We start from the raw sequence: 47,534 nt of genomic DNA, 5'->3' as shown, positions 1-47,534 counted from the left end.
CCGGCCCAGTTCGAAGTCAACCTGCACCACGTGGCCGATCCGCTCAAGGCGTGTGACTACGCGATCCTGCTCAAGCGCCTGATCAAGAACATCGCCTACGACCATGAGATGGATACCACCTTCATGGCCAAGCCCTACCCGGGCCAGGCAGGCAACGGCTTGCACGTGCACATCTCGCTGCTGGACAAGAAGACCGGCAAGAACATCTTCGCCAACGAAGACCCGCTCAAGAGCGATGCGCTGCGCCACGCGATTGGTGGTGTGCTGGAAACCATGCCGGCATCGATGGCGTTTCTGTGCCCGAACATCAACTCCTACCGTCGCTTCGGTGCGCAGTTCTATGTGCCCAACGCACCGAGCTGGGGCCTGGACAACCGCACCGTCGCCCTGCGCGTGCCCACCGACAGCAGCGAAAACGTGCGCATCGAGCACCGCGTGGCCGGCGCCGATGCCAACCCTTACCTGATGCTCGCCGCCATTCTGGCCGGCATCCATCACGGCCTGACTAACCAGGTCGAGCCGGGTGAGCCGATCGAAGGCAACTCGTACGAGCAGCTGGAGCAGAGCCTGCCGAACAACCTGCGCGACGCCCTGCGCGCGCTGGATGACAGCGAAGTGCTCAACCAATACATCAGCCCGGACTACATCGATATCTTCGTGGCCTGCAAGGAAAGCGAGCTGGCCGAGTTCGAAGTGTCGATCTCCGACCTCGAGTACAACTGGTACCTGCACACGGTATAAGCCCATGAGCGCAAATGCGGTCCCTCTGATCGGTGTCAGCGCCTGCCGCCAGCAGGTGGGGAAAAACTCGTCGCACACTGTGGGCGACAAGTACGTGGAGGCGGCCGGCTTTGCGGGGCTTCCGTTGATATTGCCGGCCCGTGACGGTGGCAGCGACACACAGGCGCTGCTCGCTCGGCTCGATGGCATTCTTTTTACCGGCTCGCCTTCTAATGTCGAGCCGCATCATTACAATGGCGCCCCCAGCGCGGAAGGGACCCGGCACGACACCGCGCGTGACCGTCTGACCTTGCCGTTGCTGCAGGCAGCCATTGCCGCCGGTATACCGGTGTTCTGTATCTGCCGTGGTTTCCAGGAGTTGAACGTCGCCCTCGGCGGCACCCTGCACCAGCGCGTGCAGGAACTGCCCGGCTACCTGGATCACCGAGAACCTGAGGATGCACCGCTTGAGGTGCAATACAGCCCTCGACACCCCGTCGGCGTTGCGCCGGGAGGGCTGTTCGAGCGCTTGGGCCTGGCTGCGCAGTTCGAGGTCAACTCGCTGCACAGCCAGGGCATCGACCGTTTGGCCCCTGGCCTGCGCGTCGAGGCACGGGCCCCGGATGGCCTGATCGAAGCGGTGTCCATGCCTGATGCGCCGGGCTTCGTTCTCGGCGTGCAGTGGCACCCGGAATGGCGTTTCGCCGAAAACCCGGTCTCCCGGCGCCTGTTCCAGGCATTCCGCGAGGCCTGCATTGCCCATGCTGCACGGGAGGGTTCGCGCCAGAAAACACTCTGACGTTACCCGAAGGTCTTGGATGACCCGCTCCCTGCAACAGCTTTCAATGAGTGAAAGCGGGCCTTGTTCGCAAGGTCCGTGAAAACAATACCAATAGTTACGGCAAAGACTCATGAGCGAATACACCGAAGCCGGCCGCCCACCCGATGTGGCGACCGATGCAGGCAACACCCAGCGCGCCAGCAAAGGCCTGGCAAAAGGCCGTTTGGGCCTGCTGGCCAGCGTGGTGCTGGGCATCTCCACGATTGCACCTGTCTATACCCTGACCGGCGCCCTTGGCCCCACCGTGCGTGAGGTGGGCGCCCACCTTCCCGCTGTTTTCATCGTCGGCTTCCTGCCCATGCTGCTGGTCGCGCTGGGTTATCGCGAGCTCAATGCCGCGGAGCCGGACAGCGGCACTTCCTTTACGTGGTCGGCGCGTGCTTTCGGGCCAATGATCGGCTGGATCGGTGGCTGGGGGCTGGTCGTGGCCACAACCATCGTGTTGTCCAACCTGGCGGGTGTGGCCGTCGATTTCTTCTATCTGTTCATTGCACAGATCACCGGTCAGCAGGAGCTGGCGGCATTGGCGGACAACTTGTTGGTGAACATCACCACCTGTTGTGTGTTCATCGCCCTTGCGGTGTGGATCTGCTGCCGTGGCATGGGCACCACGATGACCGTGCAATACGGCCTGGTGGCCTTGCAGTTGCTGGTGTTGATCGGCTTTGCGTTCGCCGCCTTCAGCGAGACCACCGCACCGCCACCGTTGGCATTCGATCTGGCCTGGTTCAACCCGTTTGGCGTGGAGTCTTTCTCGGCATTCGCCGCAGGTCTGTCGTTGTCGATCTTCATCTTCTGGGGCTGGGACGTTTGCCTGACCGTGAGCGAAGAGTCGATAGGCAGTGACGAAGTCCCGGGCAAGGCTGCCACCTGGACGGTATTGCTGATCCTTGGTCTCTACCTGGTCACCGCCATCGCCACCCTGCAGTTCGCCGGGATCAGTGATGTCGGCCTGGGTCTGGGTAACCCGCGTATCCAGGAGAACGTCTTTGCGCACCTGGCCGGTCCGGTCATGGGGCCGCTGGCGATCCTGATGTCCATTGCCGTATTGGCGAGCACTGCTGCGTCCTTGCAGTCGACCTTCGTGTCGCCGGCGCGGACCCTGCTCGCGATGGGCTACTACGGCGCCGTGCCACAACGTTTTGCCAGCGTCTGCCCGCGTTCGCAGACGCCGCGCTACGCGACCATCTGCGCCGGCGTTGCTGCTGGTCTGTTCTACGTGACCATGCGCACCCTGAGCGAGAACGTGCTGGCCGATACCATCACTGCCCTGGGCATGATGATCTGCTTCTACTACTCGCTGACGGCCTATGCCTGTGTCTGGTACTTCCGCCACAGTCTGTTCGGCAGCCTGCGCCACTTCTTCATGCGCGGCCTGTGCCCGCTGGTGGGTGGTGTGATCCTGTCGATCATCTTCGTGCGCACGGCGATCGACAGCGCCTCGCCGGATTTCGGCAGCGGTTCTCACGTTGCCGGTCTTGGCTTGGTGTTCGTGATCGCGGCAATCATCTCGGCACTGGGGATCGTGTTGATGGTGCTGTCGCGCTGGCGCGCACCGGCCTACTTCCTGGGCGCAACGTTGCGCCAGCAGGCCAACCTGCAACTGCAGGAGTAACGAAAGAAAAGGGGCTGCGAACGCAGCCCCTTTTTGATTTCAGCCGATCAATTGCTTGAGCAGCGCTCCATGGCGTTGCTGTTGCTTGTGCAGCTTGAGCGCCTCGGCGCGTTCTGTGGCCAGCGAGTCACCATCGCGGTTCGCACGGAACACGGCCTTGAGGTCTTCCAATGCAACGGCGAAGTCATCGTTGATGATGACGTAGTCGTACTCGTCGTAGTGCACCATTTCGCTGACCGCTTCCTTCATGCGGCCTTCGATAATTTCTTCGCTGTCCTGGCCGCGGTTGTCCAGGCGCTGGCGCAGTGCCTGCTGGCTCGGCGGAAGGATGAACACCGAAAGCGCCTGTGGCATCAGCTTGCGTACCTGCTGGGCGCCTTGCCAGTCGATTTCCAGGATCAGGTCCTGGCCCTGGTCCAGGGCCTCTTGCAGCGCACTGCGCGATGTGCCGTAGAAGTTGCCGAACACTTCGGCATGCTCGAGGAAGTCGTTACGCTCGATCAGGGCCTTGAACTCGTCATGGCTGACGAAGTGGTAATTCACGCCGTGTTCTTCACCCGGGCGCTTGTTGCGCGTGGTGTGCGAAACCGAGACGCTGATGCGTGGGTCGTCCTTGATCAGTGCCGTGACCAGGCTGGTCTTGCCGGCGCCGGACGGGGCCGAGACGATGTAGAGGGTGCCGCTGCTGTGGTTCATGGTGGGGGTGGCCTTACTCGATGTTCTGTACTTGTTCACGCATCTGTTCGATCAACACCTTGAGGTTGACCGCCGCCTGGGTGCTGCGCGGGTCGAATGCCTTGGAGCCCAGGGTGTTGGCCTCGCGGTTGAGCTCCTGCATCAGGAAGTCCAGGCGCCGGCCGGCCGCGCCGCCGGACTTGAGTACGCGCCGGACTTCAGTGATGTGCGTGCTGAGGCGGTCCAGCTCTTCGGCCACGTCGCTTTTCTGGGCCAGCAACACCATCTCCTGTTCCAGGCGCTGCGGGTCGAGTTCGGCCTGCAGGTCATTGAAGCGGTCGAGGATGCGCTGGCGTTGGGCCGCCAGCATTTGAGGCACCAGAGCGCGCAAGGTGGTGACCTCTGCGGTCATGCCGTCCAGACGCTCGTTGATCAGGCGGGCCAGCTCCAGGCCTTCACGCTGGCGGCCGGCCTTGAGCTCGGCGAGCGCCTCGTTGAACAGCGCCATGGCCTCGGCATTGAGCGCCTGAGGGTCGCTGGCGTCGGCCACCAGCACGCCGGGCCAGGCCAGGACTTCGAGCGGGTTCAGCGGTGCGGGCTGCTTGATCAGACCGGCGACGGTCTCGGCGGCGGCGACCAGTTGCGCCGCGCGCTCACGGTCGACTTGAAGGGGCTTGCCGGCGTTGTCTTCGCTCAGGCGCAGGGTGCATTCGACCTTGCCGCGCGACAGGCCTTGGCGCAGGCCTTCGCGCACCGCGCCTTCCAGATCGCGCAGGGCCTCGGGCAAGCGCAGGTGAGGCTCCAGGTAGCGGTGGTTGACCGAGCGCAGTTCCCAGGCCAGGGTGCCTTGGCTGCCAGCGCGCTCGACGCGAGCAAAAGCGGTCATGCTGTGCACCATGGTGAGTACCTCGCTAAGTCTGAATGAACGGGAAAGCCTTTCGGCCAAGGCGTGGGATTGTAACGCAGTGCGGTGCGGGCGCCCAATCCACCCATGCTACAGAGCGCCTGCAAGGCCGGTGGGAAAAGACGACAGGCTGCCCCGGCGCGCGACAATAGGCATGTCCTCACAGGGCGACGGGCCTTATAATGCTCGCCAGATTCAAGTCCCGGTACAGGTATCCCAGATGAAACGTCCAAGTGGTCGCGCCGCCGATCAGCTCCGCTCGATCCGCATCACCCGCAACTACACCAAGCACGCCGAGGGGTCGGTACTGGTCGAGTTCGGCGACACCAAGGTCGTCTGCACGGTCAGCGTCGAAAATGGTGTTCCCCGCTTCCTCAAGGGCCAGGGCCAGGGTTGGCTGACCGCCGAGTACGGCATGCTGCCGCGTTCCACCGGCGAGCGTAATCAGCGCGAGGCGAGCCGTGGCAAGCAGGGTGGTCGTACCCTGGAGATCCAGCGTCTGATCGGTCGCTCCCTGCGCGCCGCGCTGGACATGAGCAAGCTGGGCGACGTCACCCTGTACGTCGACTGCGACGTGATCCAGGCCGATGGCGGCACCCGCACCGCGTCGATCACCGGTGCCATGGTCGCCCTGTGCGACGCCCTGGCCGTGATCAAGAAGCGTGGTGGTCTCAAGGGTGGCAACCCGCTCAAGCACATGATCGCCGCTGTGTCGGTGGGCATGTATCAGGGCGAGGCCGTGCTCGACCTGGACTATTTGGAAGACTCCGCCGCCGAGACCGACCTGAACGTGGTCATGACCAGCGCCGGTGGCTTCATCGAGGTCCAGGGCACCGCCGAAGGCGCTCCGTTCCAGCCTGAAGACTTCAACGCCATGCTGGCCCTCGCCCAAAAGGGCATGACCGAGATCTTCGAACTGCAGAACGCGTCGCTGGCCGACTGACCTGGCTGCCAAGGAGGTGTGGAACATGAACGAGCCTGACGACCTGCCGGTCGCCCCACCCAACGCCGAGATCCGGCAATGGGCGATGTTCTGTCATCTCTCGGCGCTGCTGGGCCTGGTGGTGCCCCTTGGGCACCTGCTGGGCCCGCTGGTGATGTGGATCTGGAAGCGTGAGCTGGATCCGTTCATCGACGCGCAGGGCAAGGAGGCACTGAACTTCCAGATCAGCGTGACCATCGCAGGGTTCATCTGCTTCCTGCTGATGTTCGTTTTGGTGGGGATCGTGCTCTTCGCCATCCTGACGGTAGCGGTGCTGGTCCTGGCTATCCTTGCGGGGGTCAGGGCCAACGAGGGCAAGCCTTATCGCTATCCGCTGATCTGGCGGCCGATCAAGTAGGTTTTTTGAGGCCCATTCGCGGGTAAACCCGCGAATGGGCGGCAGACTGACTTAGATCGTCAGTGTCCAGTCGTAGTCCACGATCAGTGGCGCATGCTGGGAGAAGCGCGGTTGGCGTGGCAGGCGTGCGTTGCGCACGAAACGGCGCAGGCCTGGGGTAAGGATCTGGTAATCAAACCGATAACCCAGGTTAAGCATTTCGGCCTGCTCGTTGTCCGGCCACCAGCTGTACTGGTCACCTTCGCGACTGACTTCGCGCAGGGCGTCGACGTAACCCATGTCGCCAACGATTGCGTCCATCCACGCACGCTCCGGTGGCAGGAAGCCTGGCGACTGCTGGCTGTCGCGCCAGTTCTTGATGTCCAGCTTCTGTTGCGCCACGTACAGCGAGCCGCAGTAGATGTACTCGCGACGCTTGCGACGCTGCTTGTCCAGGTAGCGGGCGAAGTCGTCCATCAACTTGAACTTCTGGTTCAAGTCCTCGTCGCCGTTCATGCCCGAAGGCAGCAGCAGGGTGGCAATACTTACCTTGTCGAAATCCGCTTGCAGGTAACGCCCGTAACGGTCGGCTGTCTCGAAGCCCAGGCCGGTGATGACTGCCTTGGGCTGCATCCGCGAGTACAGTGCCACGCCACCTTGGGCTGGCACCTCCGCGTCGCAGGCGTAAAGGAAATAGCCATCGAGCTGGAAAGCTGGGTCGTCGAGTTCAAAGGCCGAGGCGCGGGTATCCTGAAGGCAGATGACGTCGGCATTCTGGGCTTGCAGCCAGCTGAGCAATCCACGCTCGGCTGCAGCCTGAATGCCATTCACGTTCACACTGATGATCCGCATAAATGGCCCCAAAAATCTCGTGCGTGTATGATACCCGAGCTCAACTCATTTAGCTAAATCCGTGGTGTCCGGGACTCTTCATGCAGCCGTATCAGCGCGACTTCATTCGTTTTGCCATCGATCGCGGGGTTCTGCGCTTCGGTGAGTTCACCCTGAAATCGGGGCGTACCAGCCCGTACTTCTTCAATGCCGGCCTGTTCAATACCGGTTCTGCACTGGCGCAACTGGGGCGTTGCTACGCGGCGGCCATCGTCGACAGCAAGATCCCGTTCGATGTGCTGTTCGGCCCCGCCTACAAGGGTATTCCCCTGGCGGCAGCCACTGCGGTGGCGCTGGCCGAGCAACACCAGCTCGATGTGCCATGGTGCTTCAACCGCAAGGAAGCCAAGGATCACGGCGAAGGCGGCAGCCTGGTCGGCGCCCCGCTGGCCGGTGACGTGCTGATCATCGACGACGTGATCACCGCTGGCACCGCTATCCGCGAAGTGATGCAGATCATCAACGCGCAGAAGGCCAAGGCCGCTGGCGTTCTGATCGCGCTGAACCGCGAAGAGCGTGGCAATGGCGAGCTGTCGGCGATCCAGGAAGTCGAGCGCGACTTCGGCATCCCGGTGGTCAGCATCGTTTCGCTGACCCAGGTGCTGGAGTTCCTGGCCGATGACCCACAGCTCAAGCAGCACCTGCCTGCTGTCGAAGCCTATCGGGCGCAATACGGGATCTGACGCCCCGCGTTGCAATGAAAAAGGCGACCTTCGTGAGAGGGTCGCCTTTTTTTGTGCAGGCTATTCAGGCCTCGTTCGCGGCGAACCGCCGCAATAGCGGCTGCGCTCAGTCCGTGCCGTACTTCGGCGAGCGGGGGCCATAGAGGATTCCGCCGTTGGGCTGGGGCGTGAGCAAACGACTGCTGGTGATGCCAGCGATCGGGTAGCCCGCATCATCTTGTACGTTGCTGATGATCTGGTTGATCGCTGCAGTGACCAGCATGCCAATCAGGCCACCTTGATTCTGCCGACCTTCTTCGCTCGAGGCGCTGGCGCTACCCGTCCACAAGGTGGTTCCGCTCTTGAGGTCCACCAGTTTGGCGCTGGCGGTGACGACAGTTGCGCTGCTGAGCACCATATAGCGCGTACCGTAATCGCTGACGGTGACATACAGGCCTGCATCCGCACCAAAAATCTCATGCAGCTTGTTGGGCGGCAGCTGATGGATATCGGCGGGTGTGCTCAGGCCGTTCTGGCGGAAGGTTTCGTCAACCAGTGCCACGGGCATTACGTAGTAGCCTGCCTCAGCCAGCGGATAGGTCACCTGGGACAGCATGCTGTAGGTGGCTTTGACATCCGGGGACTCGTTCAGCGGCGGCAGGATCAGGATCGATTTGGGGCGACTTTGTTTATAGGCAGTGTAATCGATGGTCTTGCGCTCGGCGCAGCCGGTGAGCAGCGCCAGCACGCAGACGCTCACGAGCAGTTGGGTGAGGCGACTGATCATTGCTTGGTTCCCTTGCTGGCATTGTTCATCAGAAAGTCCATGTACGGCGCCGATTCAGGGAACAGTGCCTTTTCGGTGCGCAACTGCTGGATCATCTGATCGTCCTTGCCCAGGCTGGAATAGAGCAGCCCAAGTTGGGCGTGATAGCCGGGCGGGACCGCGCCGTTCTTGGCTTTGATCTTTTCGAGGTCACGCTCAAGGGCGATGGCCTGTTCCTCTTTCGAGGACTCACCTTTGAAGTACTCATATACCTGGGGTTGGTAGCTCTCCCATTGGTACAAGGACTTTTGGCCGCTGCAACCTGCCAGCAGGGTGCAGCCAAGCAAGAGCGCGGCGACTGCGCGCCAGGCCGAGAGTGAGGTCGTCATGTAACTTCTTCCTTGTTCTATCCACTTACTGCGCTTGTGGCTTCCATTGGCCGCTTTCCACGGCATTGACCAGTTTGTTCACGGCTTCGCGCATGGCCAGGTCGAGGACTTTGCCGTTGAGGGTGGAGTCATAGCTGGCGGTGCCGCCGAAGCCGATGATCTCGCGGTTGGAGAGTGCATATTCGCCTGCACCCTGACTTGAATAGACCACCTCGGAGGTACTGATGTTGACGATGTTCAGTGCAACCTTGGCATAGGCAATCTGGGTCTTGCCGCGGCCCAGGATGCCGAACAGCTGGTGATCGCCGACCTCTTTGCGGCCGAACTCGGTTACATCGCCTGTCACCACGTAGTCGGCGCCCTTGAGACGCTGGGCTTGGCCCTTGATCGCCGCTTCTTGCTGGATCTCGCCCATATTGTCGCGGTCGAGCACATTGAAGCGATTGGTCTGCTGCAAATGGGTGATCAAAATGGTTTTGGCTTGGCCGCCCAAGCGGTCAACGCCGTCGGAGAAGATGCCGCGCATGTAGCTGGAGCGATTGTCGAATTTACCCACGGCGATCGGCGCCCGAAGGCCGCTGTAAGGACGATTGACGCTTTCTACCTGCTGCACGGCAACTGCCGTGGAGGTTTCGGTTGCGCAGCCGGAAAGGGACCCGATAGCCAGAGCGGCTACCAGCACGAGTCCTTGTGATGCGTATCTCACGCGATATCTCCATTAGAAAGTAAAACGATGGCGCTATGCTATTACCTTTTCGGCGCCAAGCAGAAAAACTTTATGTGCGGCGGGAGCTTAAAGCGCGGGTGCGGTGAGGATGAATAAAAAAAGGCGACCCTAGAGGTCGCCTTTTTCCGTGAATCGACGCCAGATGGTAAGAGCCATCTGACAGACCAAGTGGTCAGTGACGCTTGGTGTTGGTGATCAATGTGCCCACGCCGCTGTCGGTGAAGATCTCCAGCAGCACGGCATTCGGTACGCGACCATCGATGATGTGCGAGCTGTTCACCCCACCTTGCACTGCCTCCAAAGCACATTTGATCTTCGGCAGCATGCCGCCGTAGATGGTGCCATCGGCGATCAGCTCGTTGACCTGCTCGGTGGTCAGTCCCGTCAGGACGGTGCCCTGCTTGTCCATCAGGCCTGCGATATTGGTCAGCAGCATCAGCTTCTCGGCCTTGAGCGCCTCGGCTACCTTGCCGGCCACCAAGTCGGCGTTGATGTTGTACGATTCGCCGTTCTCACCCACGCCGATCGGTGCGATCACTGGAATGAAGTCGCCTTTGACCAGCATGTTCAGCAGGTCGGTATTGACGCTCACCACTTCACCCACATGGCCGATGTCGATGATTTCCGGTTGGGTCATCTCCGGTGTCTGGCGGGTGACGGTGAGCTTCTTGGCGCGGATCAATTCAGCATCTTTGCCGGTCAGGCCGATGGCGCTGCCGCCGTGTCGGTTGATCAGGTTGACGATGTCTTTGTTTACCTGACCGCCCAGAACCATCTCCACCACATCCATGGTGGCCGAATCGGTGACTCGCATGCCGTCGATGAAGTGGCTCTCGATCGAGAGACGCTTGAGCAAATCACCGATCTGCGGGCCGCCGCCATGCACGACCACCGGGTTGATGCCCACGGCCTTCATCAACACGATGTCCCGGGCAAAGCCGGTCTTGAGCTCTTCGCTCTCCATCGCGTTGCCGCCGTACTTGATCACCAGGGTCTTGCCGACAAAGCGGCGAATGTAAGGCAGTGCTTCGGACAAAACCTCGGCTACATGGGAAGCGGCATCGCGATCGAGGGTCATGCAGGGCTCCAGGTAAGGAACGGATAGTCGGTCAGAACGGCAGTTGCAGGGCTGGATCGACACGCAGCAACTGCGTGCGCAAGACAGCCTGGATACGTTTGAGCTCGGCATCGCTTTCGGCCTCGAAGCGCAGCACCAGCACCGGGGTGGTGTTGGAAGCGCGAACCAGGCCCCAGCCTTGGGCGTAGTCGACCCGCACACCGTCGATGGTGGTGAGGTTGGCATCGCCCCAGTCGGCGTCGCGTTGCAGTGCATCAATGATGCTGAATTTACTCTCGTCGGTCACATCAATGTTGATTTCCGGCGTCGAAATATCGTTCGGGAACGCCGCGAACAGGCTTTCGGCGTCCTGGTCGGCCTTGCTGAGGATTTCCAGCAGGCGTGCGGCGCTGTAGATGCCGTCGTCGAAACCGTACCAGCGTTCCTTGATGAAGATGTGTCCGCTCATCTCGCCGGCCAGCAGAGAACCGGTCTGTTTCATCTTCTTCTTGATCAGCGAGTGCCCGGTCTTCCACATCAGGGCGCGACCGCCGTGCTGTTCGATCAGCGGTGTCAGGCGACGGGTGCATTTGACGTCGAAGATGATTTCGGCACCGGGGTTGCGCGACAGCACGTCCTGGGCGAAGAGCATCAGCAGGCGGTCTGGATAGACGATGGTGCCGGTATTGGTCACTACGCCCACGCGGTCGCCGTCACCGTCGAAGGCCAGGCCGATGTCGGCGCCGGTTTCCTTGACCTTGGCGATCAGATCCTCGAGGTTTTCTGGCTTGCCCGGGTCCGGGTGATGGTTGGGGAAGTTACCGTCGACGTCGCAGAACAGCGGGATGACGTCGCAGCCCAAGGCCTCGATCAGTTGTGGCGCGATGACGCCAGCGGCGCCATTGCCGCAGTCCACCACCACCTTGAGTTTCTTGGCCAGCTTCACGTCGCCGACGATCTGCTGGAAGTAACGCTCCAGGATCTCGACACGTTCGACGCGGCCCTCGCCACGGCTCAGGTCGTTGGTTTTCAGGCGGGTCAGCAGGGCTTGGATCTGTTCGTTGGCCAAGGTGTCGCCAGCGATGACGATCTTGAAGCCGTTGTAGTCAGGCGGATTGTGGCTGCCGGTAAGCATCACACCGGACTTGCCGGCCAGCACATTGGCGGCGTAGTACAGCGCTGGAGTTGGGACCAGGCCGACGTCGCTGACCTGGCAACCGGCGTCGACCAGGCCCTTGATCAGCTGCTCGACCAGCATCGGTCCGGACAGGCGGCCATCGCGACCAACCGAGATCTGCGGCTCGCCCTGGGCGAGGGTTTGGGCGCCGATGGCACGGCCGATCCAATAGGCAGTCTCGCCGGTCAGTGTTTTGCCGACAACGCCACGGATGTCGTAGGCACGGAAGATGCTCTCGGGCAGTGCGGGTACCAGGTGGGCCATGTCGTTCATCTCTGGGTGCTCCAATAATCAAAGGCTTCTGGGCAGGCGCAAACTGAACGCTTGGACGATGCTTTGGCCAGAGAGTTCGCCATCCATGGCCCAACGGTCGTCAAGCGGTCTCAGTGGCTGCCGGAGTGACCGAAGCCGCCAGCCCCGCGCTGGCTCTCGTCGAAGGACTCGACGATCTCGAAATGCGCCTGCACCACAGGCACCAGCACCAGCTGCGCGATACGCTCGCCGATGGCGATGGTGAAGGGCGTCTGGCCGCGGTTCCAGCAGGAGACCATCAGCTCGCCCTGGTAGTCCGAGTCGATCAGGCCGACCAGGTTGCCCAGCACGATGCCGTGCTTGTGGCCCAGGCCCGAGCGCGGAAGGATCATTGCGGCCAGGCCCGGGTCGCCGATATATACCGACAGGCCAGTGGGAATCAGCAGGGTCTGGCCCGGCTCCAGGACAGTGTCTTCCTTGAGCATGGCGCGCAGGTCCAGGCCGGCGGAGCCGGGGGTGGCATATTGCGGCAGAGGGAAATCATTGCCCAGGCGAGGGTCGAGGATCTTGGCTTGAAGAGCGTGCATGTAACTTATTGAACCTGGTTGAGCCGTTCGGCGATGAAGGCGACCAGTTGTCGGGCGATCTTGCCCTTGCTGGTCTGCGCGAAGAGGGTCTGGTGCTGCTGGCGGTCGATGACGGTCAGGGCGTTTTCCTCGCTGTTGAAGCCGATGCTGGGGTTGGCCACATCATTGGCGACGATCAGGTCGAGGTTCTTGTCCTTGAGCTTGCGCGTGGCGTAATCGAGCAGGTGTTCGGTCTCGGCGGCGAAGCCGACGCTGAACGGACGATCGGTGCGGCCAGCGATGGTCGCAAGGATATCTGGATTGCGCACCATCTGCAGCAGCATGCCGTCGCCGGTCGTAGGGTCTTTCTTGAGCTTTTGCGGGGCAACGACTTCCGGGCGGTAGTCCGCGACCGCTGCCGAGGCGATGAACAAGTCGCAGGGCATGGCGGCCTCGCAGGCCGCGAGCATGTCCCGCGCGCTCACCACGTCGATCCGGTTGACGCGATCGGGCGTCGCTAGGTGCACGGGGCCTGTGACGAGGGTCACCCGAGCCCCGGCTTCGGCAGCCGCCTCGGCCAGGGCGAAGCCCATCTTCCCGGAGCTATGATTGGTGATGTAGCGCACCGGGTCGATGTTTTCCTGGGTGGGGCCGGCGGTGATCAGCACATGCTTGCCGGTCAGCGACTGGCGCTTGAAGCTTTCGGCTGCGCACCAGGCCAGATCCGTGGCTTCGAGCATGCGACCAAGGCCAACGTCGCCACAGGCCTGGCTGCCGGAGGCCGGGCCGAATACCTGGATGCCGCGGCTCTTGAGCAGTTCGAGGTTGGCCTGGGTGGCCGGGTCGCGCCACATGGCCTGGTTCATGGCTGGCGCCACGGCAACAGTGGCATCGGTAGCCAGTACCAGGGTGGTCAGCAGGTCATCGGCCATGCCTTGTGCCAGGCGTGCCATGAGATCGGCGGTGGCTGGGGCGATCAGCACCAGGTCGGCCCACTTGGCCAGTTCGATGTGCCCCATCGCAGCTTCCGCGGCGGGGTCGAGCAGGTCCATGTGCACCGGGTGGCCTGACAGTGCCTGCAGGGTCAGTGGCGTGATGAACTCGGCACCACCGCGGGTCATGACAACGCGCACCTGCGCGCCGTGTTCCAGGAGTCGGCGAATCAGCTCGGCGCTCTTGTAGGCGGCGATGCCGCCACCCACGCCGAGAACGATGCGCTTGCGATACAGCCGCTGCATAGGCTTGCCTTTTTCCAGTGAAAGCGGGCGACGACGACTGCTGCCTGCGGCAGATCGTCGCATCTACGGAGCGGGATAGATTAACACAGGGCCTAAACGCACCGCAGTAACACGCAAGGAGGGGTATGAACATCAGGGAATGGCCAGCGGACGAGCGGCCACGGGAGAAGCTGTTGCAGCGCGGTGCGGCCGTGCTGTCGGACGCTGAATTGCTCGCTGTGCTGCTGGGCTCGGGAGTTGCCGGGCGAAATGTGCTGGACCTGTCGCGAGGGCTTTTGATGCGCTTCGGCGGACTCAGGCAGTTTCTCGAGGCAGACCGCGATGCTGTGCTGCGCGAACCGGGCCTGGGGTTGGTGAAATATGCGCAGCTGCAAGCGTTGTTGGAGATCGGCAGACGTTATCTGGATGAATCCATCTCCCGTGAAGCCGTTCTGGAGAACCCGGCGTCTGTGCGGCGTTATCTGAAGTCCAGGCTGCGTCACGAAGCTAGCGAAGTGTTCGGCTGTCTGTTTCTGGACACCAAGCACAGGCCGCTGGCGTTCGAGGTCCTGTTCAGGGGGACGATCAACCGGGCGAGCGTCTACCCGCGTGAGGTGGTGCGGCGCTCGCTGTTGCACAACGCCGCCGCCCTGATCCTGTGCCACAACCATCCCTCAGGCCATAGCGAGCCCAGCGAGGATGACGTGCACATGACGCTGGTGCTCAAACGGGCATTGGCATTGATCGATGTGCGGGTGCTCGATCATGTCATCGTCGGGGACGGTGAGCCGCTGTCGATGATCGAGCAGGGGTGGTTCGAGGCCTAAAGCTGCTTTATAGCCAGCGATGGGGCGCAAAGCGCCCCGGCCAATGACTTAGCGCGTGACGGAAACCTTGCTGAAATCCAATCGCCCGAACGGGCTCACTTGGTAACCCTCCACACCCTGGCGCAGCAGCGTGGCTGCAGTCGGGTGGGCCAGTGGCAACCACAGTGCCTGCTGCTGGATCAGCGTCTGCGCCTGTTGATACAAACGGCTGCGCACGCTCTGGTCGTTAGTGGTGCGACCGGCGCTGATCAGCTGATCCAGGCGGTTATCGCAAAAACGCGCGAAGTTGGTGCCGGACTTGACCGCCGCGCAGGAAAACTGCGGGGTGAGGAAGTTGTCCGGATCACCGTTGTCGCCGGCCCAGCCCATGAACAGCAGATCATGCTCGCCAGCCTTGGCCCGGCGGATCAGCTCGCCCCATTCGATCACGCGGATCTCGGCCTTGATGCCGATCTTCGCAAGATCCGCCTGGAGCATCTGCGCGCCCAGGCTCGGGTTGGGATTGAGCAGGCTGCCTGAGGGGCGGGTCCAGATCGTCGTGGCAAAACCGTCCGCAAGCCCTGCCTTGGCCAACAGCGCCTTGGCTTTTTTAAGGTCCATGGCATAGCCGGGCAGGTCCTTGGCGTAGCTCCAGGTATTGGGCGGGTAGGGGCCATTGGCCGCGATGGCGGTGCCTTCGAACACGGCCTTGAGATAGGCGGACTTGTCGAAGGCCAGGTTGATGGCCTGGCGCACCTCGGATTTGTCCAGCGGTGGGTGCTGGCTGTTGATGGCGACGAACGCCGTCATGAACGCCGGGACACTTGCGGTCTTGAGATTACCGTCCTTGCCAGCTTCGGTGATATCCAATGGTTTGGGCGAGAGGGCCACCTGGCATTCGCCGCGTTTGAGTTTCTGCAGGCGTACGTTGGCGTCTGGGGTGATGGCGTAGATCAGCGGGTCGACAGCGGGCTTGCCCGCGAAATAGTCGGGGTTGGCGCGATAGCGCACCACCGCGTCCTTCTGGAAACGCTGGAACACGAACGGTCCGGTGCCGACCGGCTGGCTGTTGAGCTTTTCCGGGGTGCCGGCCTTGAGCAGCTTATCGGCATACTCGGCGGAATAGATCGAGGCGAAACCCATGCTCAGGGTCGCCAGGAAGGTGGCGTCCGGGTGGGTCAGGGTGAAGCGTACCGTGTGCGGTTCCGGCGCTTCGATCAGCTTGATCAGGCTGGCCAGCTGCAGCGATTGGGCATGCGGGTACCCACCAGGCGCTGTCTTGTGCCAGGCGTGGGCGGGGTAGAGCATGCGCTGGAAGCTGAACAGCACATCGTCGGCGTCCAAGTCACGGCTGGGTTTGAACCAGGATGTGGTATGGAATTTCACGCCATTGCGCAGCTTGAAGTCATAGATCAGGCCGTCATCGGACACTGTCCAGCTTTCAGCCAGGCTGGGCACCACCTTGCCCTGGCTGGCATCAAATTCCACCAGACGATTCATCAGCACATCGGCCGAGGCGTTGGTGGTCGTCAGCGAGTTGTACTGGACGACGTCGAAGCCTTCGGGGCTGGCCTCGGTGCAAACGGAGAGGGGCGCCGCCTGGGCGAGGCCTGCGGCGAACAGGGAGGTGAACAACAACGATAGGGCGGCGACACGCATGGTGACTCCTTGACTGATCCGGGGCCCATCTGACTGTGCAGTTGAGGAAAGGTCCTACCCTAGTGTGCGCATTGATAAATGGCCACCTTCTTTTTCGCCTGCCCGGCGACGAGCGGTCGACAGCACGCCAGCCTTGTCGCTATGCTGGCCGGGCGCGCTCGGCCCTATCAGGATGCGTATCTTCTGTTGTTGTGGTCGAGTCTTTCTGGTATAAAGCAGCGCTCTTTTCTAGGGGCACGGTCTGTCGCGCAAGCCGATTCGGTCGATAGGACCCCCGGAAACACGGCGCCTGGCGCCATAGACTGAGAGATTAAGCGGCCAACCCATGCCGGGTTGGGCATGTGGTTTTAGAGGGCTGAGGCATGTCGAGAGTCTGTCAAGTTACCGGTAAGGGTCCGGTAACCGGGAACAACATTTCCCACGCAAACAACAAAACCCGTCGTCGTTTCCTGCCAAACCTGCAGCACCACCGTTTCTGGGTTGAGTCCGAGAAGCGTTTCGTGCGTCTGCGCGTTTCCGCCAAGGGCATGCGTATCATCGACAAGCGCGGTATCGATGCCGTTCTGGCCGACATCCGTCGTGCTGGCGCCAAGGTTTAAGGGAGAACATCATGCGTGAATTGATCCGTCTGGTTTCGAGTGCCGGTACCGGCCACTTCTACACCACCGACAAGAACAAGCGCACCACGCCGGACAAGATCGAGATCAAGAAATACGATCCGGTCGTCCGCAAGCACGTGGTCTACAAGGAAGCCAAGATCAAGTAATTGATCAGGCAACCTTAAAAAAAACCCGCTTCCTCGGAAGCGGGTTTTTTTATGTCCGGCGTTCAGGTCAGAAGGCGAAACCTTCGATGATGCCCTTCACGTCCGACTCTTACTTCTGTTCGAACATGACGTAGATCTTGCGGCAGGGCTCCAGCACTTCCCAGGTGCCCTTGAAGCCGGCCGGGATCACGAATCGATCGCCGGTACGCAGGGTCTTGGCATTGCCCTGTTGGTCGCGCAGTACCGAGACACCCTGTGTGATCTCGCAGTATTCGTGCTCGGTGTAGTTCACCGTCCACTGGCCCACCTCACCTTCCCACACGCCCGCAGCGAACTGGCCGCAGGGGCTGGAATAGTGGTTGTAGACCGCTTGGTCGGGCTCGCCCTTGATGATTTTTTCCGCCGCAGGGCGGTAGCGTTCGGCCTCGGTGAGTGCCTGAGCGAAGTCGATGATGGTGCCGATGCTCATGGTGATTCCCTTTTGTTGTTTAATAAAATGCACATCAGTAGGCGTTTAGGCCTTTCGTGTCAAATATATTGATAGTTTCCACCGGCTGGTTTAGGGTGTCGGGTGCCAGTGTGCGCTTGTCACCCGGCCAGAATTATTGACACGCCGTGATGTCCTCAGTACGGCGTTGCACCTTAACAAGAGGAGGAGTTTCGTATGACCACCCTGACTCGTGCGGATTGGGAACAGCGTGCCCAGCAACTGAAGATCGAAGGTCGCGCCTTCATCAACGGCGAATACACCGATGCCGCATCCGGTGAAACCTTCGACTGCCTGAGCCCGGTGGACGGACGCTTCCTGGCCAAGGTTGCCAGCTGCGATCTGGCCGACGCCAACCGCGCCGTCGAAAATGCCCGTGCCGTGTTCGAATCCGGCGTCTGGTCGCGCCAGGCTCCGGCCAAGCGCAAGGCTACCCTGATCCGCTTCGCCGACCTGCTGCGCAAGAACGTCGAAGAACTGGCCCTGCTGGAAACCCTGGACATGGGCAAGCCGATCGGTGACTCCTCCACCATCGACGTCCCAGGTGCCGCCAATGCCATCCACTGGACTGCCGAAGCCATCGACAAGGTCTACGACGAAGTCGCCCCGACTCCGCACGATCAGCTGGGTCTGGTGACCCGCGAGCCTGTGGGCGTGGTCGGCGCGATCGTGCCGTGGAACTTCCCACTGCTGATGGCCTGCTGGAAACTCGGCCCGGCCCTGGCCACTGGTAACTCCATCGTCCTCAAGCCATCGGAAAAATCGCCGCTGACGGCCATTCGTATCGCCCAGCTGGCGATCGAAGCGGGCATCCCGGCAGGCGTGCTGAACGTGCTGCCAGGCTACGGCCACACCGTGGGCAAGGCCCTGGCCCTGCACATGGACGTCGACACCCTGGTGTTCACCGGCTCGACCAAGATCGCCAAGCAGCTGATGGTCTACGCGGGCGAGTCGAACATGAAGCGCGTCTGGCTGGAAGCCGGCGGCAAGAGCCCGAACATCGTCTTCGCCGACGCCCCTGACCTCAAGGCCGCCGCCGAAGCCGCTGCCAGCGCCATCGCCTTCAACCAGGGCGAAGTCTGCACCGCAGGTTCGCGCCTGCTGGTCGAGCGCTCGATCAAGGACAAGTTCTTGCCTATGGTGGTCGAGGCCCTGAAGGCCTGGAAGCCGGGCAACCCGCTGGATCCGTCGACCACCGTCGGTGCTCTGGTGGACACCCAGCAAATGAACACCGTGCTGTCGTACATCGACGCCGGTCACCAGGATGGCGCCAAGCTGCTCGCGGGCGGCAAGCGTATTCTGGAAGAAACCGGCGGTACTTACGTCGAGCCGACCATCTTCGACGGCGTGACCAACGCCATGAAGATCGCCAAGGAAGAGATCTTCGGCCCTGTGCTGTCGGTCATCACCTTCGACACCGCCGAGGAAGCCGTGGCGATTGCCAACGACACCCCGTACGGCCTGGCCGCAGGCATCTGGACCGCCGACATCTCCAAGGCCCACAACACCGCCCGTGCCGTGCGCGCCGGCAGCGTGTGGGTCAACCAGTACGACGGTGGTGACATGACCGCGCCGTTCGGTGGCTTCAAGCAGTCGGGTAACGGCCGTGACAAGTCGCTGCACGCCCTGGAGAAGTACACCGAGCTGAAAGCGACCTGGATCAAGCTGTAATCCAGCGGGCCGCTAGGCGGCTCTTTTCGCGGATGAGCCCGCTCCCACAGGATTCGTAGGAGCGGTTACCCACGATGGGCTGCGCAGCAGCCCTGCAAGCAACTAGCCGGGCCGGCCCTTGCCGTCCCGGCTTTGTCGTCTCTGCTGTTCAAGATCTGCCTGGGAGGCTGTCATGCGTTGGGGAACCTATTTTGCCGTGCTGGCGTCGGTGCTCAGTGTCGGGCTTGCGCTCGGCGTGAGCATGCCGCTGGTGTCCTTGCGCCTGGAGGGCTGGGGCTACGGTGGGTTCGCCATCGGCGTGATGGCCGCGATGCCCGCGCTCGGTGTGCTACTCGGGGCCAGCCTGGCCAGCCGCCTGGCGGGTTGGGTCGGTGTGCCAGCGGCGATGCGCCTGTGCCTGTGGGGCGGTGCGTTATCGATCGGCCTTGTAGCCGTGCTACCCAGTTATGCGCTGTGGCTGGCATTGCGCCTGGTGATCGGCATGGCCCTGACGGTGGTGTTCATCCTGGGTGAAAGCTGGATCAACCAACTGGTGGTCGAGCAGTGGCGCGGTCGGTTGGTGGCGCTGTATGGCAGCAGCTATGCCCTGAGCCAGCTTGCCGGCCCCTTGGTGCTGGGGTTCTTGGGCTCGGACGATGACTTTGGATTCTGGGCCGCCACAGCGCTGCTGCTGTTCGCACCCTTGCTGCTGCTGGGCCGCGGCGGTGCACCCAGCACCGAGGCATGCAGCGTCACCTTCGGCGACCTGTTCGGGTTTTGCCGGCGTCTGCCGGTGATCGCCTGGGCCATTGCGCTGTTTGCCGCCTTCGAGGCGATGATCCTGACCTTGCTGCCGGTGTACTGCCTGCAGCAAGGGTTCACCGCCGAGATCGCGTTGTTCATGGTCAGTACCGTGGTGGTGGGCGATGCGGTGCTGCAGCTGCCGATCGGGGCCCTGGCCGACTACATGTCGCGGCGGACGCTGTTCAGTGGTTGCGCCTTGACCCTGCTCGTTTCGAGTCTGGCCATTCCGCTGACCTTGCACACATCTGCGATCTGGCCGGTCTGGGTGTTGTTCGGGGCCAGTGCCGGTGGACTGTTCACCTTGTCGCTGGTGCTGATCGGCGAGCGTTATCGGGACGATGAGCTGGTGCGCGCCAACGCGCATGTGGCGCAGCTGTGGGGCATCGGTTGCCTGCTAGGGCCGCTGATCGCTGGCGCCGGCAGCCAATGGATCAGTGGCCATGCACTGCCGTGGCTGATGGCGGCAGGTGCGGCGGGGTTGGTCGTGTTGACCCGCCGGCGCGACGCCTTCGAGCCTGCTTCGGCCTGATAGTGAGTTTGTAGCCTATTCGCGGGCCACAGGTGCGGCGCTGTCATGGAGAGCGCTGCTTGACTTGTGGGGCAGGGTTCACCTGCGAACGGGGCGGCGGCTCACAGCATTTTTTCCAGCCCCACCGCCTTGCTGATCCAGGCATTGAACCGCCGCCACAGCCCGCCTGGCTCAGAGGTGAGCAGGCGGCGTTTGCCGTTGTCCTCGGTTACCCACACCAGTTTGTCCCCCACCAGTTTGGCCTGATAGCTCAGCGCTGGCGCCATGCCCTGCACCGCAAGATCGCGGGTGTATTCGGCCAGCTCGGGGCTGTCGACCAGCACGCCGACCTCGGTGTTCCACAGCACCGAACGTGGGTCGAAGTTGAACGAGCCGATGAAGGTCTTGCGCCGGTCGAAGACGATGGCCTTGCTGTGCAGACTGGAATCCGAGCTGCCATACAGGCGCAGGCTGCGGTAAGCGCTCGGGTCACCGGGTTGGCGGCGCAGTTCGTACAGCTGCACGCCGTGCTCGAGCAGGGCGCGGCGATAGGGGGCATAGCCGCCATGTACCGCTGGGACGTCGGTGGCTTCCAGGGAGTTGGTCAGCAGCTTGACTGACGTACCGGCATCGGCGCGGCCGGTCAGGTACAGCAAGCCCGATTCGCCCGGTACGAAGTAGGCCGATACCAGGATCAGCTCGCGGTGCACATTGGCAAGCTCCGGTGCCAACTGCTGGGTCATCAGCAGGTGTGGGTCCGGCTCGCCTTGGGCCAGTACCTTGCTAGGTGAATCCCAGAGGGCCTTGCTGTGGGCCCAGATCAGCTCGTTGCGCCACGCGTCCAGCCGTGGATTGGACTGGTAGGCCATCAAGCGGTCGTACAAGGCTTTGTGCTTGACCCGCGCTTGCGCCAGTGAAATCTCCAGGCGCTTGCGGCTGGCCCGCAGGTCGTTGGCATCCGGCTGGCGCCAGAGAAAGTCGCCGATCGGCAAGCTCAGGGCGCTGTTCCAGTACTGGTCGAAGCTGTGGCCGAGCTGGTCGGCCACCGGGCCTACGCCGAGCAGATCGATGTCGGTGAAGTTGAGGTTCGGCTCGGCGTCGAAGTATTCATCGCCCAGGTTGCGACCGCCGACGATGGCCATGCTGTTGTCCACCAAAAACAGCTTGTTGTGCATGCGCCGATGCTGGCGCGACAGGTTGAACAGCCGGCCTACAGCGCGGGTGGCGCCGGTGCTGCGCCCCAGATGCAGGGGGTTGAACACACGGATCTGGATGTTGGGATGGGCAGCGAGGGTGCCCATCATGGTGTCGAGGCCGTCGCTGGTGGTGTCGTCGAGCAGCACGCGCACGCGCACGCCACGGTCGGCGGCGCGCAGTAGCTCGTGGACCAGGGCGCGGGTGCTCAAGCCGTCGTGGACGATGTAGTACTGCAGGTCGATGCTCGCCTGGGCGTTGCGGATCAGCTCGGCGCGGGCGCGAAAGGCCTCGTTGCTGTTGGGCAGCAGGCGAAAGCCCGAGCGCCCGTCATAGGGCGCGGCCTGGCGCTGGACGGAGCGGCCGAACGCCGATTCGCTGGCCGGCAGCGTCTGGCTGACCTGGCGGGGCGTACTGACGCTGGCGCAGCCCGACAGGCCAAGCAGCAGCGCCAGCAACAGTGGCAGAGCTCGCTGGAGTCTCAAGTGAAGAACGTCCTGTACAGCAAAGGCTTTATGGTTTGGACCGTGGAGGGCGGCGCAAAGTTACGCCGGGTCTTCGTCCGCTTCCAGTAGACGAAGGGCGGTTTCACCCACTTTGCGTACCGCAGCTTCGATCTGGGGCGTGGGCCGCGCGGCGAAGTTCATGCGCAGGCAATGCCGGTACTTGCCCGACGCCGAGAAGATACTGCCGACGGCAATCTGCACCCCCTGCTCCAGTAAAGCGCGATTCAGGCGCAGCGTATCGAAACTTTCCGGCAATTCAACCCACAGCATGAACCCGCCTTGGGGCCGACTGGCGCGCGTGCCGGGCGGAAAGTACCGTGTCACCCAGTCGCTCATCTGGTCGCGGCCGCGTTGGTACTGGCTGCGCATGCGGCGCACGTGGGGCTGATAGTGGCCGGCTTCGATGAAGTCGGCGATGGCCAGTTGTGGCTGGCTGGCGGTACTGCCGGTGCTGATGTACTTCATGTGCAGCACGCGCTCCAGGTAGCGTCCGGGCGCCACCCAGCCGACCCGCAGGCCCGGAGCCAGGGTCTTGGAGAAAGAGCTGCACAGCAACACGCGGCCGTCTTCATCGAACGACTTGATGGTCCGCGGCCGCGGGTAGGTGTAGGCCAGGTCGCCGTACACATCGTCTTCGAGAATTGCCACGTCGTAGCGCTGGGCGAGGTTCAGCAGGGCCTTCTTGCGCGCCTCGGGCATGATGTAGCCCAGTGGGTTGTTACAGCTGGGGGTGAGCTGGATGAGCTTGATGGGCCACTGCTCCAGCGCCAGTTCCAAGGCCTCCAGGCTGATGCCGCTGAGTGGATCGGTGGGAATCTCCAGGGCCTTCATGCCCAGGCCTTTGAGGGTCTGCATGGCGCCGTGGAAGCTGGGCGCTTCGACGGCCACGATATCCCCTGGTTCACACACGGCGCGGATGCTGGTGGACAACGCCTCATGGCAGCCAGTGGTCACCACCAGGTCGGCCGGGCCCAGGCGGCAGCCGGAGTCGAGCATCAGCCGGGCGATCTGCTCGCGCAGGGCCAGGTTGCCATGAATGTTGTCGTAATACAGGCCTGGCATGTCCTGGCGTCGGCTGAGCTGGGCCAGGCTTCGCAGCAGGGGCTTGAGGGTCGGGCTGTCGATGTCGGGCATGCCGCGACCGAGCTGGATCACGCCTTTTTGCGGCGTGCTGCGCACCAGTTCCAGCACTTGGTCCCACTGCGAGATATCCACCGGACGTTGGGCGGTGCGGCTCATGGCGGGCAGCGCAGGAAGGCTGCGGTCCTCGGCGACGAAATAGCCAGACTTGGGCCGCGGCGAGACCAGACCGTTGTCTTCGAGCAGACGATAGGCCTGCTGCACCGTGCTCAGGCTGACCCCATGCTCAAGGCTCAGGGCACGCACCGATGGCAGGCGCTGGCCGGGGCGGTACAGGCCTTGTTCGATGCGTGCGCCAAGCAGTTCGGCAAGGTTGAGGTAAAGGGTCACGGCATACTCCTTGGAACCGTCTGCGACTAGGACCGGTACAGATGGGTGGAAAATACGCCATTCAGTCCTGTTTCGGCCAATTCTGTATGGGAATAATAAGCCGCTATTGGATCTGTATTGTCGAGGGCGCGAAACGGCATGCTTTTTCCAGGGTTCGATCAGAGCAGGAGAGCGTGGCGATGGACGGCGTGAGCGACGTACGTTTGCAGTTATTGGCTAAAGAACTGGAAGAAGGCCTGCGGCCCAAGGTCTACAACGCCCCGGCCGGGCTGGGACGCTGGGGGTTGATGCTGCACCGCTGGCGCACTCGCCGGGTCTTGTTGCAGTTGGATGATAGCCAACTGAAGGATGTGGGACTGAGCTGGGAGCAGGCTCGCGAAGAAGGGCGTAAACCCTTCTGGAAGGACTAACCGCAATTATTGTGGGAGCGGGGGGAGTGCCTGGATTCAGACCAACTCCTTGAGTCGATGCCAGAGCATGCCCAAGGCCAGCAGCGGCGAACGCAGCAGCCTGCCGCCGGGGAAGGTGATGTGAGGGACCTGGGCGAACAGGTCGAAGCGACCGCTCTGCTGGCCGCTGATGGCCTCACCCAGCAGGCGCCCGGCCAGGTGGGTGGCGTTCACGCCGTGGCCGGAGTACGCCTGGGCGTAATAGACGTTCGGCTGGCTGGCCAGGCGCCCGATCTGCGGCAGGCGGTTGGCGCCGATGCCGATCATGCCGCCCCATTGATAGTCGATGCGCACATCGGCCAGTTGCGCAAATACCTTGAGCATCTTGGGGCGCATGTAGGCGGCGATGTCCTTCGGGTCGCGCCCGGAGTAATGACAGGCTCCGCCGAACAGCAAGCGGTGGTCGGCGGACAGGCGATAGTAGTCCAGCGCCACTCGCTGATCGCAGACCGCCATGTTCTGTGGCAACAGTTGGCGGGCACGTTCCTCGCCCAGTGGCTCGGTGGCAATGATGTAGCTACCGGCAGGCAGCACCTTGCCGCCCAGCTCGCGATTCAGGTCGTTGTGGTAGGCGTTGCAGCACAGCACCAGGGTGCTGGCGCGCACACGCCCTTTGGCGGTATGGACCTGCACCTGGGAGCCATAGTCGATGCGCGTCACCTCAGACTGTTCGTGCAGCTTCACGCCCAGGCTGGCGGCGACCCGTGCTTCGCCCAAGGCCAGGTTGAGCGGGTGCAGATGGCCTGAACCCATGTCGATCAGCCCGCCCACGTAGCGGTCCGAGCCCACTACGCTGTGCATGTCCGAGGCCGGTACCAGGCGCAGTTCGTGACGATAGCCGAGGCTGCGCAGTTCTTCGGCGTCCTCGGCGAAGCCTTCCAGTTCACCCGGTTTGTTGGCCAGGTCGCAGTAGCCCCAGGTCAGGTCGCAGGCGATGGCATGGCGCTCGACACGCTCGCGGACGATATCCACTGCTTCCAGGCCCATGAGTTTCAAGTTGCGTACGCCTTGCTCGCCGAGGATGGGCAGGAATTGCTCCAGACCATGGCCAACGCCGCGGATCAATTGCCCGCCATTGCGTCCGCTGGCACCCCAGCCAATCTTGCGCGCTTCCAGCAGGATGACGGACAAACCACGCTCGGCCAGCTCAATGGCGGTATTGAGGCCCGAATAGCCGCCGCCGACGACGCAGACGTCAGCGCTGTGCTCGCCTTCGAGCGCTGGGTAGTCGGGATGCGGCACGCTGCTGGCGGCGTAATAGGAGGCGGCGTGCTGCGCGCTGTGGATCATCTGTCGTTTCCCGGTGCTGAGGCGAAAGGGCGAGGATAAGTCGCAGGTGCAAGGTGGGCAACTGCGCGGGCTGTGCCCTCGTTCGTGGGTAAACCTGCGCTCACCGGTTGGATGCGCGGGAGCAGGTTTGCCTGCGAACAGGCCTATAATCGCGTCACGTTCTCCTGCTGCTTATCTCGCCATGTCCTGCAACAGCCACAAGATCCATTTTCTGCGCGAACTGATCCCGTCCTTCGAGTGCGAGCCGGGTTGTCACGACTGCTGCGGCCCGGTCACGACCTCCGCCGAGGAGATGGCACGCCTGCCGCGCAAGTCCCGCGCCGAGCAAGACGCCGCGCTTGAGCGCCTCGACTGTGTGCACCTGGGCCCCAATGGCTGCACGGTTTATCAAGAGCGTCCGATGATCTGCCGCCTGTTCGGCACCACGCCACGCCTGGCCTGCCCGCGAGGGCGCGGGCCTGAGCAGATGATCGAGCCGCAGGCCGAGGAACTGGTGCATCAATTCATTGCCACCACCCGCCAGGTATTGGTCTGAGCTTCACTCCGGAATCGGCAGGCAGAGGCTCTCTTTGACTTCTTCCATCACGATGTAGCTCTTGGACTCGCGCACGTGGGGCAGCTTGAGCAGGATGTCGCCGAGCAGCTTGCGGTAGGAGGCCATCTCCGAGATGCGCGCCTTCACCAAGTAGTCAAAATCGCCGGAGACCAGGTGGCACTCCAGCACGTGAGGCAGCTTGAGCACGGCGCGGCGGAACTCCTCGAAGGTGTCGCCGGACTTGTAGTCCAGGCTGATCTCCACGAACACCAGCAGGCTGCCCTTCAGGTGCTGCGGATTGAGCCGGGCGTTGTAGCCCATGATGATCCCCTCGCGCTCCAGGCGGCGAACCCGCTCGGTGCAAGGGGTAGTGGAAAGGCCGACCTTTTCGCCCAGTTCAGTGAACGAGATACGGCCGTCGTTCTGCAGGATACGCAGAATATTGCGGTCGATCTTGTCCAGTTCACGCTTGGTCTGGTGCTGGGTTCTCATAGGGGATGCCCCTCCGTGAAAGGCGATTTTGCCGAGAATTCTCGCCAAATATAGGCTTTTATATAGTGAAATGCACTGGCTATTCCTCCCTATACTGCGCCCAATCCAGCCATTTCAACAAAAGTCTGCGGTGCGCCGCGTGCGAGGGATAAACAATGCGAGTTCTGGTACTTGGTAGCGGTGTGATCGGAACCGCCAGTGCCTACTATCTGGCCCGGCAAGGTTTCGAAGTGACGGTGGTCGACCGCCAGCCAGCGGTGGCCATGGAAACCAGCTTTGCCAACGCAGGCCAGATCTCGCCCGGCTATGCCTCTCCATGGGCTGCCCCAGGTGTGCCGCTCAAGGCCATCAAGTGGCTGCTCGAGCGCCACGCCCCTTTGGCCATCAAGCTCACCGGTGATGTCGACCAGTACCTGTGGATGGCGCAGATGCTGCGCAACTGCACCGCCAACCGCTATGCGGTGAACAAGGAGCGCATGGTGCGTCTGTCCGAGTACAGCCGCGACTGCCTCGACGAACTGCGCGCCGAAACCGGCATTGCCTACGAAAACCGCTCCCTGGGCACCACCCAGCTGTTCCGCACCCAGGCTCAGGTGGACGCTGCCGCCAAGGACATCGCTGTCCTCGAACAATCCGGCGTGCCTTACGAGCTGCTCGACCGCGACGGCATCGCCCGCGTAGAACCTGCCCTGGCCGGTGTGAAGGACATCCTGGCCGGCGCCCTGCGCCTGCCGAACGACCAGACCGGCGACTGCCAGCTGTTCACTACCAAGCTCGCCGAGATGGCGGTCAAGCTGGGCGTCGAGTTCCGCTTCGACCAGAACATCCAGCGCCTGGACTTCGCGGGTGACCGCATCAATGGTGTATGGATCGACGGCAAGCTGGAAACGGCCGACCGCTATGTCCTCGCCCTGGGTAGCTATTCTCCGCAGATGCTCAAGCCGCTGGGCATCAGGGCGCCGGTCTACCCGCTCAAAGGCTACTCGCTGACCGTACCGATCACCAACGCGGACATGGCCCCGACCTCGACCATTCTCGACGAAACCTACAAGGTCGCCATCACCCGTTTCGACAACCGCATTCGTGTGGGCGGCATGGCCGAAATCGCAGGTTTCGACCTTTCGCTGAACCCGCGTCGGCGCGAAACCCTGGAGATGATCGTCAACGATCTTTATCCTCGCGGCGGCGACCTGAGCCAGGCCAGCTTCTGGACCGGCCTGCGCCCGGCCACCCCGGACGGTACCCCGATCGTGGGCGCCACCCCGTACCGCAACCTGTTCCTGAATACCGGTCACGGTACCTTGGGTTGGACCATGGCCTGTGGTTCCGGTCGCCTGCTGGCCGACCTGATCGCGCGCAAGAAGCCACAGATCAGCGCCGAAGGCCTCGATATTTCGCGTTACGGCAACAACCAGGAGATTTCCAAGCATGGCAATCCAGCGCCAGCTCACCAATGAGCGCATGAGCCAGATCGTCACCCATAACGGCACTGTCTACTTGGCGGGCCAGGTGGGGGACGATCTGGACGCCGGGATCGAACAGCAGACCCGCGAGGTGCTGGCCAACATCGAGCGCCTGCTGGAGCTGGCCGGCACCGACAAGACCCGTTTGCTCTCGGTGACCATCTACCTCAAAGACATCGACGCGCATTTCCTGGGCATGAACGCGGTGTGGGATCAGTGGCTGCCCCAAGGCGTCGCTCCGGCCCGCGCGACGGTCGAGGCCAAGCTGTGCGAGCCGGAAATCCTCGTCGAGATGTCGGTGGTCGCCGCACTGCCGTAAACCGTTCCCTCACCCTGGCTCGGCGGGCACTACCCCACGCCCGTTGTGCCAGGGGCTTAATTCATAACCAGACTGCCAGAAGGCTGCCGCCATGCGTCCCGCCCGTGCCCTGATCGACCTTCAAGCCCTTCGCCACAATTACCGCCTGGCCCGTGAGCTGTCCGGCGCCAAAGCCCTTGCCGTGATCAAGGCCGATGCCTACGGCCATGGCGCGGTGCGTTGCGCTTTGGCCCTGGAAACCGAGGCCGATGGTTTTGCCGTGGCCTGCATCGAGGAAGCGCTGGAGCTGCGCGCCGCCGGGATCAAAGCCCCGGTGCTGTTGCTCGAAGGTTTCTTCGAGGCGAGCGAGCTGGCGCTGATCGCCGAACATGATCTGTGGTGCGTGGTGCAATCGCTGTGGCAGCTCGAAGCGATCGAGAAGACGCCAGTACACAAGCCACTGACGGTCTGGTTGAAGATGGACACCGGCATGCACCGGGTCGGCCTGCACCCGAAGGATTACCAAGAAAGCTACCAGCGGCTGCTCGCCAGCGGGAAAGTGGCGCGTATCGTGCTGATGAGCCACTTCGCCCGCGCCGACGAACTGGATGTGGACGCCACAGCCCAACAGGTCGCAGTGTTCGAAGCCGCCCGCCAGGGCCTGGCTGCCGAGTGCAGCCTGCGCAATTCGCCTGCGGTGCTGGGCTGGCCCCAGGTGCCGAGCGACTGGGTGCGCCCCGGCATCATGCTGTACGGCGCCACCCCGTTCGAAGTGTCCCAGCCCCAGGCCGAGCGCCTGCAGCCGGTGATGACCTTGCAATCGCGGATCATCAGCGTGCGCGAACTGCCGGCCGGTGAGCCGGTAGGCTACGGCGCCAAGTTCATCACCCCGCGCCCGACCCGCGTCGGCGTGGTCGCCATGGGCTATGCCGACGGTTACCCCCGTCAGGCACCGACCGGCACGCCCGTGATGGTCGCCGGCAAACGCACCCAGCTGATCGGCCGGGTGTCGATGGACATGCTCTGCGTCGATCTGACCGACGTACCCGAAGCCACGATCGGCAGTCCGGTGGAGCTGTGGGGCAAGCAGGTGCTGGCCAGCGACGTGGCTGCCCAGGCCGGGATGATCCCGTACCAGATCTTCTGCAACCTTAAGCGCGTACCGCTGGACTATATCGGCGAATGAGGCGCTGAAGCGGACAGGCTGCGGGGCGAAGTGTTGTAAATACTGAACGGCGTTGCCATCATATCGTTCACACTTCGCTCCCACCTCGACCGTTTCAGGAGGCTCCAGCTTTGGACGTCGGTGAACGACTGCAAGCCATCCGCAAGCTCAAGGGCCTGTCCCAGCGTGAACTCGCCAAACGCGCGGGCGTCACCAACAGCACCATCTCGATGATCGAGAAGAACAGCGTGAGCCCTTCGATCAGCTCCCTGCGCAAGGTGCTCAGCGGCATCCCCATGTCCATGGTCGAGTTCTTCTCCGTGGAGCTGGCGCCTGAAAGCCCTACCCAGGTCGTCTACAAGGCCCACGAACTGATCGACATCTCCGACGGCGCAGTGACCATGAAGCTGGTGGGCAAGTCGCACCCCAACCGGGCGATCGCCTTCCTCAACGAGGTGTATCCGCCAGGGGCCGATACCGGCGAAGAAATGCTCACCCACGACGGCGAAGAGACCGGCATCCTGCTCGAAGGCCGGCTCGAGCTGGTGGTCGGTACCGAGACGTTCATCCTCGAGGCCGGCGACAGCTACTACTTCGAAAGCACCCGTCCACACCGTTTTCGCAACCCCTTCGAAGAGCCTGCCCGGCTGATCAGCGCGGCGACACCCTCGAACTTTTGATCCAGCGCAGTGCATTGTTTCGGCAATACCCCTTTCCCTTGTGGGGTCGTTCCACGGTTTCGGGGTTCCCGCTATACTTTCAAACGCTCGCAGATCCGTGGCCGCGGGCGTGATTAGCCACCATGAGGGTGTTCGCGTGAACCAAATCAAGAAGATGCTGGCCGTACCAGCAGCCGTATTCGCCCTTTGGGCAATGAGCGCAACCGCTGCGACCAACGACGAAATCGCCAAGCGCCTCGAGCCGGTCGGCCAGGTGTGCGTCCAGGGCCAGGAGTGCATAGGCATGGCAGTGGCTGCTACCGCAGGTGGCGGTGGTGCCAAGACCCCAGATGAAATCATCGCCAAGCATTGCAACGCTTGCCATGGCAGCGGCTTGCTCGGCGCGCCGAAGATCGGCGATACCGCCGCCTGGAAGGAGCGTGCTGACCACCAGGGTGGTCTGGACGGCATCCTGGCCAAGGCCATTACCGGTATCAACGCCATGCCGCCCAAAGGCACCTGTGCCGACTGCTCGGATGACGAGCTCAAGGGCGCCATCAAGAAGATGTCGGGGCTGTAATCCCTGCCTGATACCCCCAAGCCCGCCTCCCATGGCGGGCTTTGTATTTCTGGGCTACGAAATGGGGTGGCTTTTTCGCGTGTAATAACGGTCCAACCCCTGCGCACGGATGTTCACAGGAGGCCCCATGACCCAATGCTGTTCCCTCGACCAGGCGGTAGAACAGGTCCTGGCCCGTCTACCCGCCCACATCCACATGGGCCTGCCCTTGGGCCTGGGCAAACCTAATGCCTTCGTCAACGCGTTGTATGCCAGGGTGCGCCAGCTACCCGAGCGCCAACTGACGATCTACACCGCTTTGAGCCTCGGGCGGCCGCCGCTTGGCGATGGCTTGCAACGTCGTTTTCTGGAGCCCTTCGTCGAGCGGGTTTTTGCCGATTATGAAGAGCTCGACTATCTCGCCGACCTGCGCAACGACAGCCTGCCCGGCAACATCCGCGTCGAGCAGTTCTTCCTGCAGCCTGGCAGCCTGCTGCACAGCGAGAGCGCCCAGCAGGACTATGTCAGCAGCAACTACACCCATGCGGCGCGGGACATCAACGCCAAGGGCCTGAACCTGATCGCCCAGTTGGTAGCCGCCACGCCCGAGCGCCCCGATCACCTGAGCCTTGCCTGTAACCCGGACATCACCCTCGACCTGTTGCCGATGATCGCCCGTCGTCGCGCCGCCGGTGAGACCATCCTGCTGCTCGGCCAGGTGCACACCGAGCTGCCCTACATGCCTGCGGGGGCCGAACTTGGCCGGGAAGCCTTCGACCTGGTGATCGACGAGCCTGAGCGGCGCCGGTTGTTTTGTACCCCGAACATGCCGGTCACCACCCAGGACCACTGCATTGGGCTTCACGCCAGTGCCCTGGTGCGCGATGGCGGTACCCTGCAGATCGGCATCGGCGCCATGGGCGATGCGGTGACCGCGGCCTTGTTGGCGCGCCAGGGTGACAACGCCGGCTATCGGGCACTGCTCGATGCTCTGGACCTCACGCCCTGGCAGGGATTGATCGAGCGCGAGGGTGGGCGCGATGCCTTTGCCCAGGGGCTGTATGGCTGCAGCGAGATGTTCGTCAACGGTTTGCTGGTGCTGGCCGAGGCGGGGGTGGTACGGCGCCCGGCCGACGAGCACGGGGCTTTGGTGCACGGCGGATTCTTCCTGGGCCCCGAGGCGTTCTACCGGCGTCTGCGGGAGATGCCTCTTGAGCAACGCGACCGTTTCGTCATGACCGCGATCAGCTACATCAACGAGCTGTACGGGCAGGAGTCGCTCAAGCGTCGCCAGCGCCGCGACGCTCGTTTCATCAACACAGCATTCGGCATGACCTTGCTCGGTGCCGGCGTGGCCGACCAGCTTGAGGATGGCCGGGTGCTCAGCGGGGTAGGCGGGCAATACAACTTTGTCGCGCAAGCGCATGCCCTGGAGGGCGGGCGCTCCCTGCTGCTCCTGCGCAGCTGGCGCGAGTCCGGGGGCGAGGTGACTTCCAACCTGTTCTGGAACTACGGTCATTGCACCATTCCCCGGCATCTGCGTGACATCGTGGTGACCGAATACGGTATCGCCGATCTGCGTGGACAGACCGATAGCGAAGTCATCGCCAGGTTGCTGGCGATCAGCGATTCACGTTTCCAGCAGCCGTTGATGGAGCAGGCGAAGGCGGCGGGCAAGCTGACCAAAGGCTTCACGCTGGCCACGCGCTTTACCGACAACACGCCCGAGCGTCTGGAGGCGATACGCGAGCGGCATGCGCGGCTGTTCCCGGAGTATCCATTGGGGTGTGATTTCACGGCCGAGGAGCGGGATTTGCTTCGGGCACTCAACTGGCTCAAGAGCAAATTCAAATTGAGTGAAGTGCTGGCGTTGGGCAAGGCAGCGCTGGATGCGCCCGCGCCCGAGGCCTATCCGGCGCAGTTGGCGCGGATGGGGTTGGCGCAGCCACAGGGGCTTAAGGAAGAGCTGTACCAGCGATTGCTGCTGGCAGGGTTGGCCGCCACCCGGAGGTAGCAGGGGCCGCAAGGCGGCCCCAGGAGGCATCAGTCGATGAACGTGACCACGCCGCCTTCGAGCGACTTGACCCGAGCCAGCGACTCGACGCGGTAGCCCTGGCTGTCCAGTTCGGCGCGGCCGCCCTGGAACGATTTTTCGATCACGATGCCCAGGCCCGCAACGGTGGCACCGGCCTGCTTGATGATCGAGATCAGCGCCTGGGATGCCTTGCCGTTGGCCAGGAAGTCATCGATCACCAGCACGCGGTCGCTGCTGTTGAGGTGACGCGGCGAGATGGCCACGGTGTTCTCGGTCTGCTTGGTGAAGGAGTACACCGAGGCGGTCAGCAGGTTCTCGGTCAGGGTCAGCGACTGGTGCTTGCGGGCGAAGATCACCGGCACGCCCAGCTTCAGGCCGGTCATCACCGCCGGGGCTATCCCTGAGGCTTCGATGGTGACGATCTTGGTCACACCGGAGTCGGCGAACAAACGGGCGAACTCGTCACCGATCAGCTGCATCAGCGCCGGATCGATCTGGTGGTTGAGAAACGCGTCGACTTTGAGAACCTGATCGGAAAGCACGATGCCTTCTTCGCGAATCTTCTGCTTCAGTGCTTCCACTGTGGTATTCCTCGATGTAGCAAAGGTGGCCACGGACCAGGCCGCGGCAAAGGTTGAATAATAAGGGTTGATCAGCGTCTGAGCATGGCCCGGATGTCGGCCAGCGCATTGTTGCCGCGCGCGGCCTTCACTTCGACAGGCGCGTCGTCCAGGCCCTCCCAGGCCAGATCGTCCGGCGGCAGTTCGTCCAGGAACCGGCTGGGGGTGCAGTCGATGATTTCGCCATACTGCTTGCGCTTGGCGGCGAAGGTGAAGGCCAGGGTCTGGCGGGCGCGGGTGATGCCCACGTAGGCCAGACGCCGCTCTTCCTCGATGGTGTCGGCCTCGATGCTGGAGCGGTGCGGAAGGATTTCCTCCTCCATGCCCATGATGAACACGTAAGGGAATTCCAGGCCCTTGGAGGCGTGCAGGGTCATCATCTGCACGCCCTCGGCGTTTTCTTCCTCTTCCTGCTGACGCTCGAGCATGTCGCGTAGCACCAGCTTGCCGATGGCGTCCTCGATGGTCATGTCACCCTCTTCGTCCTTCTCGAGGGTGTTCTTCAAGGCATCGATCAGGAACCAGACGTTGCTGATACGGAACTCCGCCGCCTTGTCGCTGGCGGTGTTCTGGCGGATCCAGTTCTCGTAGTCGATGTCGCGGACCATGTCGTGCAGGGCCGCGATCGGGTCTTCCAGGGCCACGCGCTGGCGCACCCCGTCGAGCCAGTGCTTGAAGCGCTGCAGGCGCTCGGTGTAACGGGCATCCAGGTGCTCGCCCAGGCCCAGCTCCTCGCTGGCAGCGTACATCGACACGCCACGCTCGGTGGCGTAATTGCCGAGTTTTTCCAGGGTGGTGGAACCGATTTCCCGGCGCGGCACATTGATCACGCGCAGGTAGGCGTTGTCGTCGTCCGGGTTTACCAGCAGGCGCAGGTAGGCCATGAGGTCCTTGACCTCCTGGCGCCCGAAGAAGCTGTTGCCGCCGGAAAGGCGGTACGGCACCTGGTGGTGCTGGAGCTTGAGCTCGATCAGCTTGGCTTGGTAGTTGCCTCGGTAGAGGATGGCGAAGTCGCTGTAGGGCCGGTTGGTGCGCAGGTGCAGGGTGAGGATTTCCATGGCCACGCGCTCGGCCTCGGCTTCCTCGTTCTTGCAGCGGATCACACGGATCTCGTCACCCACGCCCATCTCGCTCCACAGCTGCTTCTCGAAGGCATGCGGGTTGTTGGCGATCAGCACGTTGGCGCAGCGCAGGATGCGGCTGGTGGAGCGGTAGTTCTGCTCCAGCATCACCACTTTCAGGGAGGGGTAGTCCTCCTTGAGCAGCATGAGGTTTTCAGGACGTGCACCCCGCCAGGCGTAGATCGACTGGTCGTCGTCGCCCACCACGGTGAACTGGTTGCGCATCCCGATCAGCATTTTCACCAGCAGGTACTGGCTGGCGTTGGTGTCTTGGTATTCGTCCACCAGCAGGTAGCGCACACGGTTCTGCCAGCGTTCGAGTACATCCTTGTGTTCTTCGAACAGCTTCACCGGCAGCAGGATCAGGTCGTCGAAGTCCACTGCGTTGAACGCCTTGAGCGTACGCTGGTAGTGGGTGTAGACGATGGCGGCGGTCTGCTCGCGGGGATTGCGGGCTTTTTCCAGGGCCTCGGCGGGCAGGATCAGGTCGTTCTTCCAGGCACCGATCATGTTCTTGATCTCGTCGATGCCGTCGTCGCCTGAGTATTCCTTTTGCATGATGTCCGACAGCAAGGCCTTGATGTCGGTCTCGTCGAAGATCGAGAAGCCCGGCTTGTAGCCGAGGCGCTCATGCTCCTTGCGGATGATGTTCAGCCCCAGGTTGTGGAAGGTGCACACGGTCAAGCCGCGGCCTTCACCTGGACGCAGGAGGGTGCCGACCCGCTCCTTCATCTCGCGCGCGGCCTTGTTGGTGAAGGTCATGGCCACGATGTACTGGGCACGGATGCCGCAGTTCTGGATGAGGTGGGCGATCTTGCGTGTGATCACGCTGGTCTTGCCGGAGCCTGCACCGGCGAGCACCAATAGAGGGCCGCCGACGTAGTCACAGGCTTCTTGTTGCCGGGGATTGAGTCGGGACATGCTAGAAACCGGGGGTCACCAGAAAATAGCCGCGCATTCTAGCAGGCATGGGGCGGTTGTGGCGTTACCGTCTGACAGTGTGATGCAAGGCGCGAATCGGATTTGCCGCTTTTGTTACTTTCGCGCAGGATGCACGACAAAATGCGTCGGGATACTGGCTATGGAGTGGCACTTTAAGTGAAAATTATTTTCATTCGTGAGGGCTGGATGCTCCGCGCCCGTCGTCCTTCTGTTCAAGCCTAAGGAGCTCGCTTGTCCACGCCTGTCGAACCGTTGCGTTTGCTGCTGTTGGCTGATGAGCCGGAATGGGCCACCCTGCTGCGCGAGTGCCTGCAGCCGCTGGCCGGGAGCGCGGTCTTGTTGACCGCACCGAATTGGGAATCGGTGGACAGTCTGTTCGTCAATGACCGCCAAGCTGTCGTTTTGGCGAGGCCGGCATTACAGCCGGCCCCCGGTCGTTGTGACCTGCCCACCATCCTGTTGCTCGATGAAGAGCCTGACACGCCACCCAGCGCGGTCAGCGACTGGCTGGTGCGCGAGCAGTTGAGTGGCGATGCGCTGCGTCGTTCCCTGCGCCACGTGCGCGAGCGGGGCGTGCTGGTGGCCACCTTGCAGCGCCTGGCCGAGCAGGACCCCTTGACCGGCATCGCCAATCGCCAGGGCTTCCAGGCGCTGCTGACGGCGCGTCTGGCGGAAAACGAAGGCCGTGGCGTCGCGCTGGGTCACCTGGACCTGGACAACTTCCGCCACGTCAACGATGCCTTGGGCCACCAGGGCGGCGACCGCCTCATCCTGCAAGTGGTGGCGCGGTTGAAGCAGCAACTGGAGGCCGGGGACCAGCTGGCCCGCCTGGGAAGCGACGAATTCGCCCTGCTGATCGACACTCGGCGTGATGCCAACCGCGCCGAGTGGATGGCCGAGCGCATCGTCGAGGCCCTCGCCGAACCCTATTGGGTCGATGGCGAGAGCCTGTTGCTCGGTGCCAGCCTGGGCGTGGCCCACGCCCGGGCCCAGGCCGGCGCCGATCCGCTGATGTGGCACGCCCATATCGCCATGCGCCAGGCCAAGGGCAGCCAGGGCTGCACCTTCCACGTGTTCAACGAGAGGATCAACCGCAACGCCCGCAGCCTGGCCGATCTGGAAAGCGAGCTGCGCCGGGCCCTGCGTCGCGACGAGCTGGAGCTGCACTACCAGCCCCGGCTGAGCCTGGGCGATGGACGCATCGTCGGCCTCGAGGCCCTGGTGCGGTGGCGTCATGCCGAGCGAGGCCTGCTGCCACCGAGCGAATTCGTGCCCCTGGCCGAGCAGAGCGGCTTGATCGTGCCCTTGGGCTACTGGGTGATCTCCCGGGCCCTGCGCGACATGCAGGCCTTGCGAGAGCGCGGGCTCGAACCCTTGCACATGGCGGTCAACCTGAGTTTCCGCCAGTTCCAGGACAGCCAGTTGCTGGCCACGCTCAGCCGCTTGATCATCGAGCATGGTGTCGATGCCCGCTGGCTGGAATTCGAACTCACCGAGACTGCCGTCATGCGCCGCAACGAGCTGGTCCGCCAGACGATGGACGCCTTGGGGCGCCTGGGCGTGCGTTTTTCCCTGGATGACTTCGGCACAGGTTTTTCGTCGTTCGTGCACCTGAACAGCCTGCCGATCACTCTGCTCAAGGTGGATCGCAGCTTCGTTGGCGGCATGGAGCTACGCGAGGAGAACCGCAAGCTGGTGCACGCCATGATCAACCTGGCGCACAACCTCAACCTGGAGGTGGTGGCCGAAGGGGTGGAGACCGAAGAGCAGTTGGCGCTGCTGCGTGGGTTCGGCTGCGACCAAGTGCAAGGATACCTGGTGAGCAAACCCCTGCCGGTGGAGGCGTTGATGGATTACCTGCAGCAGGCGGCGCAGGCGCGGGTAGTGAGTCTGTAGCTGCTGCGGCGGTATTTTCGCGGGGGAACCCGCTCCCACAGGGGCTTCGCCAGCCCTGTGGGATCACACCGACATCGGTGCAGTTTCAGCTTTGTGCGCCTTGCCCAGCATCCGCTTGGTCCGCCACTCGAAGCCAAGGGTCAGCGCCACCGCTGCGCAGGCCAGCCCCAAGGCCAGGCCCCACCACACACCCACCGCGCCACCGCCGAGGGTGAAGGTGAACAGCCAGGCGCTGGGGGCCCCCACCAGCCAATAGCAGCACAGGCCGATGAGGAAGGTGGTCTTGGCGTCCTTCAGCCCGCGGATAGAGCCCATGGCGATGGTCTGCATGCCATCGAACAATTCGAACCAGGCCGCGACCATCACCAGGCTCACGGCCAATTGGAAGATCGCCGCGAAAGCTGGGTCGTCACGGTCGATGAACAACCCGACCAGCGTATCGGGCAGTAACCAGAACAATGCCGCGAAGGCGAACATGATCATCGCCCCGAAACCGATCCCCACCCGCCCGGCGCTGCGTGCGGCCAGCAGATTCCCACCACCGTAGTACAACCCCACGCGCATGGTCACCGCATACGACAGGCCCGTCGGCACCATGAACGCGGTGGAGACGATCTGCAGGGCGATCTGGTGCGCCGCCAGCTCCGTGCTGCCTAGCACCCCCATGCACAGGGCGGCGAAGGCGAACAGGCCGACCTCTACCATGTAGGTGCCGCCGATCGGCAGGCCCAGGCGCCACAGCTCGCGCAAGGCGGGCAGGGATGGGCGCGACAGGCCTTTGCGCAGCGGGTAGGCGGCGTAGGCCTTGTGCCAGCGAATGTACAGGGCAAGCGCAATGGCCATGCCCATCGACACCACCGCCGTGACCAGGCCGATGCCCATCAGGCCCAGCTTGGGCAGGCCGAACATGCCTTCGATCAGCGCATGGTTGAACACATAGTTGAGCACCGTGCCCACCAGGCTGATGACCATCACCGGCGTCGAACGGCCCAGGGCGCTGGTGAAGCCACGCAGGGCCATGAAGGTCAGGTAGCCGGGCAGGGCCAGCGGCAGCAGCGTGAGGAACTCCATCGCCGAGGCGACGTTCTCCGGCTGTTGGCCAAACAGCAGCAGGGCCGGCTCCAGGTTCCACAGCACCAGCGCGGCCACCAGGGCCAGGCCCCAGGCCAGCCACAGGCCGTTCTGCGCCAGACGGGTCGCGCCAGGGACATCACCTGCGCCCTGACGGATGGCGACCAAGGTGCCGACCGCAGCAATCACGCCCAGGCAGAAGATCGACACGAACGAATAGCTGGCTGCCCCCAGTCCACCCCCGGCTAGGGCCTGTGGACTGATGCGGGCCATCATCAGGGTGTCGGTCAGTACCATCAGCATGTGCGCCAACTGCGAGGCGATCAGCGGGCCGGCCAGGCGCAGCAGAGCCTTGAGTTCGGTGGTGGGCGCGACGTGCATTGGGATGTCCTTTTTCCTGAATCTGTTGAGCGAGCCGTCGATTCTGAGGCTTCGGTCAACTTTGCACAAAAGGATAAATGCGATCGTTGGCATGAGTCGGACTCATGCATATATGATTCCACGCATTCCATTTTTGCCCCGCTGGGCAGGTGCCAGATGTCTCGTCAGCTTCCTCCACTCTATGCGCTACGCGCATTCGAGGCCGCCGCTCGGCTGAGCTCGTTCACCCGCGCCGGTGAAGAACTGTCCATCACCCAAAGCGCGGTCAGCCGGCATATCCGCACCCTGGAGGATCACTTCGCCTGCCGCTTGTTCGTGCGCAACGGTCGCAGTCTGCAACTGACCGAGGCGGCGCGCGTATTGTTGCCCGGCGTGCGTGAAGGCTTCAGTGCCCTGGAGCGGGCCTGCGACACCTTGCGTGGCGAAGACGACATCTTGCGCATGAAGGCCCCGTCGACCTTGACCATGCGTTGGCTGCTGTCGCGCCTGAGCCAGTTCCGTCACCTGCAGCCAGGCAACGAGGTGCAACTGACCAGCGCCTGGATGGACGTGGACCATGTGGACTTCAATCAGGAGCCGTTCGACTGTGCGGTATTGCTCAGCGATGGGGTATTTCCCGCGGACTGGGAGGTGCGGCGGCTGTTCGCCGAGCTGCTGATCCCGGTGGGCGCGCCGGGCCTGCTCGATGATGGCCCATGGGACGAGCGACGCCTGGCCGGCATCGAGCTGTTGCACCCGACGCCGGATAAACGCGATTGGCGCGCCTGGCTGGAGCGCATGGGGCTCACCGACAAGGTCTCGCTCAAGGGCGGGCAGGTATTCGATACCCTGGAGCTGGGCATGATCGCAGCTGCCCGTGGCTATGGCATCTCCATGGGCGATCTGCTGATGGTGGCCGAGGACGTGGCCCAGGGACGCCTGAGTCTGCCGTGGCCAACAGCAGTGCCCAGTGGCATGGATTACTACCTGGTGTGGCCACGAACGAGGCCTGGGGGAGAGCGTTTGCGCAGGTTGAGCGCCTTCTTGCAGGAAGAGGCGGCGGCGATGGACCTGCCGGATGTGAGCATCCTTGAGACCCAATCGCGGGATCGTTCGAATTCCGATTGATCTGGCTGTTCGCGGGTAGACCCGCTCCTGGAAGCGCTCTGGAGCGGGTTTACCGGCCAATGGCTTACAGCGACTTGAGGTTCAGCGCCTGGGCACAAGCCTCGAGTGAGCGCTGCTCGCTCTGGGCATACAGCGCCAGTTCATCCTGTACCTTCATCTGCAGTGCCGCTTCGAATGCCTCGCGGTTGGCGTTGCTGCCGTACTCGGCCTGGGCATCGTCGCCCAGGTTGGACTGGAAGATCCCAGCGGCGCTGACCGGCAGGAAGTCTTCGTAGACCAGCGCCTCGAAATGCACGTGGCCGGCATTGATCAGGCCTTGCAGGGTAGTCGGACGACCTTGCTGGTCGCGGGCGGCCAAGCCTTTTTCGGTGGCAAAGTAGCGGAAGTACGCCAGCCCCTGTTCGCGCATCTGCACCAGGTCGTCCGGGAATTCGGCGAACTGCGCCTTGAGCAGCGCCATGTAGCGTTCGGCGTTGGCTTCGGCCGGTGCGCCGCCCAGGGCCTCGCGGGTGGCGTCGAGCAAGCGGTCATAGAGCTGGCGACCCTTGGGGGTCAGCGCCGCACCGCGTTGTTCGATTTCGCCGAAACGCGCGGTGTGGCTGCCTTGTGCATCGCTGAACGCGACCTTTTCCTGCAGCGCCTTGAAGCTGGTCTGGCGCAGCAGGATCGGGTGGCGACGGGTAGGCGGGCCTTCGACCACTGCCTTGGGCGGAATCCCTTTGGCTGGCATGCCTACCTGAATGGCGTCGATGTCCAGGGTACGCGGGGTCAGGTGGTTGATGTGTGGGCCCTTGAAGGCCACGACGTCGGCGATCAGGCGGTGCTGGTCGTGCAGTTGCTGGTACTGCTCGGCCGTGACGGTGGCGTCCTGGTGCCAGCGGAAGGTGTGCAGCGCTTCCTGCACGAACGTATCGGCATCGCTGGCGCTCAGGCCGCCGTCGCGCTCGCACTGGGCGATCAGCTCCAGCACCCTCGGGGTGAAGATCTTGCGCTTGGCCAGGATGCCCTGGGCCAGTTCGCGCAGCTGCGGGTTGTCGATCAGTTCCAGGCGCAGCAGCGAGGTGAACACGCGGAACGGGCTGATGTGCAGGGACTGCTCGTGTACCGCGCGAAACGCAGTGGAATGCACAGGCACGCCGGCGCTGCTCAGGTCGTAGTAGCCGACCGGCTCCATGCCCATGACCGCGAACAGGCGGGCGATGGTCGCGAGCTCCTCGGCGGTACCGACGCGGATGGCGCCGTGGCGCTCTTGATCGAGGCGCTCGATTTCACCGGTCCAGCGCAGGGCTTCGGCGATCTTGGGCTGCTGGGTCATGACCTGCTGGTTGATTTCACTCACCAGCTCCAGCAGCGTGCCATACAGAGGCACTTCCTGTTTGTACATGAGGGACATGGCGGCAGAGAACTGCGCGCGAATGCTGTCGGGGCTGACGAAATCGTGGGCGGGCATCGCTAGCTTCCTGGGGGTGAGTGAGTACCCGTACATGAAAGCTGGGAATGCACTTTCCCCACAAGCGAAAAAAAGTGCAGGTGTCATTCCTTTTTGGATCGACCTTTTGCTCCCACCTATCAGCCTTGCAGCTGGTCTTTGATCCACTCCACCAACGCCCTCACCTTCGGCACCTCCGCGGCATGCTCGGCGAACGCCAGGTAATGCGCGCCGTTGCTCTTCATCGCATGGTTCCAGGCCATCACCAGGCTGCCCTCGGCCAGTTCCTTGGCCACCAGGTAGCGGGGCACCAGCGCCACACCGCAACCGGCTTGCGCCGCGCTCAGCGCCATATAGAAGGTGTCGAAGCGTGGCCCGTGGTAGCTGTTGTCGGTATGCAGCCCTTGCTCTAGGAACCACTCGTGCCAGGCCTCCGGACGCGAAGTGCTTTGCAGCAGCACCAGTTGCGCCACCGCGCTGGCATCCTTGAGCTCACGACCTTGCAACAGCTCCGGCGCGCACACCGGCACCACCTCTTCGCCGAACAGCTCCACGCAGGTGGCGCCTGGCCAGGTGCCCTGGCCATAGAAGAACACCGCATCCGCCGAGCCCTGAAGCAGGGCGAAGGGTTCCATCTCGTTGCGGATGTCCAAATGGATGTTCGGGTAGCGCTTGCCGAAGCCCTTGAGGTGCGGAATCAACCAGCGCACGCCAAAGCTCGGTTGGGTGGCTACCTTCAATACTTCGGTCTGCTCGCCGTAGGTCAGGACGTAGCGACTGGACATGTCCACTTGGGTGAGGATCTTGTTGACTTCGGCCAGGTACAGCGAGCCGGCGGGTGTGAGTTGCAAACGTCGGCGGATACGCAGGAACAGGTGATGCCGGAGCATCTCTTCGAGCTGCGCGACCTGCTTGCTGACCGCGCTCTGGGTCAGGTGCAGCTCTTCGGCCGCGCGAGTGAAGCTCAAGTGGCGAGCAGCAGCCTCGAAGCACTGCAAGGCGGTCATCGAGGGTACCAGGCGTTTGGACATAGCGGTCTCTACGGCAGGAGGATCATTACCTGAAGGAATGATATGCGGAATAAAGGTCGTTTGTTGCGCTAGTGTGATCGGATTAATACTGATCCACATCAGGTTTTCAACCCTCCACCCCCTGTAGGAGAAGCACATGGTCGCTGGATTGCTCGAGCGCCTTGGCGTTGCCGCCGAGGCTTACACCCAGGGTGACTACCCTGTTCACACCCCGATCGACGGTAGCCAGATCGCCTCGGTGAAACTGCTCGGCAAAGCCGAGACCACTGCCCGCATCGACCAGGCCCACAAAGCTTTCGAAGCCTGGCGCAGCGTGCCGGCCCCGCGCCGTGGCGAGCTGGTGCGTCTGTTCGGTGAAGTGCTGCGTGCACACAAGGCCGAGCTGGGCGAACTGGTGTCCATCGAGGCCGGCAAGATCACCCAGGAAGGCCTGGGTGAAGTGCAGGAAATGATCGATATCTGCGACTTCGCCGTTGGCCTGTCGCGTCAGCTGTACGGCCTGACCATCGCTTCCGAGCGTCCAGGCCACCACATGCGTGAGACCTGGCACCCGCTGGGCGTAGTCGGCGTCATCAGCGCCTTCAACTTCCCCGTAGCGGTCTGGGCGTGGAACACCGCGCTGGCGCTGGTCTGCGGCAACGCCGTGGTATGGAAGCCTTCCGAGAAGACCCCGCTGACCGCCCTGGCCTGCCAGGCACTGTTCGAGAAGGCCCTGAAAGCCTTTGGCGATGCACCAGAAGGCCTGAGCCAGCTGGTGATCGGTGGTCGCGAAGCCGGCGAAGCCTTGGTGGATGATCCACGCGTACCGCTGGTCAGCGCCACCGGCAGCACCCGCATGGGCCGCGAAGTGGGCCCACGTGTAGCCGCCCGATTTGGCCGCAGCATCCTCGAGCTGGGTGGCAACAACGCCATGATCCTGGCCCCGAGCGCCGATCTCGACCTGGCCGTGCGCGGCATTCTGTTCGCCGCGGTCGGTACTGCGGGCCAGCGCTGCACCACCCTGCGTCGCCTGATCGTGCACCGCTCCATCAAGGACGAAGTGGTTGCCCGCGTCAAAGCCGCCTACGGCAAGGTGCGCATCGGCGACCCACGCAAGGACAACCTGGTCGGCCCGCTGATCGACAAGCCATCTTTCGACGCCATGCAAGGCGCGCTGGCCAAGGCCCGCGACGAAGGTGGCCAGGTGTTCGGCGGCGAGCGCCAGCTGGCCAGCGAATACCCCAACGCTTACTACGTTTCGCCGGCCATCGTCGAGATGCCGGGCCAGAGCGAGGTGGTGCGCCACGAGACCTTCGCCCCGATTCTCTATGTGCTTGCCTATGACGACTTCGAAGAGGCCCTGCGCCTGAACAACGAAGTACCGCAAGGCTTGTCGTCGTGCATCTTCACCACCGACCTGCGTGAGGCCGAGCGCTTCCAGAGCGCCTCGGGCAGCGACTGCGGCATCGCCAACGTCAACATCGGCACCAGCGGCGCGGAAATCGGCGGCGCGTTCGGTGGCGAGAAGGAAACCGGCGGTGGTCGTGAGTCCGGTTCCGATGCCTGGAAAGGCTACATGCGTCGTCAGACCAACACCGTGAACTACTCGCGCGAGCTGCCGCTGGCGCAGGGGATCGTGTTCGACTGATGATCGCAGGCCGGGGGCCTTGCCCCCGGTTCGCGGGTGGACCCGCTCCCACAGGTACAACAGGGTTTTTGACCTGTGATGTAGCTGTGGGAGCGGGTCCAGCCGCGAAAGGGCCGCGCAGCGGCCCCAACAAGAACAACACTGCTGGAGCCGGGCCATGTCCGAATTGCGTCAAGAATGTCTGTGGGAGTTCGTCACCAAGCCGACCGTCGCCGCCCAGGCGTTGGCGGGTGAGCACAAGGCCGATGTCTGTGTGATCGGCGGCGGCATCACCGGGCTGTCCGCAGCGATCCACCTGCTCGAACAGGGTAAGTCGGTGATCCTGCTGGAGGCCTGGAAGATCGGCCATGGTGGCTCTGGACGCAACGTCGGTCTGGTCAATGCCGGCACCTGGATCCGCCCCGACGATGTCGAGGCGACCCTCGGCCTGGAGCAAGGCAGCCGCCTGAACAAAGTGCTAGGTGGAGCGCCTGCCGAAGTGTTCGCGATGATCGAGCGCCTCGGCATCGACTGCCAGGCCCAGCACAAAGGCACCCTGCACATGGCGCACAACGCCACCGGCATCGCCGACCTTGAGGCGCGTCACGCCCAGTGGAGCCGTCGCGGCGCGGATGTCGAGCTGCTGACCGGGGCCCGCTGCCAGGAATACTGCGGTACCGACAAGATTTCCGCCGCCTTGCTCGACCGCCGCGCCGGCACCATCAACCCGATGGCCTACACCCAGGGCTTGGCTGCCGCTGTGGCACGCCTGGGCGGACGGGTATTCCAGCAATCTTCAGTCGAGGGCCTTGAGCGCGACGGCGATGGCTGGCGAGTGAACACCGCTCGCGGCTCGGTGCGCGCCGACAAGGTGGTGATCTCCACCGGTGCCTACACCGAAGGCGAGTGGAGCAACCTGCAGAAGCACTTCTTCCGTGGCTACTACTACCAGGTGGCTTCCAAGCCGCTGCAGGGCGCCGCGGCCGACAAGGTCCTGCCTCATGGCCAGGGCTCCTGGGACACCCGCACCGTGCTCAGCAGCATTCGCCGCGACGACCAAGGCCGTCTGCTGCTCGGCAGCCTCGGCCGAGTGGACAACAAGCCGGCTTGGTTCGTGCGCAGCTGGGCAGACCGCATCCAGAGCCATTACTACCCGGAGCTGGGCAAGGTCGAGTGGGAGATGCACTGGACCGGTTGCATCGACTTCACGCCGGATCACTTGATGCGCTTGTTCGAGCCGGCCCCTGGGCTGGTGGCGGTGACCGGCTACAACGGCCGGGGCAACACGACCGGGACTGTGATTGGCCGTGCGTTCGCCGAGTTCCTGCTCAAGGATGACCCGAACAGCCTGCCGATCCCGTTCTCGCCAATGAAGCCGGTCAGCGCGCCTTCGCTGCGCACGGCCTTCTATGAGTCGGGCTTCTCGCTGTATCACGCGGGGCAATGCCTGCGGGTGGTGCTCTAACCGCGTAGGCTTGTGCGCGGGTAAACCCGCTTCCACAGGGCAGCGCTGGCCTTGTAGGAGTAGGTCTACCCGCGAAAGGCGCCTGGACGCATCACTTGTGCAGCCAGCTGAGGAAGCCGCCTTTCTTCACCACGGGCGGTTTCTGCATCAGCAGGGACTCCCGGTTCTGGCGACGGAAACGCTGCAGTTTGGTCAGAGCGGTCTGTACCTCGCCGCGTTGGGCCAGGCAACTGCGCACCTGCTCCTTGTCGATGCGATAGAGCAGGCAGCCGGTCAGGGTCCGAAATTCGGCCAACGACTCCTCTTCGTCGATCAGGCCTTCGATCCCCAGCACCTCGCCAGGCCCCATGCGCCCGGCTTCGATCAGCCGTTCGCCATCGCGAATCGACGCCGACACCACGCCGCTGCCGATCACCAGCACATAGTCGGAGTGTTCACCCACGCCCAGGATCACCTGGTCGGCCAGGTATTCCACCGCGGTCATGCGCTGGCTCAAGGCGTCGCGTTCATCGCTGGTCAAGGCGCGGAACACCCGCACGTCATCCAGCAGCTCGCGCTGGCGACTGCGTGGAGGCAGGGCGAGGTCCACGTTCCACATCACCCCGTTGGCCTCCAGATGACGATGGGCCAGGTCGAACAGTTGGTTGCGCACCTCGACCTTGCGCTCCATGGTCGCCACGAACCCGCTGGCCTCGTACTCCACCGACTCTAGCGTTGAGGCTTTCACGGTCACCTTGGGCGGCGGTGTCGTGAGTAGCGCGCTGGTGCCCTGCAGGGCTTTTTCCAGCGCATCGAATACCCGCTTGGGGCGCACCTTGGCCGGCACCACCACGCTGATCGACACCCCATGCACGTCCGCCGGACGGCTGAAATTGAGCAGCTTGGCCTTGGCCACCACCGAGTTGGGCACCACCGCCAGGCTGCCATTGCCGGTGAGCAGGCGCGTGGCCCGCCAGTCGATGTCCAGCACCTTGCCCTCGGTGCCGTCGATGGAGATCGCATCACCAATCTGATAAGGCCGCGTAGTGTTGAGCACGATGCCTGAGAACACGTCCGCCAAGGTGCTCTGCAACGCAAGGCCGATGACGATAGCCATGACGCCTGAGGTTGCCAGCAGACCCTTGACTGGCAGTTGCATCACGTAGGCCGCTGCCGCGATCACCGCTGCCACGAAGATCAGTGCCCCGAGCACGTCTTGCAATAACCGCCCGCCATGACCGCCACGGGCGATCAGCACCAGGCCGAACACCACTGTCACGGTACGGGCAAAGAACAGCCACCAGGCGATCGCCAGCGCGGTGGCCATCAGGTTGCGGGGCACGTCGTCCACCCAGGGCGCCGGTTGCAACGGGCTCATGCCCGCCGCCAACAGGACCCAGCTGAACAACAGGAAAATAACCAGCCGAGCGCCGATACGGCAGGCCCGGCGCTCGACCGGGATCAACTGCCATAACACCAGGTCGAGCAGCAGCAGGACGGCGCCGAGCAACAGCGGGGAGGACTGAATGAACGCCAGCATGGAAGTCTCGCGACAGAGAAAGGCTGTGGGTAGTAAAGAGCAGGTTGGGCGGGCAGGCAATGGAGCCGGGGCCGCACAGCGGCAAAAGGCTCGCAAAGGGTGTCGCTTCGATAGTCGTTCTGAAAATAGAACGCTAGAGCCAGTTTTCGCTATCTAGTGCTTCAAAGGTGATGTTTTTAATCTGTGCCCATGCAGTCAAGGCAACACCCCAACTCACTCACTGAAGGAACACAGACCATGAGCAAATTCACCTACAACCGCCTGGACAAGAACAACGCTGCCGTACTGCTGGTCGACCACCAGGCAGGCCTGCTCTCGCTGGTACGGGACATCGAGCCTGACCGCTTCAAGAACAACGTGCTGGCCCTGGCGGACCTGGCCAAGTACTTCAACCTGCCGACCATCCTCACCACCAGCTTCGAGCAAGGCCCCAACGGCCCGCTGGTACCGGAGCTCAAGGCGCAGTTCCCGGACGCCCCCTACATCGCTCGTCCAGGCCAGATCAACGCCTGGGACAACGAAGACTTCGTCAAGGCGGTGAAGGCCACCGGCAAGAAGCAACTGATCATCGCCGGTGTGGTGACCGAGGTGTGCGTGGCCTTCCCGGCGCTGTCGGCCCTGGAAGAAGAGTTCGAAGTGTTCGTGGTCACCGATGCCTCCGGAACCTTCAACGAGATGACCCGCGACGCCGCCTGGCGCCGCATGGAAGCGGCCGGTGCGCAGCTGATGACCTGGTTCGGCGTGGCCTGTGAGCTGCACCGCGACTGGCGCAA

At 63.1% G+C, this 47,534-nt stretch carries 44 protein-coding genes and 2 pseudogenes; 24 read left to right on the top strand and 22 right to left on the bottom strand.

Translation table 11 applies throughout. From position 1 onward, the window contains the following. The 3 genes and pseudogenes from HMPREF3173_RS24875 to HMPREF3173_RS07795 all read left to right on the top strand — a co-directional run. Positions 1-741: pseudogene (locus HMPREF3173_RS24875) on the top strand (glutamine synthetase); the annotation flags it as partial. Positions 742-745: 4 nt separating this feature from the next. Then, the gene (locus tag HMPREF3173_RS07800; RefSeq protein WP_043209888.1) at positions 746-1,519 is read left to right on the top strand and encodes a gamma-glutamyl-gamma-aminobutyrate hydrolase family protein; all 774 of its coding nucleotides are present in this window, start codon (positions 746-748) and stop codon (positions 1,517-1,519) included. Between the two features lie 112 nt (positions 1,520-1,631). After that, on the top strand, positions 1,632-3,176 hold the full coding sequence (locus HMPREF3173_RS07795; RefSeq protein ID WP_070572153.1) for an APC family permease: 1,545 nt from the start codon (positions 1,632-1,634) through the stop codon (positions 3,174-3,176). A 39-nt stretch (positions 3,177-3,215) separates the two neighbouring features. Here the strand turns inward: HMPREF3173_RS07795 and gmk are convergent, their stop codons facing one another. Together gmk and HMPREF3173_RS07785 are read right to left on the bottom strand one after the other, a co-directional pair. Then, positions 3,216-3,872, bottom strand: a complete 657-nt coding sequence (gmk, locus tag HMPREF3173_RS07790; protein WP_070572152.1) for a guanylate kinase — start codon at positions 3,870-3,872, stop codon at positions 3,216-3,218. 13 nt (positions 3,873-3,885) lie between these two features. Next, positions 3,886-4,749, bottom strand: coding sequence for a YicC/YloC family endoribonuclease (locus HMPREF3173_RS07785; RefSeq protein ID WP_043212955.1), 864 nt, complete (start codon positions 4,747-4,749; stop codon positions 3,886-3,888). A 226-nt stretch (positions 4,750-4,975) separates the two neighbouring features. On the opposite strand from HMPREF3173_RS07785, the gene rph reads away from it, so the two are divergent. Together rph and HMPREF3173_RS07775 are read left to right on the top strand one after the other, a co-directional pair. After that, complete coding sequence (gene rph, locus HMPREF3173_RS07780; RefSeq protein WP_043212958.1) at positions 4,976-5,698, top strand: ribonuclease PH; 723 nt, start codon at positions 4,976-4,978, stop codon at positions 5,696-5,698. Positions 5,699-5,723: 25 nt separating this feature from the next. Next, positions 5,724-6,095, top strand: a complete 372-nt coding sequence (locus HMPREF3173_RS07775; protein ID WP_043212961.1) for a DUF4870 domain-containing protein — start codon at positions 5,724-5,726, stop codon at positions 6,093-6,095. Between the two features lie 51 nt (positions 6,096-6,146). On the opposite strand, the gene HMPREF3173_RS07770 is transcribed toward HMPREF3173_RS07775, so the two are convergent. Next, a complete protein-coding gene (locus HMPREF3173_RS07770; protein ID WP_043212963.1) occupies positions 6,147-6,926 on the bottom strand; it encodes an exodeoxyribonuclease III in 780 nt (259 codons plus the stop codon). Between the two features lie 80 nt (positions 6,927-7,006). On the opposite strand from HMPREF3173_RS07770, the gene pyrE reads away from it, so the two are divergent. Beyond that, on the top strand, positions 7,007-7,648 hold the full coding sequence (gene pyrE / locus HMPREF3173_RS07765) for an orotate phosphoribosyltransferase (RefSeq protein ID WP_043212965.1): 642 nt from the start codon (positions 7,007-7,009) through the stop codon (positions 7,646-7,648). A 106-nt stretch (positions 7,649-7,754) separates the two neighbouring features. Here pyrE and HMPREF3173_RS07760 read toward each other — a convergent pair whose 3' ends face one another. The 7 genes and pseudogenes from HMPREF3173_RS07760 to coaBC form a co-directional block, all read right to left on the bottom strand. Next, positions 7,755-8,414, bottom strand: a complete 660-nt coding sequence (locus HMPREF3173_RS07760) for a DUF799 domain-containing protein (RefSeq protein ID WP_043212967.1) — start codon at positions 8,412-8,414, stop codon at positions 7,755-7,757. Next, on the bottom strand, positions 8,411-8,782 hold the full coding sequence (locus tag HMPREF3173_RS07755; RefSeq protein WP_070572150.1) for a DUF4810 domain-containing protein: 372 nt from the start codon (positions 8,780-8,782) through the stop codon (positions 8,411-8,413). Before HMPREF3173_RS07755 ends, HMPREF3173_RS07760 begins: the two co-directional genes overlap by 4 nt. 25 nt (positions 8,783-8,807) lie before the next feature. Continuing rightward, positions 8,808-9,488 carry a CsgG/HfaB family protein gene (locus tag HMPREF3173_RS07750; protein WP_070572148.1) on the bottom strand — a complete coding sequence of 227 codons (681 nt, stop codon included), beginning with the start codon at positions 9,486-9,488 and terminating at the stop codon, positions 8,808-8,810. A 193-nt stretch (positions 9,489-9,681) separates the two neighbouring features. Continuing rightward, positions 9,682-10,587, bottom strand: a complete 906-nt coding sequence (argB, locus tag HMPREF3173_RS07745; protein WP_043212973.1) for an acetylglutamate kinase — start codon at positions 10,585-10,587, stop codon at positions 9,682-9,684. A gap of 31 nt (positions 10,588-10,618) precedes the next feature. Then, positions 10,619-11,992, bottom strand: a pseudogene (locus HMPREF3173_RS07740) (phosphomannomutase/phosphoglucomutase); the annotation flags it as partial. 134 nt (positions 11,993-12,126) lie between these two features. Continuing rightward, entirely contained in the window at positions 12,127-12,582 is a 456-nt protein-coding gene (gene dut / locus HMPREF3173_RS07735; protein WP_043212979.1) for a dUTP diphosphatase, read from the bottom strand. A gap of 5 nt (positions 12,583-12,587) precedes the next feature. After that, positions 12,588-13,799 (bottom strand): bifunctional phosphopantothenoylcysteine decarboxylase/phosphopantothenate--cysteine ligase CoaBC, encoded by a 1,212-nt coding sequence (gene coaBC, locus HMPREF3173_RS07730; protein WP_070572146.1) that lies wholly within the window; start codon positions 13,797-13,799, stop codon positions 12,588-12,590. A 125-nt stretch (positions 13,800-13,924) separates the two neighbouring features. Here coaBC and radC point away from each other — a divergent pair, with 125 nt between their 5' ends. Next, entirely contained in the window at positions 13,925-14,605 is a 681-nt protein-coding gene (gene radC / locus HMPREF3173_RS07725) for a RadC family protein (RefSeq protein WP_043212984.1), read from the top strand. Positions 14,606-14,653: 48 nt separating this feature from the next. On the opposite strand, the gene HMPREF3173_RS07720 is transcribed toward radC, so the two are convergent. Further along, complete coding sequence (locus HMPREF3173_RS07720; RefSeq protein ID WP_070572144.1) at positions 14,654-16,243, bottom strand: ABC transporter substrate-binding protein; 1,590 nt, start codon at positions 16,241-16,243, stop codon at positions 14,654-14,656. Positions 16,244-16,605: 362 nt separating this feature from the next. Here HMPREF3173_RS07720 and rpmB point away from each other — a divergent pair, with 362 nt between their 5' ends. Both rpmB and rpmG read left to right on the top strand, forming a co-directional pair. After that, complete coding sequence (gene rpmB / locus HMPREF3173_RS07715) at positions 16,606-16,842, top strand: 50S ribosomal protein L28 (RefSeq protein ID WP_043212989.1); 237 nt, start codon at positions 16,606-16,608, stop codon at positions 16,840-16,842. Positions 16,843-16,853: 11 nt separating this feature from the next. After that, on the top strand, positions 16,854-17,009 hold the full coding sequence (rpmG, locus tag HMPREF3173_RS07710) for a 50S ribosomal protein L33 (RefSeq protein WP_003253507.1): 156 nt from the start codon (positions 16,854-16,856) through the stop codon (positions 17,007-17,009). A gap of 109 nt (positions 17,010-17,118) precedes the next feature. On the opposite strand, the gene HMPREF3173_RS07705 is transcribed toward rpmG, so the two are convergent. Then, entirely contained in the window at positions 17,119-17,478 is a 360-nt protein-coding gene (locus tag HMPREF3173_RS07705) for a cupin domain-containing protein (RefSeq protein WP_070572142.1), read from the bottom strand. Positions 17,479-17,673: 195 nt separating this feature from the next. Here HMPREF3173_RS07705 and HMPREF3173_RS07700 point away from each other — a divergent pair, with 195 nt between their 5' ends. After that, positions 17,674-19,167 (top strand): aldehyde dehydrogenase, encoded by a 1,494-nt coding sequence (locus tag HMPREF3173_RS07700; RefSeq protein WP_043212993.1) that lies wholly within the window; start codon positions 17,674-17,676, stop codon positions 19,165-19,167. A gap of 172 nt (positions 19,168-19,339) precedes the next feature. Beyond that, entirely contained in the window at positions 19,340-20,479 is a 1,140-nt protein-coding gene (locus tag HMPREF3173_RS07695) for an MFS transporter (RefSeq protein WP_070572140.1), read from the top strand. A 101-nt stretch (positions 20,480-20,580) separates the two neighbouring features. Here HMPREF3173_RS07695 and HMPREF3173_RS07690 read toward each other — a convergent pair whose 3' ends face one another. Both HMPREF3173_RS07690 and HMPREF3173_RS07685 read right to left on the bottom strand, forming a co-directional pair. After that, complete coding sequence (locus HMPREF3173_RS07690) at positions 20,581-22,137, bottom strand: phospholipase D family protein (protein ID WP_070572138.1); 1,557 nt, start codon at positions 22,135-22,137, stop codon at positions 20,581-20,583. A 60-nt stretch (positions 22,138-22,197) separates the two neighbouring features. After that, the gene (locus HMPREF3173_RS07685) at positions 22,198-23,628 is read right to left on the bottom strand and encodes an aminotransferase-like domain-containing protein (protein WP_070572136.1); all 1,431 of its coding nucleotides are present in this window, start codon (positions 23,626-23,628) and stop codon (positions 22,198-22,200) included. Between the two features lie 179 nt (positions 23,629-23,807). On the opposite strand from HMPREF3173_RS07685, the gene HMPREF3173_RS07680 reads away from it, so the two are divergent. Continuing rightward, on the top strand, positions 23,808-24,038 hold the full coding sequence (locus HMPREF3173_RS07680; protein ID WP_043213001.1) for a DUF1127 domain-containing protein: 231 nt from the start codon (positions 23,808-23,810) through the stop codon (positions 24,036-24,038). A gap of 36 nt (positions 24,039-24,074) precedes the next feature. Here HMPREF3173_RS07680 and HMPREF3173_RS07675 read toward each other — a convergent pair whose 3' ends face one another. Further along, complete coding sequence (locus HMPREF3173_RS07675) at positions 24,075-25,367, bottom strand: NAD(P)/FAD-dependent oxidoreductase (protein WP_070572134.1); 1,293 nt, start codon at positions 25,365-25,367, stop codon at positions 24,075-24,077. A gap of 181 nt (positions 25,368-25,548) precedes the next feature. On the opposite strand from HMPREF3173_RS07675, the gene HMPREF3173_RS07670 reads away from it, so the two are divergent. Continuing rightward, complete coding sequence (locus HMPREF3173_RS07670) at positions 25,549-25,902, top strand: YkgJ family cysteine cluster protein (RefSeq protein ID WP_070572132.1); 354 nt, start codon at positions 25,549-25,551, stop codon at positions 25,900-25,902. A 3-nt stretch (positions 25,903-25,905) separates the two neighbouring features. On the opposite strand, the gene HMPREF3173_RS07665 is transcribed toward HMPREF3173_RS07670, so the two are convergent. Next, the gene (locus HMPREF3173_RS07665) at positions 25,906-26,394 is read right to left on the bottom strand and encodes an Lrp/AsnC ligand binding domain-containing protein (RefSeq protein WP_043213006.1); all 489 of its coding nucleotides are present in this window, start codon (positions 26,392-26,394) and stop codon (positions 25,906-25,908) included. 155 nt (positions 26,395-26,549) lie between these two features. Between HMPREF3173_RS07665 and dadA the strand changes: the two genes are divergently transcribed. The 6 genes from dadA to HMPREF3173_RS07635 all read left to right on the top strand — a co-directional run bounded on the left by dadA (position 26,550) and on the right by HMPREF3173_RS07635 (position 32,552). Next, positions 26,550-27,851, top strand: a complete 1,302-nt coding sequence (dadA, locus tag HMPREF3173_RS07660; RefSeq protein ID WP_070572130.1) for a D-amino acid dehydrogenase — start codon at positions 26,550-26,552, stop codon at positions 27,849-27,851. Beyond that, positions 27,823-28,176, top strand: a complete 354-nt coding sequence (locus HMPREF3173_RS07655) for a RidA family protein (protein ID WP_043213010.1) — start codon at positions 27,823-27,825, stop codon at positions 28,174-28,176. Before dadA ends, HMPREF3173_RS07655 begins: the two co-directional genes overlap by 29 nt. 91 nt (positions 28,177-28,267) lie before the next feature. After that, the gene (alr, locus tag HMPREF3173_RS07650) at positions 28,268-29,341 is read left to right on the top strand and encodes an alanine racemase (RefSeq protein ID WP_070572128.1); all 1,074 of its coding nucleotides are present in this window, start codon (positions 28,268-28,270) and stop codon (positions 29,339-29,341) included. 110 nt (positions 29,342-29,451) lie between these two features. After that, the gene (locus tag HMPREF3173_RS07645) at positions 29,452-30,000 is read left to right on the top strand and encodes a cupin domain-containing protein (protein WP_043213014.1); all 549 of its coding nucleotides are present in this window, start codon (positions 29,452-29,454) and stop codon (positions 29,998-30,000) included. 154 nt (positions 30,001-30,154) lie between these two features. After that, on the top strand, positions 30,155-30,559 hold the full coding sequence (locus HMPREF3173_RS07640) for a c-type cytochrome (protein WP_070572279.1): 405 nt from the start codon (positions 30,155-30,157) through the stop codon (positions 30,557-30,559). A 127-nt stretch (positions 30,560-30,686) separates the two neighbouring features. After that, positions 30,687-32,552: an acetyl-CoA hydrolase/transferase C-terminal domain-containing protein gene (locus HMPREF3173_RS07635; RefSeq protein WP_070572126.1), complete on the top strand. Its 1,866-nt coding sequence runs from the start codon at positions 30,687-30,689 to the stop codon at positions 32,550-32,552. 29 nt (positions 32,553-32,581) lie between these two features. On the opposite strand, the gene xpt is transcribed toward HMPREF3173_RS07635, so the two are convergent. After that, positions 32,582-33,154: a xanthine phosphoribosyltransferase gene (gene xpt / locus HMPREF3173_RS07630; protein ID WP_043213018.1), complete on the bottom strand. Its 573-nt coding sequence runs from the start codon at positions 33,152-33,154 to the stop codon at positions 32,582-32,584. A gap of 71 nt (positions 33,155-33,225) precedes the next feature. After that, positions 33,226-35,235 (bottom strand): DNA helicase Rep, encoded by a 2,010-nt coding sequence (gene rep / locus HMPREF3173_RS07625; RefSeq protein ID WP_070572124.1) that lies wholly within the window; start codon positions 35,233-35,235, stop codon positions 33,226-33,228. 252 nt (positions 35,236-35,487) lie between these two features. Between rep and HMPREF3173_RS07620 the strand changes: the two genes are divergently transcribed. Continuing rightward, positions 35,488-37,152: a putative bifunctional diguanylate cyclase/phosphodiesterase gene (locus HMPREF3173_RS07620; protein ID WP_070572122.1), complete on the top strand. Its 1,665-nt coding sequence runs from the start codon at positions 35,488-35,490 to the stop codon at positions 37,150-37,152. A 63-nt stretch (positions 37,153-37,215) separates the two neighbouring features. Here HMPREF3173_RS07620 and HMPREF3173_RS07615 read toward each other — a convergent pair whose 3' ends face one another. Then, on the bottom strand, positions 37,216-38,604 hold the full coding sequence (locus HMPREF3173_RS07615; protein WP_070572120.1) for a NorM family multidrug efflux MATE transporter: 1,389 nt from the start codon (positions 38,602-38,604) through the stop codon (positions 37,216-37,218). A 156-nt stretch (positions 38,605-38,760) separates the two neighbouring features. Here HMPREF3173_RS07615 and HMPREF3173_RS07610 point away from each other — a divergent pair, with 156 nt between their 5' ends. Further along, positions 38,761-39,711, top strand: coding sequence for a LysR substrate-binding domain-containing protein (locus tag HMPREF3173_RS07610; protein WP_070572118.1), 951 nt, complete (start codon positions 38,761-38,763; stop codon positions 39,709-39,711). Between the two features lie 64 nt (positions 39,712-39,775). Here the strand turns inward: HMPREF3173_RS07610 and HMPREF3173_RS07605 are convergent, their stop codons facing one another. Together HMPREF3173_RS07605 and HMPREF3173_RS07600 are read right to left on the bottom strand one after the other, a co-directional pair. Continuing rightward, on the bottom strand, positions 39,776-41,161 hold the full coding sequence (locus HMPREF3173_RS07605) for a 2-oxoadipate dioxygenase/decarboxylase HglS (RefSeq protein ID WP_070572117.1): 1,386 nt from the start codon (positions 41,159-41,161) through the stop codon (positions 39,776-39,778). Positions 41,162-41,280: 119 nt separating this feature from the next. Next, a complete protein-coding gene (locus tag HMPREF3173_RS07600) occupies positions 41,281-42,171 on the bottom strand; it encodes a LysR family transcriptional regulator (protein ID WP_043213029.1) in 891 nt (296 codons plus the stop codon). Between the two features lie 136 nt (positions 42,172-42,307). On the opposite strand from HMPREF3173_RS07600, the gene HMPREF3173_RS07595 reads away from it, so the two are divergent. Both HMPREF3173_RS07595 and HMPREF3173_RS07590 read left to right on the top strand, forming a co-directional pair. Continuing rightward, positions 42,308-43,798, top strand: coding sequence for an L-piperidine-6-carboxylate dehydrogenase (locus HMPREF3173_RS07595; protein ID WP_043213031.1), 1,491 nt, complete (start codon positions 42,308-42,310; stop codon positions 43,796-43,798). A 157-nt stretch (positions 43,799-43,955) separates the two neighbouring features. Beyond that, positions 43,956-45,242, top strand: a complete 1,287-nt coding sequence (locus HMPREF3173_RS07590; protein WP_070572115.1) for an L-pipecolate oxidase — start codon at positions 43,956-43,958, stop codon at positions 45,240-45,242. A 91-nt stretch (positions 45,243-45,333) separates the two neighbouring features. On the opposite strand, the gene HMPREF3173_RS07585 is transcribed toward HMPREF3173_RS07590, so the two are convergent. Continuing rightward, on the bottom strand, positions 45,334-46,761 hold the full coding sequence (locus HMPREF3173_RS07585) for a mechanosensitive ion channel family protein (RefSeq protein WP_070572113.1): 1,428 nt from the start codon (positions 46,759-46,761) through the stop codon (positions 45,334-45,336). Between the two features lie 237 nt (positions 46,762-46,998). On the opposite strand from HMPREF3173_RS07585, the gene ycaC reads away from it, so the two are divergent. Then, positions 46,999-47,534: isochorismate family cysteine hydrolase YcaC (gene ycaC, locus HMPREF3173_RS07580; RefSeq protein WP_256544108.1), on the top strand; the 536-nt coding region annotated here is incomplete at its 3' end.

It is taken from the genome of Pseudomonas sp. HMSC08G10, from assembly GCF_001808425.1.
Classification (GTDB): Bacteria; Pseudomonadota; Gammaproteobacteria; order Pseudomonadales; family Pseudomonadaceae; genus Aquipseudomonas; species Aquipseudomonas guariconensis.
Note: the sequence above shows the minus strand (reverse complement) of the source record. Positions and strands in the feature narration are given on the sequence as shown.

Coding starts and splice junctions, on each gene's coding strand:
- HMPREF3173_RS07800 (WP_043209888.1), top strand. CDS start 746: ATGAGCGCAAATGCGGTCCCTCTGATCGGTGTCAGCGCCTGCCGCCAG.
- HMPREF3173_RS07795 (WP_070572153.1), top strand. CDS start 1,632: ATGAGCGAATACACCGAAGCCGGCCGCCCACCCGATGTGGCGACCGAT.
- gmk (WP_070572152.1), bottom strand. CDS start 3,872: ATGAACCACAGCAGCGGCACCCTCTACATCGTCTCGGCCCCGTCCGGC.
- HMPREF3173_RS07785 (WP_043212955.1), bottom strand. CDS start 4,749: ATGGTGCACAGCATGACCGCTTTTGCTCGCGTCGAGCGCGCTGGCAGC.
- rph (WP_043212958.1), top strand. CDS start 4,976: ATGAAACGTCCAAGTGGTCGCGCCGCCGATCAGCTCCGCTCGATCCGC.
- HMPREF3173_RS07775 (WP_043212961.1), top strand. CDS start 5,724: ATGAACGAGCCTGACGACCTGCCGGTCGCCCCACCCAACGCCGAGATC.
- HMPREF3173_RS07770 (WP_043212963.1), bottom strand. CDS start 6,926: ATGCGGATCATCAGTGTGAACGTGAATGGCATTCAGGCTGCAGCCGAG.
- pyrE (WP_043212965.1), top strand. CDS start 7,007: ATGCAGCCGTATCAGCGCGACTTCATTCGTTTTGCCATCGATCGCGGG.
- HMPREF3173_RS07760 (WP_043212967.1), bottom strand. CDS start 8,414: ATGATCAGTCGCCTCACCCAACTGCTCGTGAGCGTCTGCGTGCTGGCG.
- HMPREF3173_RS07755 (WP_070572150.1), bottom strand. CDS start 8,782: ATGACGACCTCACTCTCGGCCTGGCGCGCAGTCGCCGCGCTCTTGCTT.
- argB (WP_043212973.1), bottom strand. CDS start 10,587: ATGACCCTCGATCGCGATGCCGCTTCCCATGTAGCCGAGGTTTTGTCC.
- dut (WP_043212979.1), bottom strand. CDS start 12,582: ATGCACGCTCTTCAAGCCAAGATCCTCGACCCTCGCCTGGGCAATGAT.
- coaBC (WP_070572146.1), bottom strand. CDS start 13,799: ATGCAGCGGCTGTATCGCAAGCGCATCGTTCTCGGCGTGGGTGGCGGC.
- radC (WP_043212984.1), top strand. CDS start 13,925: ATGAACATCAGGGAATGGCCAGCGGACGAGCGGCCACGGGAGAAGCTG.
- HMPREF3173_RS07720 (WP_070572144.1), bottom strand. CDS start 16,243: ATGCGTGTCGCCGCCCTATCGTTGTTGTTCACCTCCCTGTTCGCCGCA.
- rpmB (WP_043212989.1), top strand. CDS start 16,606: ATGTCGAGAGTCTGTCAAGTTACCGGTAAGGGTCCGGTAACCGGGAAC.
- rpmG (WP_003253507.1), top strand. CDS start 16,854: ATGCGTGAATTGATCCGTCTGGTTTCGAGTGCCGGTACCGGCCACTTC.
- HMPREF3173_RS07705 (WP_070572142.1), bottom strand. CDS start 17,478: ATGAGCATCGGCACCATCATCGACTTCGCTCAGGCACTCACCGAGGCC.
- HMPREF3173_RS07700 (WP_043212993.1), top strand. CDS start 17,674: ATGACCACCCTGACTCGTGCGGATTGGGAACAGCGTGCCCAGCAACTG.
- HMPREF3173_RS07695 (WP_070572140.1), top strand. CDS start 19,340: ATGCGTTGGGGAACCTATTTTGCCGTGCTGGCGTCGGTGCTCAGTGTC.
- HMPREF3173_RS07680 (WP_043213001.1), top strand. CDS start 23,808: ATGGACGGCGTGAGCGACGTACGTTTGCAGTTATTGGCTAAAGAACTG.
- HMPREF3173_RS07675 (WP_070572134.1), bottom strand. CDS start 25,367: ATGATCCACAGCGCGCAGCACGCCGCCTCCTATTACGCCGCCAGCAGC.
- HMPREF3173_RS07670 (WP_070572132.1), top strand. CDS start 25,549: ATGTCCTGCAACAGCCACAAGATCCATTTTCTGCGCGAACTGATCCCG.
- HMPREF3173_RS07665 (WP_043213006.1), bottom strand. CDS start 26,394: ATGAGAACCCAGCACCAGACCAAGCGTGAACTGGACAAGATCGACCGC.
- dadA (WP_070572130.1), top strand. CDS start 26,550: ATGCGAGTTCTGGTACTTGGTAGCGGTGTGATCGGAACCGCCAGTGCC.
- HMPREF3173_RS07655 (WP_043213010.1), top strand. CDS start 27,823: ATGGCAATCCAGCGCCAGCTCACCAATGAGCGCATGAGCCAGATCGTC.
- alr (WP_070572128.1), top strand. CDS start 28,268: ATGCGTCCCGCCCGTGCCCTGATCGACCTTCAAGCCCTTCGCCACAAT.
- HMPREF3173_RS07640 (WP_070572279.1), top strand. CDS start 30,155: ATGCTGGCCGTACCAGCAGCCGTATTCGCCCTTTGGGCAATGAGCGCA.
- HMPREF3173_RS07635 (WP_070572126.1), top strand. CDS start 30,687: ATGACCCAATGCTGTTCCCTCGACCAGGCGGTAGAACAGGTCCTGGCC.
- rep (WP_070572124.1), bottom strand. CDS start 35,235: ATGTCCCGACTCAATCCCCGGCAACAAGAAGCCTGTGACTACGTCGGC.
- HMPREF3173_RS07615 (WP_070572120.1), bottom strand. CDS start 38,604: ATGCACGTCGCGCCCACCACCGAACTCAAGGCTCTGCTGCGCCTGGCC.
- HMPREF3173_RS07610 (WP_070572118.1), top strand. CDS start 38,761: ATGTCTCGTCAGCTTCCTCCACTCTATGCGCTACGCGCATTCGAGGCC.
- HMPREF3173_RS07605 (WP_070572117.1), bottom strand. CDS start 41,161: ATGCCCGCCCACGATTTCGTCAGCCCCGACAGCATTCGCGCGCAGTTC.
- HMPREF3173_RS07600 (WP_043213029.1), bottom strand. CDS start 42,171: ATGTCCAAACGCCTGGTACCCTCGATGACCGCCTTGCAGTGCTTCGAG.
- HMPREF3173_RS07595 (WP_043213031.1), top strand. CDS start 42,308: ATGGTCGCTGGATTGCTCGAGCGCCTTGGCGTTGCCGCCGAGGCTTAC.
- HMPREF3173_RS07590 (WP_070572115.1), top strand. CDS start 43,956: ATGTCCGAATTGCGTCAAGAATGTCTGTGGGAGTTCGTCACCAAGCCG.
- HMPREF3173_RS07585 (WP_070572113.1), bottom strand. CDS start 46,761: ATGCTGGCGTTCATTCAGTCCTCCCCGCTGTTGCTCGGCGCCGTCCTG.